Genomic DNA, 57,671 nt, shown 5'->3' with positions numbered 1-57,671 from the left:
ACGCCACGGCCACGGAAATCAGGCTGATGATGCCGTCGTCGCTGGAGTAGGTACCTCTGCCGGAAGCGAAAAGTCCGGTGGCGGCGGCCATGGCCACGATGGCGGCGGCGATGATCGCGCCCGCGTACATCATGCCTTCATAGGCGAAGGTCAGGCCCACCGCGCGACCGACCACTTTTCGCCGCCAAGTGCGCCACGCCTGCCGCGGGTCGACGGGAATCGCCGGAGGCACCGGCGTCACCGGACGAGGCGGGTAGGGCTGGTACGTCTGATACGCCGGATACGGGTATTGAGGGCGATACTGCGGCTGATATGGATTCTGCTGGTACTGGGACTGTGGCGGGTATTGCCCCGCATACTGCTGCGCATATGGTTGATATTGCGGATACTGAGGCGGGTACTGTTGCGGCATTGGCGGCGGCGCAGGCTGGCTGGGTTGCGACGGGCCCGATGCCGGCACCGATGAATACTGCGTCGTCGGATTGGGCCTGCCGGACCGATTTCCGTTCGGCTGATTCGGCTGGTTCACATCGTTCATGCTCATGCGCCCCAACCTATCCGCCGTAACTGAACGAATCGTGAGGATGTCCACAAATGTCGACGAACATGCGGGGTCGCCAGGATGGCCAAGGCCGTGCGGAATATCCGGCCACCCATGCGACGAGCCGGTAGGATGGGCACCATGGGCATTGAGAAGGGGACGCCGGTGCTGGCGGCCGCGGTGGACAACGATCGCATGGCACTGCTGGCGTTGAAGGGGATTCTGCCGCAACTGCTGCCGTCCGCGCAATGGCTGTGGGGCGTGGGCAATGCGGACGAGGCCGTGGCCAAGGCGCTCAATCCGGAGACACGGCCCCGACTGCTGCTGGTGGATATGTCGCTTGATGAGGCGACCGGCGTAAGCGTCTGCCGTAAGATCCGCATGCGCACTGACCGTGTGATGCTGCTTGGCATCACCGCGTTCTCGGTGGATACGTTTGCAGAGCGTCTCGCGGCCGCCGGTGCGCAGGGCATCGTATCGAAGGCCGACATCCCGCAGTTGGCCAAGGCATTGCGCACAGTGGCCGCCGGCGGCACGTTCGTCCCGAATTCCGTGGCATCAGTGACGTTCCGAACGGCAGCCGACGCGCATCGTCTGCTGCTGGATAATGGTACGACGGCATCGATTGGCAACGGCATGGCCAACGCAGGCGCAGAGGACGCCGGGCATCGCGCCGCCAAATTGGGAGCTAAGGAGTCCGAAACCCTGCATCTTCTTTCCCGAGGCCTGACGTACGACCAGATCGCCGCCCAGTGGGGCGTGGCAGCCTCCACCGTCCGCACCCACGCCCACCGAGCCGTAGACAAACTAGGAGCCCACTCCCTGGCCCACGCCATTGCATTGTGGCTCAATCAGTGATCAATGGAATCCGCGCGCTGAGGATCCATGTGCCGTCCTGGTGGCTGGTGTTGAGCGTGCCGCCGAGCGATTCGATGGTCGTACGCTGCAGGGCAAGTCCGTCTCCGCGTCCGTGACCGTGCACGAGCGTGCGCCGTTCGTCGGCGAGCGCGTTGACTTCGCTGACAGCGACGCAGTCGCGGCTTATGTCGATGAACAGGCTGTACGCGGGCTCGTCGCCTGCTTCGGCTCCGCTACCGGCCGACGTTTCGGCCCCGCCATCCGGCTCGCCGGCCGCCACGGACATCGCGCAATGCCGCACGATGTTCGCGTAAACCTCCTCCAGCAATCCCATCGTCGCGCGACGTACGGGTTCAGGCACCTGCGCATCCGGCATGATGTTGAGCCGGCTCACGCCCGCAAGCCCCAGCATGCCCATCGCACGGTCCTGGTCCTCCACGTATTTCTCCACGATCACGTCGAAAGAATCACGGGAAACCTGCGACGCAACATCCACATCATCCACCGAGCCCGACGCACGCAATTCCCCCAAATCACGCTTGCCGTTGAGCACGTCGATGACCTCATGCACCCGGTCCAGCGCGTGGTGCGACCGCGCGTAGATCGCGTCCAGCAGCTCATCCAGTTCCTCGTCGTTCTCCACTCCTTTGGCCCGCCAGGAGAGCATCGCGATGGTGGACATGTCGTTGGCCACCGAATCGTGGATCATGTGGGCCAGTTCCTGTTCGCGGGTCACGCGGCCCAGCAGCCGTTCGGCGCGTGCGGCACGCTCCCCCGCGGCGGCGGTCCGACGGAACGCGGCGCTGCATACGGTCAGGAATCCCAGAATCATGAAATCCAGCATCAGTGTGGCCACAAATATGATGACCGGATACTGCGGCAACGCCACGCTCGCATCCGCCGGAATCATGACACCAGCCTCCGTCGAAGCCTGCCAGTTGATGTCGTTGAGCGAAGCCACCACACTCCGAATCACGATGCCACCCAGCGAACCGAATCCGAACCACGCGCACCCGGCCGCATCAAGCACCGAGAATCCGGCCGGCAGCGCGACCGCGGCCCACCGTGGCATCACGTACCCGATGGCCAGGAACCACGCGGTCAAAGCGACCTCTCCGGTCGTCCACACGCTCCAATTCGGCAGGGCGCCGGCAATCAGGCACAGCACCGGACCGGCCACGCACAACACGCGCGGCGCGAACGGCAGCGCGGCCACCAGCACCAGCCAGACAAGCGCGCACAGCATCTGCATGGGACCACTTGGCGGCACGGCGACCATCGCCACCACCTGCACCACATCCACCACGATGCCGGTCTTCTCCAGAAAATGCGGTTCCCGCCACCAGTCGAGCACATGCCGGGCGGACCGACGCATCAGCGATCGCGCATCGCCGACATCGCCAGTGTTCTTCATCATCGCCGCATCCTTCCTTCACCATCGCATCCCATGAAGCGACTGTGTTCCGCTAGCAAATCGCGAACGTTATCACTGAGGCATCGCGCCGGACCCCGGCTGTACCGCGGCACCCACGGACCGGGCGGGTACGACGTTCGGCTGCGGATTCGGCCGTTTGCCATCCGCCATTCCATCGATCGCCGCGCTCATGACGCCGCCCGCCCGGACGGTCGAACCGCACGCCGCGGGGATCGCTGGGCCCGATCATCAGCACGACCGACGCCAGCCCGGACAGCAGGTACATGCCGAAGAACGCCAGCATGCCCGCGACCAAGCCCTGCCCGATGGCCGTATCGGAGCCACCGCCGGACACTCCCGCGGCGATGATCACGACGAACAGCGTGAACACCGCGGCGACCTGCAGCATCGTGGGCAGTAGCAGCCACCATCCACGGCGGTTCTCGTCGTGCAGGCGACGGATGGACAGCGAGATGGTCGGCACGAGCATCGCCAGTTGTGCGATTATCGTCGCGTTGCTGATGAAGTCCTCCAACGGCGAGCTGAGCGTGGACGGATCCTCAGCACCGCTCAGCCCGATGGCGAGCCCTATGCCGTACGCCGCCGCGCCCAGCACGCCGGACAACAACAGGGTGAACAACCAAACCCACCAATATTCGCTGCGTGAGGCGCGGCCATGGTAGATGAACGTCTTGCGGAAGCATCGTGTGACGGCCCGCCAGAAGCCGATGCCGTACCACGGGGCCCACAGCGGCGGTTCGTCGCGCAGCCGCCATTGCTTGCCGTGCTGTGATGGCTGTGGCGGCAGTTGCGGCGACGACTGCAACGGCTGCGGATTCGCCGTCACATACGGGTTCGGCGCCTCATACGGATTCGCCGTCGTGTACGGGTTCGGCGTCACATACGGATTCGGTGAGACACCCGGAGCTTCATATGCCTGATGCCACGCCTGATCGGCTTGTGGATTCGGTTCGGGATTGCCCATCATGCTTCCTTCCTTGTGATGACTCCACTCAACCGCATCAGGACCGGTTCGTCCAGCCGGCAGCCGCGCCCGTCAACATCTGTGTACCGCTCCCCGCAGAGCATAATCGCGTCGGATACAGTGGGGGTTACGGATTGACGGCAGCAGCCCAGGGGAGCCAAGAATAAAGGCTGTCGGCCTTGGAATACCGGAGCATTGGCGAAGACTCTGTTAAACCAAGATTGACATGAGCCCATGTCTGACTACCCCTCAGTCGGCTCCGCCGACAGCTCGTCCTGCAATTGAGGACGAACTTCGTTCGCAGTCTGTTGGCTCGACTGTCGTCTCGCACATTGCCTGCAAACAGCTCCGCTGTTTGCTTCACGGCGATGTCCTGACAAGGGAAGCCAAGAATAAAGGACCCATGTCAATCTTGGTCGGACAGAGCATTGGCGAAAGGGGACGCGATGAACGCGCAACAGGAATCCGAGGAATCCGGCTGGCGGCCGTTGCCACCGCGCGTATGCACGGTGTGGCTCATCAACGAGGCGATCCACTGCGCCATCTGGCTGGCGGTCTGCGCCGTGGTCGCAATCGTATGCATGACGAATGGCTGGTGGGGATTCTGGCAGCGGCTCATCGTGGCGCTGGCCGTGGCCTATGCGGTGCTGGACCTCGCCACCCAACCGCTGCAGACCAAGTATCTGTATGCCTTCACGCGGTTCCGCATCGGCGAACGAGACCTCGCCACCCGCAAAGGTTGGCTGTTCCGCCGCTCCACCACCACGCCATATACGCGCGTGCAGCACGTGGACACCAAGCAGAACCCGGTGCAGCGGCATTTCGGCTTGACCACAGTGGTGGTGCACACGGCCGCCGACGAGCATGAGATCGCCGCACTGGACACCGACGAGGCGGAGCGCATGGTGGCGCTCATCACCGAGCGCGTGGCCGAAGCGAAGGACGACCTGTGATGGCGGGCGGCGGATACGGCGTTCCTTCGCGCGTGGGAGATCCCGTCGTTGCGGGCGATGCCATCGAGACCAATGACGATACACACGGCACCGTGGATCATACCGTAGATACCACGGACAACGCCACGGGTAGTGCCGGCGCCAGCACAATCGATCCTGACACCAGCACCAGCACCAACACCAACACCAACACCAACACCAACACCAACACCAACACCAACACCAGTCTCCCCCGCAATCGGCCCCACGGCAACAATCGGCCCGGCGATGACCGCTTCGGCGACGACTGGCGCATGCTGCACCCGGCCGGACTCATCGTGGCGACGGTCTCCTCGGTGCGCGGCATCATCGGTCTGTTCATCACGTTCCTGGTGATCCTGCGACGTCATCTGAGCGTCCCGATGATCGCGCTGGCCTTGGCGTCAGCCATCGTGGTCGTGCTCATCCCGCCCGTCATCGAATGGCTGACCACCCGCTACCGTCTGGGTGATGACGGGCTGTCCTTCAAGTCGGGCCTGTTCTTCCGCAAGCACCGGACCATCAGTTACGGCTCGATTCATGCCATCAACAGTTCGTCGCCGGTGTATCTGCAGCCGTTCGGCGTGGTGCGGCTCACCGTTTCGGCGGCCGGCGCGGCGGATACGGATATCCGATTGGACGCGGTGCCGGCGACGCTGCAACTGGAGTTGGAGAGCCGACGCGCGCAGGCCCGCACAGGACGGGCGGCGAACATTGGTAGTCTTCAAATTCCACACGACGCTCGACAAGCCGTCAATACCGCCACCGCCGACACCACCGTCAACGGCATCACCGACGGTTCCTCGGACCTGCCTATGCCCGGCACTCCCGGAGACAACGTTCGCACGGAGGCGCTCCCGCCAAACCACGGCACCGGATACGACCCGACCTACACGGCCAGCCCCATCGCGTGCATGGGCAAGCCCGCGGCACCTGCGGACCTACGCAGCCAAGCTCCGGTGTTCCGTGCCTCGGTGAAGGACATCCTGCTGTTCGCCGTCACCGATATCGGATTCCTGGCCGCCGCGTTCGTGGTGTACGGCTTCGTGCAACAGGTGCAGGAAATCGTGCCGCAAAGCTGGGTGCGCGATGCCGAACGGTCGGTGAGCGCCGTGGCGGCCAGTGGTCTGCTTTCGATTGTGCTGGCGGTACTGGCCTGCATGATGCTGCTCATGCTGGTGAGCATCGTGACTTCGTTGCTGCGATTCTATGGTTTCGAGGTGTGGCGTCGCGGCGACGATCTGGTGGTGGTGCGCGGCCTGTTCACGCGCCGCACATCCACGATTCCGGTCAGTCGTATCCAGACGGTGATTGTCCGGCAGTCGCTGTTGCGTCGGCCATTCGGCCTGTGTTCGGTGGGGTTGGGGCTGAGTTCCTCGGCCACCGGCGGGAACGAGGAAGGAGCCATTTCGGCGTCGCGTATCCTGCCGGTGATCGGCACGCGCCGGGTCTATGACGTGCTGCACGCGATGCTGCCGGAGTGGGACATGCGCGAACCGGTCGTGCGGGCCGGAACATACGGTTCGGTTGTACAGACCGCCGGCGCGTCCGTCGGCCCGGACGGCGGTGTTCACACAGCGCGGGCCGCGCGGCGGCCGAAGCCGGAGTCTGCGACAGGTCCGGTCATCCGGTACACCGGCCGCGGGTTGCTCCGTTATTACCTCACGATGCCGGTGATGATTACGTTGGCGGTGACGGCGCTGGTCTGGCTCGGCTCGGATGCCGACGCGGCGCCGGCTTTCCGCGCGGCGGCCGCGATTCCGGGATCGGGATGGCCATGGTGGCTCATAATCGCGCCTATTGCCATCGGCTTGTGGTGGGCCGGCGGACGATGGCTGAAGTCACGCGAGGAGGGGTATGCGCTGCTGCCGGATGCGGCGTACGGCAATAACGATGGCATCCATGCCAGCGACGGTGATACCGCTGCCTCAAATGGCGCGGACAGCCGGGCTGCATCAGAATCCACATCCCATGGCACGCATGTTCCCTCATATGGTTGCGGAACGGACGGCCAGATGGTCACGCCGAAAAACCGGATCGTAGTGACCGGCGCGACCCGGCTCGCACGGTATACGGCCATAACCACGAGGTCGCGCGTGCAGTCGATTACGCGGTCCACCACGTTGTGGCGGGAGCCACGCGGCATCGAGCGGGTCCAGATGTCCCTGTTCGTGATGAACGACATCGATTCGCTGCGGTTCATGTTCCTGCGGCGTGCCGATGCCGATGCGCTGGAGCGGTGGATGGAGGGATAAGCCCTGTCCGCAGCGCAAGACCGACAGGTTTCGGGCGCAGATTGCCCTCTCAGCGGCCGTTTCCTGCTAGGAATGCCACTCTCCTAGCACATTCCGGACGCAAATCGTCTGTTCAGCGTCAGTTTCCTGCTAGAAGCGACGGGGTTCTAGCAGAAAACGGACTCGAATCTGACTTCTGGCGTCCGGAATGTGCTAGAAGTTGCGCCGTTCTGGCGGGTTTCGGACGCTGCGGGAGGTATCTGGGGAGAGTGAGTGCGAGAAGGCTCCATTCACCACGATTGCATACTTTTTCTTGGCGTCCCTAAGCAAAGGGGCTGTCGGCGAAACCGGCTGAGGGGCGGTCAGTAGGATGCCGTGTCAATCGCGATGTGAAAGAGGATACGAAAAGGCTCTGTTAAACCAAGATTGACATGAATTCCGCCGGACTACCCCTCAGTCGGCTTCGCCGACGGCTCGTCCTGCGATTGAGGACGAACTTCATTCGCAGTCTGTTGGCTCGACTGTCATCTCGCATATCGCCTACAAACAGCTCCGCTGTTTGCTTCACGGCAATGTCCTGACAAGGGGAGCCAAGATGACGGAGCATGTCAATCTTGGTTTAACAGAGCCTACGAAATAGCCTTCACCGGCCGGGAAAGCCCGGAGGGTGAAGGCTTTAAATGGATCATTGGCCAACGGGCCCGGTCCTGCAATTACGGACTCGCTCTGCGAGCGAGGCTCAGTGTTGGCCTCGCCGGCTGTCGCGGCTCGGCGCGGGGCCTGCTGAGAGTCCACCGGACTCTCAGCAGGCTGATCGCGGCTAGATGATGCCGCGATCAGCCAACGGCCCCGCCCAATTACCTTCCTCCGGCTCGCGGGCGGACTGGATGGGCTCTTCGGCCCAGTGCTTGGCGGGGATGGTCTTGGGCTTGAAGGGGAACTTCTCGGCGCGCATCTTTTCGTAGGCGGCGATGTCGTCCTCGTGCTGAAGCGTCAAGTCGATGTCGTCGTAGCCGTTCATCAGGCGCCAACGGGTGTAGTCGTTCACTTCGAACGGCAGGGTCACGTCGCCGCAGGTGACGGTGCGGGTCTCCAGCGAGACGGTCATCTCGCGGCCCGGCTCCTCCTCCAGCAGCTTCCACAGCAGTTCGACGGATTCCTGCGGCATGATGGCGGCCAGCACGCCGTTCTTGGCGGTGTTGCCATAGAAGATGTCGGCGAAACTTGGCGCGATGACCACGCGGAAACCGTAGTCATGCAGCGCCCACACAGCATGCTCGCGGGAGGAGCCGATGCCGAATTCGGGGCCGGCCACCAGAATCTGGCCCTTGCCGGCGTACTCCGGCTGGTTGAGCACGAAGTTCGGGTCGCGGCGCCATGCGTAGAAGAGGGCGTCATCGAAGCCGGTCTTGGTCACGCGCTTCAGGAACACGGCCGGGATGATCTGGTCGGTGTCCACGTTGGAGCGACGCAGCGGCACGCCCACGCCGGTCAGGGTAGTGAGTTTTTCCATAATCAAAGTCCTTACATATCTGGAATATCCGGCTCCCTTTCCACAGGGGAGCTGTCGTCGCAGACGACTGAGGGAATCGACCTCGCGGAGCTAACCGAGACTCCCTCAGTCCGCCCCGCGGCCGGCTCCCCTCAAAAGAGGGGAGCCACAAGAAGCAGTTACAGATCGGCGGGAGAGGAGATCGTGCCGCGGATGGCAGTGGCGGCGGCCACAGCCGGAGAGGCCAGATGCGTACGCGAGCCCTTGCCCTGACGGCCCTCGAAGTTGCGGTTCGAGGTCGAGATGGAGCGCTCGTTCGGCACGAGCTTGTCCGGGTTCATGCCCAGGCACATCGAGCAACCGGCGTTGCGCCATTCGGCGCCGAAGTCCTTGAACACCTTGTCAAGGCCCTCCTTCTCCGCCTCCAGACGCACGCGGGAGGAGGCCGGCACCACAAGCACGCGGTGGATGGAATCGGCCTTGTGATGGCCCTTCATGATCGCCGCGGCCTGACGCAGGTCGTCGATGCGGCCGTTGGTGCAGGAGCCGATGAACACGGTGTCCACGGCGATGTCCTTGATAGGCATGCCGGGCTTGAGGCCCATGTACTTGATGGCGCGCTCGGCGGCGGAACGTTCAGTCGCGTCGGCGATCGTGGCGGGATCCGGCACGTCGGCGGTGATCGGCAGACCCTGGCCGGGGTTGGTGCCCCAGGTCACGTAGGGGCCGAGCTTGGTGGCGTCGATGTCCACCACCTTGTCGAACACGGCGTCGTCATCGGTCTTGAGCGTCTTCCAGTACGCCACGGCCTTGTCCCACAGCTCGCCTTCCGGCGCGTGCGGACGGCCCTTGAGGTATTCGAACGTGGTCTCGTCCGGCGCGATCATGCCGGCACGGGCACCCGCCTCGATGGACATGTTGCACACGGTCATGCGCTCGTCCATGGTGAGGTTGCGGATGGCCTCGCCGCGGTACTCGATGACGTAGCCCTGGCCACCGCCGGTGCCGATCTTGGCGATGATGGCCAAGATGATGTCCTTGGCCGTGGCGTCCGCCGGCAGCTTGCCGTTGACGTTGATGGCCATGGTCTTGAACGGCTTCAAGGACAGGGTCTGCGTGGCCATCACGTGCTCGACCTCGGAGGTGCCGATGCCGAACGCCAGCGCGCCGAACGCGCCATGCGTGGAGGTGTGCGAGTCGCCGCACACGATGGTCATGCCCGGCTGGGTGAGACCCAGAATCGGGGCGAAGGCGTGCACGATACCCTGATCGGCGTCGCCCAGCGGATGCAGGCGCACGCCGAATTCCTTGCAGTTCTTCTCCAGCGTGCTCAGCTGCAGCGCGCTGGTCTTGTCCGGATTCGGACGATCGATGTCAACGGTCGGGGTGTTGTGGTCCTCGGTGGCGATGAGCTGATCGACGTGGCGCGGCTTGCGGCCAGCCAGGCGCAGACCCTCGAATGCCTGCGGGCTGGTGACCTCGTGCATGAGCATCAGGTCGATGTACAGCAGATCGGGCGCGCCGTCGCTGCCCTTGCGCACCAGATGATCGGCCCAGACCTTCTCGGCCAGTGTCGTTCCCATAGCGTTTCCTCCAAAAAATTCCGCGCGAGGTATTGTGTTCGCGCCTTGTTCGTGGTAATAGCCTAAGGGGAGATTTTTGGGGCAGCCACAAGCAGGCCGGATATTGAGATACGGCCCATAACGGCTTTCGGGGCGCATGTGATTCGTCTCGTTTCCGGTGGTCACTTTGTGAGACTCTTCCCCGATTTGCTATTTCACTATGTGAGATGGCATAATCGCCATTATTATGACTGATTCCCTAGAAGAACCGCTCGACCACAGCCTGACCGAATCTGAGCCGATTGAAGAGGCCACCCCGAAGGATGACGGGGAGATTCATTCCGGTGTTGGCGTACTTGATAAAACCGTAAAGATTCTCGATGCCCTTGAGTCCGGCCCCTCCACGCTGGGCCAGCTCGTGGCGGCCACCGGTCTGGCCCGCCCGACTGCACATCGTCTGGCGATCGCGCTGGAGCGCCACCGTTTCGTGCTGCGCGACCAGCACGGCCGCTTCGTCCTAGGCTCCCGTTTCGCCGAGCTGGCCGCGGCCGCCGGCGAGGACCGACTGCTCACCGCCGCCGGCCCGATTCTGCGCACCCTGCTCGACCGCACCGGCGAGTCAGCGCAGATCTACCGCCGTCAGGGCGACCAGCGCGTGTGCATCGCGGCCGTGGAGCGCGCCTCCGGCCTGCGTGATTCCATCCCGGTGGGCGCCATGCTCTCCATGGAGGCCGGTTCCGCCGCCCAGATCCTGCTGGCCTGGGAGGATTCCGACCGTCTGCATCAGGGTCTGCGCCACGCCAAGTTCACCGCCACCAAGCTGGCCGCCGTGCGCAAGCGCGGTTGGGCCGAGTCCGTGAACGAGCGTGAGGACGGCGTGTGCTCCATCTCCGCGCCGATTCGCAACGCTTCCGGCCAGGTCATCGCCGCCATCTCCATCTCCGGCCCGACCGGCCGTATGGGCGCCGCCCCCGGCCGCCGCTACGCGCCGCTGGTCATGGCCGCCGGCAAGTACTTGACCGAGGCGCTGGTCAAGGCCGTGCGCTGAGGCGATGTACATATAGATACATAAGGAATCGACCTTCGGCCGATGCTGGATTCCCGCAGCTGACGCTGCTCCTCTTCTCTCCCTCACCCGCTTCGCGGGAGCTCCCTCGTCAGAGGGAGCCGAGACCTATATATGTAGACTTGGCTCCCTCTGATGAGGGAGCTGTCGAACGAAGTGAGACTGAGGGAGAGAAGGCGAGCAGGCGCAAAGCCTGCGGGAAATACCGCATCGGCCGAAGGCCGATTCCTTTTACTTAAACAACCCCGTCAGCTGGCTCCACAGCGATGGCTTGCGCAGCAGATCGTCACCCTCGCCTTCGCCGGGGGTCTGCTGGTTCACCGCATAGGTGTAGGCCCGCTTGGAGCTGGGCTTGCCGACCAGCTCGCCGAATTCCAGCAGCTGCGTGCGCGGCTCGTACGGGTGGCGGATGTCGAATTCGATGAGTCGCGTGGCACGCTTGGCCGGTGCCGGACCATACGTGTTGAAACCGCAGGTGGGCGTGGCGATGAGCAGCAGGCCCTCGGTTTCGCCCACGAATCCGTTGCGATGATCATGCCCGGCCACGACGCCGATGTATCCTTCGCTGTCGCGCAACACCGCGAACTCCCCCGAGCGATCCGGGCAGGAAATGCCCTCTCCCAGATAGCCGCCGAGCTGGGTTTTGTCCTCATCCAGCACGTAATAGGTATTGGCATGCTCGCGGTAGCCCTGCATGGCGAAGGCCGCGGTGGCAGATACCGGGCGCAGCACCTGGTAGTACTCCGGCAGCGGCATGTGCTGGAACACCATCGACTTGGCCCCGATATGTTCCGGCAGCGCGCGCAGGAAAGCCATCGCCGCATCGGACGGCGTGCCGAAGCCGCCGCCGTGCGCGTAGTCGCCGGAGTTGACCAGCACCAACCCCAGTACATCGCGCGTACGATCCACGTCCATCACCGGCAGCGCGAACGTGCCCGGCTCACAAGGCGCGGCATCCGGCACCACGCCGTCAGCGGCCGGAGCCGGGGGCGGGTCCCCATCATCGACAGTCTCCGGCCCACCGATGACGCCGACGGTGCCATCGGGACCACAGGTATATATGGTCTGCTTCGGCAGCAGCCCGTTCGCCGGCGCGGCCGGAGTTACCGCATCCCCGGACTCCCGCATCGCCATGTCACCGTCGCCGTCGTGCTCATCGGACGACCCCGCGGACGGCCCCGGATTCACGCATCCGGGAAACTCGCGGTAAATGGCGTCCAGTTCGGCATCGCTCAGACCACATTGGAAATCGTGATTGCCGTACGTCACCGCCCATGGAATACCGCGCTTGACCAGCGGTTCCACACTGCACTGGACGGCCTTGCGCACCAATTGGCGTGTCTCCTCCAAAGCGACGGCACGGGCGGGCTCGCTGTCGTCGGCCGCCGAGCCTTCGCCTTCCACACGCCACCGGCGCTTGCGGAACGTGGCCGCGAATGCCGGATCATAGCCGGCGATCTGATTGCCGGAGAAAATCACCAGATCCGGGCGCGTGGCGTCAAGGCTGGCCTCGATGAGCGCCATCGTGTCCTTGGCGATCTTCGGCCCGTCCTGGATATCCGCGATCTGCAGCACGCGGAACTTGCCGGAATGGTGGAATTGCAGGCGCCCGAGGCGCGCGGAGATAGAAACCGGGCGGTCGTCTTCGGCGTCGGCCGGCTTGATGCGGGGCTTCGTCATGCCCTCAGGCGCACGCTGTGTTTCCGTCATGCCCTCCACTGTACAGTTTCCGCAGGCAACAAACGAAAAGGCCCGCCGGAGCGGGCCTTTTCTTCTCAAGAGCAACTACTGGAGCAGAATCTCTGCACAACATCATCGTTGTAACGGTAAGTCTTTCCAATGCCCGTCCAACGTAACAGTCCTCGTGACCATACACTACTTGTGGGCTCTGCTCTGTTCAGTTGTTCTTGTACCTCATAATCTATTCACCCCTCTCGCCTCTTGCAACCTGCATACGCCGGTTGTGCGGTTTTTATCGCAAATGTGCAATCGGACACGACTTCCCACGGCAATCGAGCTGAACCGTTCATATCGAACCCGACCGATGTTCGTTTCTGTGCGTTTCACTGCTCCCACCGGCGTGTCGCACACCGCGCGCACCGGACCCCACACAGCCCGCGCACCGGACCCCGCACGGACCCCGACACCAATATGAACGGCCGTTGAATTCTGGCGCGTTAGCCCGTTCACCGACCACGCCAAAGCATACGATATAAGCTATGGCACAGATATTTGACGCACCATCGAAGGCAATTCTGCGAAGCCAAATCGCAGAGCACATTGCCGAAACAGACAAGAACGACCGCCGCGTCGATCAGGAGGGCGAGGCCCCGCTGCCGCAGGACCGCTTCTTCGACCGCGAGCTGAGCTGGCTCAAGTTCAACCAGCGCGTGCTGGAGTGCGCGGAGAACGAGGATACTCCGCTGCTGGAGCGCGCCAACTTCGCCGCGATCTTCGCCTCGAACCTTGACGAGTTCTTCATGGTCCGCGTCGCCGGCCTGAAGCGCCGCATCGATTCCGGCATCGCCGTGCCGTCCGCCGCCGGCCTGAGCCCGCGCCAGCAGCTGCGCGCCATCAGCGAGACCGCACACCGCCTGCAGGACGAGCACGCCCACTACGTGATCAACACGATTCTGCCGGAGCTGGAGAAGGAGCACATCGTCCTGCTGCCGTGGGACAAGCTCACCTCCGCCGAACAGGAGCGACTCTCCCGCTACTACCGCCAGCAGGTCTTCCCGGTCCTGACCCCGCTCGCCGTGGACCCGGCCCACCCGTTCCCCTACATCTCCGGCGGCTCCATCAACCTGGCCGTCATCGTGGAGAACCCGTCCTCCGGCAAGTCCCACTTCGCCCGCGTCAAGATTCCGGGCAACCTGCCGCGCCTGGTGCCCGTGGACGACATGACCGACGAGGAGTCCAAGGACGAGCGTTACGGCTTCATCACCATGGAGAAGCTCATCGCCGCACACCTCGAATCCCTGTTCCCGGGCATGATCATCAAGGAGGCCCGCTCCTTCCGCGTGACCCGTAACGAGGACATCGACGTGGAAGAGGACGACGCCGAGAACCTGCTCAACGCCATGGAGAAGGAACTCCTGCGCCGTCGCTTCGGACCGCCGATCCGTCTGGAGATCACCGATTCCACCAGCCCGTTCCTCTCCCAGCTGCTCGCCGACCAGCTCGGCGTGAGCCAGGACGAGGTCTACCGTCTGCCGAGCCCGCTGGACATGACCGTGCTCTTCGAGCTGGGCGGCGTGGACCGTCCGGACCTGAAGTTCCGCCCGTTCGTGCCCACCACGAACCGCCAGATCGCCGAGGTCGAGTCCTCCCGCGCACAGGACATCTTCGCCGCCATCCGCGAGCGCGACATCCTGCTGCACCACCCCTACGACTCGTTCTCCACGTCCGTGCAGGCCTTTCTGGCGCAGGCTGCTGCGGATCCTAAGGTCCTGGCTATCAAGCAGACGCTCTACCGAACCAGCTCCAACTCCCCGATCATCGACGCGCTGATCGACGCCGCGCATGCGGGCAAGCAGGTACTGGCCCTGGTGGAGATCAAGGCCCGCTTCGATGAGGACGCCAACATCGCCTGGGCCCGCAAGCTCGAACGCGCCGGCGTGCACGTGGTGTACGGCATCGTGGGCCTGAAGACCCACTGCAAGCTCATCGAGGTGGTGCGTCAGGAGGCCGACGGCCTGCGCCGCTACTGCCACGTGGGCACCGGTAACTACAACCCGAAGACCGCCCGTCTGTACACCGATCTGGGCTTGCTGACCTGCGATCCGGTGGTGGGCCAGGATCTTACCCGCCTGTTCAACCAGCTCTCCGGCTACGCACCGAAGTCCAGCTTCCACCGCCTGCTGGTGGCCCCGCGTACCGTGCGTTCCGGCATCATCCAGCGCATCCGCCGCGAGGAGGACGCCGCACGTGCCGGCAAGGAGGCCTGGATCAAGATCAAGGTCAACTCCATCGTGGACGAGAAGACCATCGACGCCCTGTACCGCGCCTCGCAAGCCGGCGTGAAGATCGACATCGTCGAGCGCGGTATCTGCGCCCTGAAGCCGGGCGTTCCGGGCCTCTCGGAGAACATCCGCGTGCGTTCCATCCTCGGCCGCTTCCTGGAGCACTCCCGCATCTACGCCTTCTGCAACGCGGACGGCCCGCAGATCGGCGAGGGCCCGGCCTCCGGCCCCGAGGTGTACATCGGTTCCGCCGACCTCATGCACCGCAACCTCGACCGTCGCGTGGAGGCCCTGGTGCGCGTGACCGCGCCGGAGCAGGTGGATGAGCTCATCAAGTACGTGGACCTGCAGATGGCCGACTCCACCGTGAGCTGGCACATGCAGCCCGACGGCACCTATGTGCTGCACACCAAGGACGACGAGGGCCGTCCGCTGGTGGACAGCCAGGAGTACCTGATCCGCAAGCACACCCGTCGCCGCGCCGCGCACAACTGAGCGGCGCCGATCGATTCTGATCGGTCCGCCCGCGTGAGCGTTCACGAAAAACGCTGCTAGAGTGGTTCGTGGACAGAACGTAACGTTGCCCGGTTTCCCGCACTTCCGCGGGGACCGGGCTTCGTCGTTTTATAACGGAAAACTACGTAGCGGCAGTGGGTTTTGCCCTACAATGACCAGTGATGGGTACCAGCAAAATGAGACATATCGTGGAAGCCGCCGGCGGCATTCTGTACCGGTGGAAGGCCGGTTGCGGCCCGGCTTCGGAAACCATCGACTTCACCGACCATCAGCCCCCGGCCGACTCCGGCTCACCCCTTGACCCGAGCGCGCCGACGACCCACGCGAACCATACGGATGACACCGATGTCACCTCTTCGCCGGCCGACGCGACATCCCCGAACGCCGTGATTTCGGGGGGCGAGGACGGTCTCTCCCCCGATGGCAACGTACTGGACCGCATCGAGCTGTGCATCGTGCACCGGCCGAAGTACGACGACTGGAGCTGGCCGAAAGGCAAGCTCGACCCGAACGAATCACCGCGCCACGCCGCCGTGCGCGAGATCGGCGAGGAAACCGGACTGCCGGTGGCGCTCGGCCCGTATCTGGGCGACGTCTCCTACCCGATGTCCGAGGAGGGCAGCAAGCACCGTCACACCAAGGACCTGTCCTCGGACACCAAGCATGTGCAGTTCTGGATGGTCTCGGTCATCAGCCCCATCGACAATCTCAAGCGCACCAAGTCGTTCGGGCCGGTGCACCGCGCGGATGTGGGCGAAATCGACGAAATGGTCTGGCTCACGCCCATGGAGGCGCGCAAGAAGCTCACCCATTCCACGGACAAGGACATGCTGGCCCTGTTCGTCGACCGCGTGCAGGAGGGGGCGCTGGAGGCGTTGCCGTTCCTCATCGTGCGGCACGGCAAGGCCGAGGCGCGCAAGCTGTGGAAGGGCACGGACGCCAATCGTCCCATTACGCCGCGCGGCGCTGCGGCCGCCTACGCGCTCAACTACGAACTCGCCTGCTTCAATCCCGTGCGACTGGCCACCTCGCCGTGGATCCGCTGTATGGAGACGCTGCAGACGTTCTCATGGCAGACCGGCCGGCCCATGGTCACGCTCGACGCGCTCACCGAGGACGCCTATGCGCAGGATCCGGGCGCCGCGTGGGACTGCCTGCTCAGCGAAATCGAATACATGCTCGCCCGCCGCGAACCCACCGCCATCTGCATGCATCGGCCGGTGATCGGTGGTATGTTCGAGCATCTGCGCGGACTGTGCGCCTCGCCCTCGCTGGGCAAGCGCCTGATCGCCAAAACCCCGTACATGCCGACCGGCACGGCGATGGCCCTGTTCGTCATTCCCGGCCCGGACGGCCCGAAGATCATCGACATCCAGAAGGTTCACCCACTTGTCTACTAGACCCGCGTTCCCCGACTCATCCAACTCCTCGGCCGCCGCTGCCGCCGCCCATGCCGCGCACGGCAGCGGGCTCGGACCGGGCTTCGGCTCCCTGCGTTCGGCGGGTGCGGCGTTCAGCCCCGCGCGCATGGGTTCGCTGCGTCCCTCGCGTCCGGCCCAGCTCGACCCGAACGTGGCCGACGGGTTAGCCGGCGGCATGGATCCGCAGGCCATCAGCGAGATGAGCCATCTTTCCGCGGCGGCGCTGCTCGACCGCGTGCGGCACAGCGAGGATCCCGAAGTGGTGCGTCGCGTGCTCACACTGGTGGAGACGGTCGGCGTGGATGAGATCGCCGAACTGTGGAGCGAGGCCGAACCGGATTCGCTGCCCGGTGTGCTGTGGCGTCTGTACATGCTGCGCACGTGGATGCGCACGCATCGTGATTCCATCGCCCGGCTGTGGCGCGTGGGCGAGCCGGTGGCCACCACGGCCTCCGCCATCGCCGGCGTGGACCAGGCACCCACCGAGGACGACATCGCGCGTCTGGCCGATTCGATTCTGTCCGGCGCGTTCGTGGGCGATTTCGCCGTGGCCCTGGAGCGCGCGGCGGCGTTCACCGACGTGGTGGCGTTGGGATTGCGCGTGGAGGCCAAGCGGATGGTGGAGCGCGCCACCGCCAATGGCGGTATGTCCTCCGCTGACGAGGAGAAGGCCGTGCGTGCGAAGGCGGCCAAACTGCTGCATACCGGGGCCAATCTCATGGCGACCGCGCGCGATTTCGCGCATGGCGCGAATCTGTGGCGTCGCGGACGGTTGGAGTAGGTCGCAAGCGGCCATTTCTTCTCTTGGACCGGCTACCGGTACCGGAAAGCCGCTATGCCGCCGGCGTGCCACCTGCCGACGGCACGCTATACTGGTGAGTCGCGTCGGACCGTGCTTAAGCCCCGGGCTCCATTTATTGCCGCTGCGAGCGGCCCTTGCGCCGACAGGCGCTTTCGCGGTTCGGCGCTTTCCCATACTTTCAGGCAACATGCCAACCGTCGGCCAAGCAATCCGCTGCGAGCCCCTTCGGTCCTGCAATTATCGACTTCGCTGCGCGAAGACCCAGCATCACCTTCGCTTGCCTATCGGCTCGCTCAGGCCAAACCTACGGGAAGTCCACCGGACTTCCCGCTTTACGGTTTGGCCCACACCGACAGGCGCTTTCGCGGTTCGGCGCTTTCCCATGTTTTTTGATTCGGACGGCAGGATTCAGCTCAATCCTGCCGCAGAAGACTGTATGTTCGCGGCTCAACGAGGTAGTCGCGAACATACAGTCCTTACAGACACCCAAAGAGACTGTATGTTCGCGTGACGCACGTTGGGACGCGAACATACAGTCTCTTTTTCAAGCCGACTAGGCCGGCACCCTCATCCGCCCGGAGCCGTCCGGCGGTATTAGTCCCGCTCGATACGCAGACCCTGCGCGAGCGGCGAATCGGCCGGAGTGGCGGCATCGGCCGGGGCCCCCGGCTCAAGGCCGAGCAGCAGCGAGAGCACGGAGACAGACGAGGCCGCGGACCAGGCCTGCGGATGGCATGCGGCCGGATAGGGCGCCGGGCCGTTCTCCCCCGCGTCACCGGAGTACAGCTCGGGAATCTGGAAGCCGAACGCTGCGGCGGCGCTCACCAGCCCCTCGGCCACCTGCAACGCCTCGGCCTTATACCCTTCCGCGCGCAGGCCGTTCATCACGATGGCGCTGTCGTGTGCCCAGACCGAGCCGCAGTGGTAGCTTTCGGGCCAGTATCCGCCGGCGAGCGTGCTCATCGTGCGCACGCCGTAGCCGGAGAGCATGTCATCGCCGACCAGTCGTTTGACCACCGCTGTCACGCCGTCCTCGTCCAGGATGCCGGTGCCAAGCAGGTGACCGATGTTGCTGGTGAGCGAGTCGACCGGACGCTTGTCCCTGTCCAGCGCGATGGCCGGGTATCGGCCGCGGCCGTCGTCCACCCAGAACCGTTCGTTGAAGCGGGTCTTGAGCTGCGCGGCCCACGCACGCCATTCATCGGCGCCGGACCGGCCGAAGTGATCCAGCACGTCCGCGCCCAGCATGGCGGCCTGGTAGGCGTATCCCTGCACCTCGCACAGGGCGATGGGACCGTCCGCGATGCGGCCGTCATTCCAGCGCACGGAATCGCCGGAGTCCTTCCAGCCCTGGTTGCTCAGGCCGTGACCGGTGCGGTCGATGTACTCCAAGAAGCCGTCGCCGTCGCAATCGCCCCAGTCGCGCAGCCAGGCGAGCGCGGCTTCGAGGTTGGGCAGCAGCGCACGCACCTCGTCCTCGGGCGCACCCCAGCGCAACGCCTCGCCGAGCAGGATGATCCACAGCGGGGTGGCGTCGATGGTGCCGTAGTAGAGCGGGGGCAGGCGCATGCCGTCGTCGAACGCGCCGGTCTGCACCAGTGTCTCCGCACGCAGTTCGTGCATGATCTTGCCGGGGTCGGCGTTGGTCTCCGGATTCGATTCGGTGGCCTGGAAGTGTGCGAGCGTACGCAGGGTGCCCATGGCGGTGCGGGTGGTCAGCGGCAGCATGAATCGGGCGGCCCACAGGGAGTCGCGGCCGAAGAGCGTAAAGAACCAGGGCGCTCCGGCGGCCAGGAACTCGTCGTCCGGCAGCGTCGGAATGGCCATGCGCAGGCCGGCGAGGTCGCGCAGGGAGGTGTTGGCCCAGTCGGCCACGCGGCTGTCCGCGGCATGGACGGTGACGTCGGCCCACGGGCTTGAGGAGGCGGCGGCCGTCACGGCGTTGGCCTTGGCGTCCACGGCGATGGTGAGTCCCACGCTTACGCTGCCGCGTGCGGGTACGGTCAGGTGCCAGGCGAACGTGCAGTTGAGCCCGTCCACGGTGATGGTCGGGACCGGGGTGTCGGTTTCGCTGGCAACGTTCGCAGCGTCCGGCGTCACGTCGACGGCGATGCTGCCGTACGTCACGTGGGCCGCGGGTTCCTTGCCGTCGTGCGGCACGGCGATGACGACCTGTCCGCTTGCGGCCGCGGCGGACGGGGTGCCGCCTTTGATCTCCTGCATCGTGGCCATGTCGAAGCGCAGGGTCACGGCGAGGTCCAGTTCGACCGGTTCGGTGAGCACACTGGCGATTTCGAATCGTTCGGCGAGCGTGGCGGGCGTGAGTTCGCGGGTTTCGGTGACGCGCACGGACGGGTCCACGGTGGGGCCGTCGATGTTGCGGGCCACGAGCGAGGTGATGCTACGTCCGGTGGCGGCCGAATTCCAGGCGATCGGCGTGGGGGCCTCGCCGTTGACATCAGCCACGATGCGCGAGAGGATGCGGGTGTCGCCCACGTAATAGCCGGCGAGATTGGCCGCGCCCGCGTGCGGGGCGGAGGCGTCGACCGTGCCGTCCGCTTCGGCCCACAGCTGGGCGGGGGCCGTGAGGATCGGGCGCATGTCGTGCATCCACGGCTGTCGGATCTGCTGGGATGTGGTCATAGTTGGTTCTCCAGGGATTGAAAAGTGTTACGAATATTGGCGTCCCTCTCTCTGAGGGTGTCGCTGAAAACGACTGAAGGATATCGGCGAGGGATCTAGTACATGGCTCCCCTCAGTCAGCTTCGCTGACAGCTCGCCGCAATCAGGGACGAGCTTCGCTCGCGTTTATCAGGCTCGCCCGTCGGCTCGCACATCGCCTGCAAACAGCCCACTGGACTGTTTGCTTTACGGCGATGTCCTCAAAGAGGGGAGCCATAAGCCCATGCCGGCCCGCCGCTACTCCTTGACGGAGCCTTCGGAGCTGTTCATGATCTGCTTCTGGAAGACGAAGAACAGCACGGCCACGGGGATGGTCATGACCACGGCCGCCGCGAGCTTGACTGGGTACTGGTTGCCCTGCGAGAGCTGGCCGCTGGCGAGCGAGGCCACGCCCTTGGTCAAGGTGGTCAGCGACGAGGACTGCGTGGAGACGATGAAGTGCGAGAGCTCGTTCCACGATCCCTGGAAGGACAGGATCGAGATGGTCACGAGCGCCGGTCGGGCCATCGGCAGCACGATCGACCAGAAGATGCGGAAGGTGCCCGCTCGGTCGATCATCGCCTGCTCCTCCACGGAACGCGGGATGGATTCGAAGAAGTTCTTCATGATGAACACACCGGCGGCGTCGATGAGCAGCGGCAGGATCATGCCCGCGTAGCTGTCGTAGATGCCCAGGGACTTGATGATGAGGAACTTGGGGATGAGCAGCACCACCATCGGCACGCTCATCACCGCCAGCAGCAGGTTGAAGATGAGGTTGCGTCCGCGGAAATCGATGCGGGCGAGCGCGTAGCCGGCCAGCGAGTCGAAGAAGACGCGGCCGAGGGTCACCACGATCGTCACGATGAACGAGTTCTTGAACCAGACCGGGAAGTCGGAGTTGAGGAACAGCTTCTGGTAGGCGGCGGTCGTCCAGATCTCCGGGACCAACGAGACCGGGTTGGCGGTGGCGTCCGCGTCGGTCTTGAAGGAGGTGGCCACCTGCGTGACGAACGGCATGATGTAGATCAGCGCCAGCACGATCAGGATGAGGTACAGGATGACGCCGCTGTCGCGGAATCGTTTGAACCAGGAGACGTTGTTGGTCTTGTTCATTGCCGTCACTCCTTTCCTGCGACTGTTGCGGTGGCGGTCGCGGTCGCCGCGTGCTTGCCCGCACGGCACGCACCCAGCGACATGACCTCGGCCTTGGTCATGGACCGGGCCTCGGCCTTCATGGCCTCGTAGTCGGCGCGCTTGCGGCGGGACATCTTCTTGTCCTTCATGACCCAGCGCTGGATCCAGGTCATCACGATGATGATGACAAACAGGATGAAGGAGATCGCGGCGCCTCGACCCCACTCCTGGCTGTTGAACGCGGCGCTGTAGGAGAGGTACGCGGTGGTGAGGGTGGTCTTGGCCGGGCCGCCCTGCGTGCCGGTGTAGATCTGGTCGAACACCTGCCAGGTGCCGATGATGCCGAGCGTCACGACGGTGAAGATCGTGGGCTTGAGCTGCGGGACGGTGACCTTCCACATGCGCTGCCACGGGGTGGCGCCGTCCATGATGGCGGCCTCCTCGGTGGCCTCGCCGATGCTCTGCAGCGCGGCGATGAACATGAGCATGTACGTGCCGGAGGTGGTGAAGATCACCATGAGGATGATGGCGAACATGGCCACGGACGGACCGGCCAGCCAATCCCAGGCGCTCACGCCGAGGAAGCTGTGCTCGGTGAGCGCGGCCGGACCGTTCTTGACGCCGAACGCGCCGAGCAGGAGATGGATGATGCCCTGCGGGTCGTTGAACCAATTCGGGCCGTTGACGCCGAACCACTTGAGCATGGCGTTGATCGGGCCGGCCGCGTTGAACAGGAACAGCCACAGCACGGTGATGGCCACGGAGCTGGTGACGGAGGGGAAGTAGAAGGCGGTACGGAAGAAGCCGCGGGCCTTGAGGATTTTGCGGTTGAGCATCACCGCGAGCGCCAGGGAGAGGAGCGTCTGCAGCGGAACCACGATGAGCGTGTACCAAGCGTTGTTGCGCAGGGCCGTGCCGAAGTCGCTCTGGGCGAGTCCCGGCTTGGCGAGGACGTCGGTGTAGTTCTCGGCACCCACGAAGCTCACGTTGCCGCCGAACGGGGTGCCGCGGCCGGTCCAGTCGGACACGCTCACCCACAGGGCCATGAGGATGGGGACGAACATGAACACGCCGAGGATCACGATCATCGGCAGGCAGAACAGCCAGCCGGAGATCTCCTGGCCCGTGCGGTCGATGTGCTGGCGTGGGACCTTCCGCGCCCGCCCCTTGCGCGGGGTTGCCGCCTGTGATGCAGACATGCTTCAACTCCTTTGTTGATGGAGGTTCCGTGTGTGGTGTGTTGGCTCTCCTGCAATTGCGGACGAACTTCGTTCGCGTTTTGCTGGCTCGACTGTCGTCTCGCACATTGCCTACAAACAGCTCTGCTGTTTGCTTCACGGCAATGTCCTCAGAGAGGGGAGCCAACACACCAGGCGGAAACTACTGCAGGATGGCTTCGAGGTTGGTCTGGGTCTTGTCCAGGATCGTCTTGGGATCGCCGGTCTTCAGGCCTTCGAGCTGGGCGTTGAAGTCGGTGACCACGTCGGCGGCGCCCTTGGCGGTCGGCACGGTGACGGAGTAGTCAAGGCCGTCCATGAAGGCGGAGAGATCCGGGAACTCGCCCTTCCAGGTGTCGGCGAGGGTCTTGGTGGCGGGCATGATGCCGAACGCCTTGGCGAAGCCCATCACCACATCGTCGCTGGTGAGGTACTCGACGAGGTCGATGGCGCCCTGCTGGTTCTTGCTGTCGGCCGCGATGCCCCAGCCGTTGGTGAAGTGCATGGTGCCCTTGCCGGCCGGGCCCTCGGGCAGGGCCACCACCTTGTACTTGACGTCCGGGTAGTCGGCGGACAGGCCACCGGTGATCCAGTTGCCCTCGATGGTCATGGCGGCCTTCTTGGAGCCGAAGGCCTCGCCGCCCCAGCCGGTGCCGAGGTCGGAGGCGTACTTCACGGTGCCGGTGTCGAGCAGGTCCTTGACTTCCGTCAGGCCCTTGAGGGACTCGTCCGTGTTGGCGATGGCCTTGGAGCCGTCGTCGCTGACCAGGCCGCCGCCGGCCTGCTTGAGGAACACGCCGATGCGGGCGTACTCGCCGTTGAAGGCCAGGCCCACGTGGTCGTCATTGGTGAGCTTCTTGGCCACGTCGGCCAGCTCGTCCCAGGTGGTCGGGTAATCGGCGTCGGTCAGGCCGGCTTCGGACCACATGTCGGTGTTGATGACCAGCTGCAGGGTGGAGACGTCCTTCGGGGCCGCGTAGAGCTTGCCGTCGTAGGTGAAGGTCTGCAGGAGGTTGTCGTAGAAGTCGCCCTTGTTCTTGAGCTGGTCGCCGTAGGCCAGGAGGGATCCGTTGGAGGCATAGCCGGCGAGCTGCTCGGGGGCCAAGTAGAACACGTCGGCCGGGTCACCGCCGGCGAAGCCCTGGGAAAGCTGCTGGGCCAGGTCGTTGGCCACCTGCACGGTGGCCTTGGTGCCGGACTTCTCGGACCAGGCTGCCACGGCGTCCTTGACGGCCTTGGTCTCGGTGTCGCCGGAGGAGCCGATCAGCACAGTGAGCTCCTGCGAGCTGTCGCTGGTGGGCTTGTCCGAGCTCGCGTTGTCATCGAAGCCGCTTCCGCCGCCGCAGCCGGCCAGCAGGGTCAGCACGGCAACCGAGGCCGCGGTGATCATCGTGAGCTTGTTCCTGTTCCTCATCTTGGGGTCCTTTCCTTCCGAGCGTCGCGCCCGTCCATGTCTTCATCACCATTGTTCGGTTGTAGCGCCCATTAGAACGTTCAAAATCTGTTCCATAGCTTCACCGCGAACCTTTCGGTCCATACGCGGCTAGACTCGGGAGCTCCGGCGATTGACATCAACGTTGCACGTCACTCGCTGGAATTTTTACGTTCTAATAAGTGGTTATATAATAAACACCAACACCGAAATCTGTCAAATCCGGTACGCTTGTTGGAACGAACCAACGACGGAACCGCACGGCAGGCACCGACGCCCCGGCTTGCAACCGAGCCGATCTCATGAAGGGACACACCATGGTCAGCATCAAGGACGTTGCCAAGGACGCCGGCGTTTCGCCGCAGACCGTATCCAACTGCATCAACAACCCCTCCATCGTCAAACCGGCCACGCGCAAACTGGTCGAAGCCTCCATCGACCGGCTCAACTACACCCCCAACGCCTCGGCCCGACGCCTGCGCACCCAACGCAGCAACACCATCGGCATCGGTATCGCGCCGGTCAGCTACTCGCAGGTCTACGACCGGTTCCTGCACGCGCTCGTCACCGAGGCCGACGCCAACGACATCCGCGTGATCCTGTACAAGACCGACTCCCAGCAGGACGAAATCCGCCAGTTCGACGCCCTGCGTGCCCGCGGTGACGTGGACTCCTTCGTGCTCACGGACACCACGCACGACGATCCACGACTCGCCTGGCTACACGAGCATCATCAACCCTTCGTGCTGTTCGGCCGGCCGTGGGGCGCCGACGATATGAACGACCCGGCCACGCCGTGGGTGGACGTGGACGGCCATTACGGCATCGCGGAGATGACCCAGCACCTCATCCTGCACGGCCGCAAGCACATCGGATTCATCGGCTGGCCGGGCGTGTCCGGCACCGGCATGGATCGATACGCCGGCTGGAGGGATGCCATGCTGGGCGCGCGCATGGCCGGCCCGGACGAGCTCGGGCAGCTTTACGAGGAGGCCAAAAACGACATCCTCTCCGGACAGACCGCCTGCATCGCGCTGCTGGACCGGCGGCCGGACATGGACGCCATCGTCTGCGTGAGCGATACGCTTGCCATCGGCGCGGCCACCGTGCTGCCGAGCGACACGGACATCATCATCACCGGTTTCGACGACACGGTTTCCGCGCGTTCGATGGGACTGTCCAGCATCGCGCAGCCGCTCATCGAAAGCGCGCGGCACATCGTGCGCATCACGCAGGAGCAGTTCGTCGCGCCGGCGGCCGGGCATTCGGGCCACGACGCCGCCGACGGTCGGCGAATCGGCGTTACGGCTGACGCTTCACCGACCGACGACCGGCACGTACTGCTCAGGCCGACCCTGGTCATCCGCTGATCGTTCGGCGGTTCGGGATTCATGGACTACGCTTAGGAGCTATGGAACTTCACGTTTTGAACCACCCGCTGGTCGAGCACAAGCTCACCGTGCTGCGCGACAAGAACACCCACTCCTCCACCTTCCGCGAGCTCATTTCCGAGCTCGTGATGCTCGAGGCCTACGAGGCCACCCGCGACCTGTCGGTCGTGTCCACGCCGATCGAGACCCCGGTCGCCCCGATGACCGGCAAGAAGCTGGCCGAGCCGCGCCCGATCATCGTGCCGGTGCTGCGCGCCGGTCTGGGCATGCTTGACGGCATGACCCGCCTGCTGCCGACCGCCGAAGTGGGCTTCCTCGGCATGAAGCGCGATGAGGAGCACCCCACCCAGCAGATCACCTACGCGAACCGTCTGCCCGATGACCTCACCGGCCGTCAGTGCTTCCTCATCGACCCGATGCTCGCCACCGGCGGCACGCTGGTCGCCGCCACGCATTACCTGGCCGAGCGCGGCGCCAAGGACGTCACCGCCATCAACATCATCGCCGCCCCGGAGGGCATCAAGTACGTCGAGGAGCACATCGACCCGTCCATCGACTTCAAGGTCGTGGTCTGCGCGGTCGACGAGAAGCTCAACGACAAGTGCTACATCGTGCCGGGACTTGGCGACGCCGGCGACCGCCTCTACGGCGTCATCGATTAACGGAGCGTCCTCGGCGTTGCTCCTCAGTCGCGGTACCTTGGTACCGCTTTCTTCGGTGCGCCTTGAGGCCGCACACGTTAATCAATGCCGCACGATTATCGGCTGACACCTTTTGGCTCCCCTCTCTGAGGGGAGCTGTCCGTGAAACGGACTGAGGGGAGTTCTTACGAGACGCGCTCCCCTCAGTCACCTACGGTGACAGCTCCCCTCAGAGAGGGGAGCCAATATGACGGAAACACCATATGCAAATCGACATCATTGCGCCGGGGCGCGTGAAGGAGCGCTACCTGCGCGACGCCATCGACGAATATTCCAAGCGGCTTTCGCGCTACTGCAAGCTCAACATCATCGAGGTTGCTGACGAGAAAACGCCCGAGCACGCTTCCGAAGGCGTGGAGCGGCAAATCAAGGCCAAGGAGGGCGAGCGCATCGCCAAGCACCTGCGCGACAACGCCTTCGTGATCGCGCTGGCCATCGACGGCAAGCAACTGTCCAGCGAGGAGCTGGCCGCGAAAATCAACGATTTGGGCTTGCGCGGCATCAGCCATATCCAGCTGGTGATCGGCGGTTCCATCGGACTTGACGACGCGATTCTGCGCCGTGCCGACTTCAAGCTGAGCTTTTCGAAGATGACCTTCCCGCACCAGCTCATGCGCGTGATCCTGCTCGAGCAGGTCTACCGCGCGTATAAGATCAACGCCGGCGAGCCGTATCACAAGTAGCGGGCGCCTACCCATGGTGTAGTAAAAGTCCCATGGTGTAGGGAGCGGTTTTTACGAATCGGCGGAATTCCGCCATTCTCGCTCCCTACATCATGGGACTTTTACTACACCATGCGCAATTCCCTACACCATGGGATGCTCACCATGGGGACGTTCATGTCACTGCGCGTCGGGCACGAACGCCTCGAAGATGTGGCGGTCGAAGTACCGGTCGCACTTGGCGAGCTCGTCGGAGCTGCGCACGGTCCACGAGACCGCGGTCGCACCCATCGAACGGGCCAGACGGACCTGCGGCGAGGAGCCGCCCGTCCAGTCGTAGGCCACGAAATCGGGGCGGGACAGCCAATCGAACGCCAGCAGGCCGGCGGCCCATTCGGCGGGACCGTTCTCCTGCAGCTTGGCCGGCCAGCTCAACTGACCGCGGCACACCTCGGGGTGGTGTTCCTTGTACCAGTTCACCGCGCCCGGGTGGAAGGATTCAATGACGTACGGGCCGTCATAATCGGCGAGCAGGGCATGGCCCTTCTCCATCAGCTCCTCGGTGCGCGCGTTCCAGGCGGCGTTGTCGCTGAACTTGTACTCCACGATGAGCGGCGCACGGCCGGCCACCACGGCCAGCACATCGGAGAACAGCGGCACGTGCTGGTAGTAGCCTTCGGGCGCGGCGGACGGCGTGACCACCAGCGGCGGGTTCTGCTCGGCACCCGGCAGCGGCGCGGCCTTGAGATCGCCGGGTTTGCCGTTCGGGAAGAGCGGGATGCGGGTCAGCTCGTCGTAGGTCAGGTCCTCGATGCGGCGCGGATCGCCGGCCACACGCATCAGGTCGGCGTCATGGACCACGACCACCTGACCGTCGAGCGTGAGCTGCAAATCGAGTTCGATGCCGTAGCCGGCCTCGCAGGCGGCGGCGAAGGCGGCCAGCGAGTTCTCGGGGGCGAGCGGGCCGGTCACGTCGGCCGAACCGTAGCCGGCCTTGAGCGCCATCTCGCGGGCGAGCGCCACGTATTCCTTGTTCTCGGCCATGGAGAGGGCGGTGGAGTCGGCCTGCGCGCTGACCGGGTTGTCGCCGCCGTACGACTCCAGATCATCGGCGCTGACCAGGCCGGAACCGGCGTCGTGCAGGCCACGGTGCGCGTACCAGACGTCCGGGATGGAGGGCACGAAGTTGCGGCGTTTGTCATTGAACGTGCGCGGGGCGAGGGCCCACACGGCGGCACCTGCGGCGGCGACGCCGGCCAGAGCCGCATTCCTCAAGAATTTCGACATTACGATCCTTCCGTTGCGGTGGTATCAGATTACCGCCGCTCCCCTATTCACCGGCATGCGAAGTCCATGAACGTTCGATGAATTCGGACGCCGATCAGGGAGACGATGATCGCGATTCCGTTGGCCTCCATTGACCTCCGTCGGCATCGCATATCCGGCGTGCCGGACGCGGCCCAATTGCGTCACAACGCGGATGCCAGCCAATCCGGAGTGGTGGGAGCTACCGGGTCGAGCGCCCGGTCGGGGTGGTCGGCGCGTAGCGGCGCCCAGCTGAAACCGTCCAGCAGTTCGTCGGCCCGGCACGGTTCGGGCGTGGGTTTCGCGCGCAGCAACCAGGCGCAGTAGCCGATGATCTGTTCGGGGGTGACGCCGCGGGCGCGCAGGGCGCCCAGATCCAGCGAACGTTCGCGTTTGGCGAGGCGACGGCCGGCCGCGTTGTCGATAAGCGGCAGGTGCGCGTAGGTGGGGCTGATTGGGGACTGCCGGTGGGCCGGCGCGTCATCGCATTCCGGCTCGAAGCCGCCGGCGAGCAGGCACCGTCGAATCCACATCTGCAGGGCGGTGGATCGCAGCAGGTCACGGCCGCGAACGATGTCATCGACGCCCATGTCCAAATCGTCGACCACGACGACCAACTGGTAGCCGAACAGGCCATCGGCCCGGCGGATCACCGAATCACCCACCTCGCGAGGTAGATCGTAGCGTTGCGGGCCGTAGACGCAATCGTCAAATCGGGCGACGGTTTCCTCATCCGCCTCCTCCCCCGCCTCGGGCATGGCGATGCGCAGGGAGTGCCGGTCGCCGTGGGCCAGTCGCTCGCGAACCTCGTCGGGGTGGTCACGCAGCAAGCGGCGGCAGGTGCCGGGATAGACCATGAATCCGTCGCCCTCGTTGGGGGCCGAGGCGGCGCGGATGTCCGCACGCGAGCAGAAGCACGGGTAGACCACGCCGGCCGAGCGCAGGCATTCGAGCGCGTACTCATAGCGTTCAGTGCGGCGGGATTGGAACATGGGTTCGGCGTTGTCCCAGTCGAGGCCGAGCCAGTGCAGGTCGTCCATCATGAGCCGGTCGGCACCGGCGATCACGCGCGGCTTGTCCACGTCCTCGATGCGCAACAGCATACGTTCGCCGCGCGCACGGGCGGACAGCCACGCGCCCAGCATGGCGTACACGTTGCCGATGTGCATGCGTCCCGACGGCGTGGGCGCGAATCGTCCGGTCATGGCTTTCCCTTTCGTGTGTAACGTTCGCAGCTTCCTGACACAGTATTCACCGACATGTACCGCACGGAAAGCCTGGCCCCTGTCCAATCAAGATTGGCATGACCCTTGTTCTTGGCCAACAAAAAATGGTGGCTGCGGGAATCCGCAACCACCATTTTCGGGGTTCATACCGGCATCGACGTCAATCGAGCCGGCGCAATCACCGTCACTTGTCGGCGGTGACGTTGTCCACGTTCACGTCCGGGTCGTCGCCGACGATCTGGTCGCTCGCCCAGGCGGAGAGCTCCAGATGCTCGCCGCCGGTCTGGTCGACCAGCACGGTGTCGCCGTCGTGGACCTTGCCGGCCAGCAGCATGCGGGCCAGCTGGTCGCCCACCTCGGTCTGCACCAGGCGGCGCAGCGGACGGGCGCCATAGGCCGGGTCGTAGCCGGTGTTGGCCAGCCACTCGCGGGCGGAGTCGGTCACGTCGAGCGTGATGCGACGGTCGGTCAGGCGCTGGGCCACGGACTTGACCTGGATGTCCACGATGCCGCCCAGCTCCTCGCGGGTGAGCGGGTGGAACATGACGATGTCGTCCAGACGATTCAGGAACTCCGGCTTGAAGTTCATGTGGACCGCGTCCATCACGGCCTTCTTCTTGGCGTCCGGATCCATGTCCTCGTTCACCAGGAACTGCGAGCCGAGGTTGGAGGTCATGATCAGAATCGTGTTCTTGAAGTCCACGGTCCTGCCCTGGCCATCGGTCAGACGGCCGTCATCGAGCACCTGCAGCAGCACGTCGAAGATCTCGGGGTTGGCCTTCTCGACCTCGTCGAACAGCACCACGGAATACGGACGACGACGCACGGCCTCGGTCAGCTGGCCGCCCTGCTCGTAGCCCACGTAGCCGGGGGCCGCGCCGATCAGGCGGGACACGGACGCCTTCTCCATGTACTCGGACATGTCGATGCGCACCATGGCCTTCTCGTCGTCGAACAGGAAGTCCGCGAGCGCCTTGGCGAGCTCGGTCTTGCCCACGCCGGTGGGGCCGAGGAACAGGAACGAGCCGGTCGGGCGGTTCGGGTCGGAGATGCCGGCACGCGAGCGGCGCACGGCGTCGGACACGGCCTGGATGGCCTCCTTCTGACCGATCACGCGCTTGCCGAGGTAGTCCTCCATGTGCAGGAGCTTCTCGTTCTCGCCCTGCATCAAGCGGCCGACGGGGATGCCGGTCCAGTCGGAGACGATCTCGGCCACGGAGTCGGCGTCCACGCGATCCGGAACCATCGGCTCGTTGGCCGGGTCGGCGGAACCGGTGTCCTTGGACTCGGCGTCCGCGTTCTCGGCGGCGGAGAGTTCCTTCTGAATCGACGGAATCTCGCCGTAGAGAATCCTCGAGGCTTCGGCCAGGTTGCCCTCGCGGGTGAACTTGTCCGCCTGCACGCGCAGGTCATCGAGCTTGGCGCGCAGCTCGCCCACCTTGTTATGGCCGGCCTGCTCCGCATCCCAACGCGCCTTGAGGCCGCTGAGCTTCTCACGGGTGTCCGCGAGTTCGGCCTGCAGCTTGCCCAAGCGTTCCTTGGATGCCGGATCCTCGGCCTTCTTGAGCTGCATCTCCTCCATCTCGAGACGGGTCACCTTGCGCTGCAGCTCATCGATCTCCTCCGGGGAGGAATCGAGCTCCATACGCAGGTGCGCGGCGGCCTCATCGACCAGATCGATGGCCTTGTCGGGCAGCTGACGGCCAGAGATGTACCGGTTGGACAGGGTGGCGGCCGCGACCAGCGCGTCGTCGCCGATCGTGACCTTGTGGTGCGCCTCGTAACGCTGCTTCAGGCCACGCAGGATGGCGATGGTGTCCTCCACGGACGGCTCGCCCACGTACACCTGCTGGAAACGACGCTCCAGCGCCGGGTCCTTCTCGATGTTTTCGCGGTACTCGTCCAGGGTGGTCGCGCCAATCAGGCGCAGTTCGCCACGGGCCAGCATCGGCTTGAGCATGTTGCCGGCGTCCATGGAGCCTTCGGCGGCACCCGCGCCCACGATGGTGTGGATCTCATCGATGAACGTGATGATCTGGCCGTTGGCGTTCTTGATCTCGTTGAGGACGGCCTTCAGGCGCTCCTCGAACTCGCCACGGTACTTCGAGCCGGCAACCATCGAGCCCAGGTCAAGGCTGATAAGCTTCTTGCCCTGCAGGGTGGTGGGCACGTCGCCCGCCACGATACGCTGGGCCAGGCCCTCCACGACGGCGGTCTTGCCCACGCCGGGCTCGCCAATCAGCACCGGGTTGTTCTTGGTACGACGGGACAGGATCTGGATCACACGGCGGATCTCCTGGTCACGGCCGATCACCGGGTCAAGCTTGCCTTCCTTGGCGGCGGCGGTCAGGTCCGTGGAGTACTTCTCCAGGGCCTTGTACGAGCCTTCCGCGTCCGGACTGGTCACCTTGGCACCGCCGCGCACGCTCGGCACAGCCTTGCGCAGGGCCGCCGCGGTGACGCCGTTCTTCTCCAGGATCTCGGCCGACTGGTTCGGCTTGCTGGCCGCGATGCCGATGAGCAGGTGCTCGGTGGAGACGTATTCGTCGCCCATGGCCTGCATTTCCTTCTCGGCCTGCGCGATGGCGGCGGTCAGCTGACGGCTGGCCTGCGGCTGCGAGGTGGTGGAGCCGGAGGCGCTGGGCAGCGCGACCAAGGCGTTGCGCACGGCGGCGCCGATGGCCTGCGCGTTGCCGCCCGCGGCCTCGATGAGCGAGCGCACCACGCCGTTCTCCTGGCGCAGCAGCGCATCCATCACATGCAGGGTCTCAACCTGCGCGTTTCCTGCGGCGGACGCACTCTGAATGGCGTCGCCGACGGCCTCTTGGGCCATGGTGGTGAACTTCTGTTCCATGATGTGTTCCTCCAAAGTCTTCTTGTATGCCCGTTCACGGGGCCGTGCGGCCGGATTGCCGGACCTTGCGGCCCGGCCGAACCCGACCACGCGCCCTCACGGGTATTCGTGTCATGTTCTGATTGGTTCAACCCGTCTGCCGCCCATTCTATTCCCAAAAGTTGAGCGAGGGTGACTCAAGTTTTGCATCGCGGCTGTAGCGGCGGCCCCGAGTCCCATCGTCGCCGCCATTCCGAGCAGCCACCACGTGAGCGCGACGGGCGCATCATGCACGCCCGCTCCTAGACTGTGCAACCAGCGGCCTTCGCCGACGGGCGAGACAGAGAGAAGCACATCATGATTTTCCAATCCGGCGCGCTGCTGCTCGCCATCATCGTCCCCTACCTACTCAAGCACCTGCATATCTTCGGCGAGCGCGACTACAAGGTGGCGCAGGGACTGGTGTTCAACCTCACGCTGCCGTGCGCGATCATCCTCTCGTTCGCCACCAACAAGCACGACATGCGCATGCTGTGGATCGTGCTGTTCGGCTTCTTCGCGTGCGCGATCCCGCTGTTCATCGTCTATCTCGGCTCGCGCGGCGACGAGAAGAACTACCGCGCCTTCCAGATGCTCAACGCCTCGGGCCTGAACCTGGGCGCGTTCTGCCTGCCGGTGGTGCAGACGTTCATGGGCGCCTCGGCCGGCCTGCCCATCATCATGCTGGATATCGGCAACGCCACGGTGGCCACGGCCGGTTCCCTGACCATCACCCGCACGCTACTGAAGATGGACGAGAACTTCAAGTCGTTGCCGTTGAGCCTGCGCCTACGCAACATCGCGCGTGATTTCCTGGGCTCGATTTCGTTCGACATCTACATGCTGATGCTGGTGTTCATGTTCCTGCACATCACGATTCCGCAGCCCATCGTGACGCTGATCACCCCGTTCGCCAACGCGAACGCCTTCTGTGCGATGGCCATGATCGGCCTGATGATGGAGATTCCGGACAATCGCAAGGATCGCATGGAACTGCTCAAAGTGATCGGCTGGCGTGCGGTGTTCGGCGTGATCATCGCTGTGGCCGCATGGTTCCTGCTGCCATTCAGCATGCGCATCAGGGAGATCATCGTGCTGGGCGCCTTCGCCCCGATCACGATCTTCTCCACCAAGTTCACCGACTCGCTCACCGGCAACGCCAAGCTCGCCGGCTTCTCCCTGACCGTGACGGCGATTATCAGCCTCGTGGTGATGACCGCACTGCACGCCGTGTTGCCGAGCTGACTCTCGGCTCCCCTCGCCGAGGGGAGCTGTCGAACGAAGTGAGACTGAGGGGAGTCGCAGCGCATTCCGGCAGATTCTCCCTCAGTCGCCTACAGTGACAGCCCGGCAGCAACCACGGACGGGCTTACGCCCGCATTCTGCCGGCCTGTCGCCTCGCACGCCATGAAGCCGGACGGACCGCCGGACTGTCCGCTTCACGGCGTCGTTTACTCGCGCGGCACGCGGTCGGCGTGCGGCGGCAGGGCCGGCGGGGTCGGGATGCCTTCGTGCACGAGGTTCCACGGCGAGGGGAAGTTCGCCACCGGCACCTCGATGAGCGTGGGCGTGCGGCTGGCGAGCGCCTTCTCCAGTTCACGGCCCAGCTCCTCCGGGTCGAAGACGCGCGCGTGGGCGATGCCGAACGCCTCGGCGAGCTTCATGTAATCCGGGTCCGTGAGGTCGGAGGAGAACACGCGGCCGCCGTAGTTGCCGTTCTGGATGCGGCGCACGTTGCCGTAATAGCCGTCGTTGAACACCACGGTCGCCACGGCCAGACCGAAGCGGCGCATGGTGGACAGCTCCTGCATGGTCCAGGAGAAGCCGCCATCGCCGTTCACGGAGACCACACGGCGGTCCGGGGCCGCGGCCTGCACGCCGAGCGAGGTGGCGAAGCCGAAGCCGAGCGTGCCCTCGTAGCCGGGGCCGATGTAGGTCTCGGGGCTGTGACGCGGCATGCAGATGGCGGCCGCATAGCCGATCTGCGTGTATTCGCTGACGAACACGCCGTCCTTGCCGAGCACGCGGCCGATGACGTTGAGGTATTCGCGCTGTGGGTCGAGCTGGGCGAGGGTCTTGTCGCTCCAGTCGCGGGCGGCGGCGATTTCCGCGGCCCGGTCGCCCGGCTGGTAGTCGAGGCCGTCCGGGCCGAGCAGGGTGATGAGCCCCGCCAGTGCGGGCTTGGCGTCCGCGTACACGGCGATTTCGGGGTGACGAGGGCCGGTCAGGTCCGCCTCGTCCGCGTTGATGCAGATGTACGGCACGTCGTTCACGTTGAGTTCGCCGCCGAAGCTGCCCACGAAGCGCGAGCCGACCGCGATGATGAGGTCGGCGGTCTCGCGCAGCTTGCGGAAGACCACCTGGTCGAAGGCCAGCGGGTCGTCGGCGTCGATGTCGCCGCGGCCGTTTTCGGTGACCACCACAGGGGCGCCCAGCAGATGGGCCAGCGCGGTCAGTTCCCCGGAAGCGCCGGCTGCGCGCACGCCACCGCCCGCGTAGATCAGCGGACGCTCGGCCTTGGCGATGCGCTCCGCGGCCTGCTTGAGCACATCCGCATCCGGCTGCACCGGCATGGGCTCGACGTACGGCGGAATCGCAAGGTCGGCCGGAATCGGCGCGGCGAGCACGTCCGGCGGAATCTCGAGCACCACCGGACGCGGACGGCCGCTGCGCAACTGGCGGAACGCCTCGGCAACCAGTCCGGGGATGTCCTCGGCGTTCTCGGCCAGCGCATGCCACTTGCACAGGCGGGCGATGATGCCGGTCTGGTCGGGCAGCTCGTGGAGCACGCCGTCGCCCTTGCCGATCTGGCACTTGTCCACCTGACCGCAGATGAGCAGCACGCGCGAGTTGGTGGAGTATGCGGTGGCCAGGCCGGCGAGCGCGTTGAGCACGCCCGGGCCGGGCACCACCATGCCCACGCCCTCGCGGCCGGAGCTGCGAGCGTAGCCGTCCGCCATGTAGGTCACGGCCTGTTCGTTGCGGGCGCAGATGTAATGGATTTGGCTCTTGCGGTAGTAGAGCGCGTCGCAGGCGGCGTCCAGCTGCACGCCGGGGATGCCGAAGATGGTATCCACGCCTTGGGCGATCAGGGATTCGGCGAGGGCGTCGCCGCCGGTGGTGAATCTGGTCATCGATCCTCCTCAATCAAGTGTTTTTCGGACGATGCGATCGTCCGGTAACATACACCGAGTAACTATAATAATGATTATTACGAATAAGGTTACGGGCCGGTCGGGCCATCCAGCATGTGTCGCGCACGCGCGGAAGGCGGTACGCTGGGAAGGCCGTCATGTCATCGACGCCCGGTCAAGGAGGGGAATATGACCGTCACGCAATCGGTATCCGGCACCGTGGCCGACGCCATCGAGGAGGACATCCGCGCGCGGCACCTGCCGGCGGGCCGCCGCATCGGCACCAAGACCGAGCTGCTGCAGCAGTTCAACGTGGCCCCCGCCACCCTGAACGAAGCGCTGCGCATCCTGCGCGAACGGCGGATCGTCATCGTCAAGCCCGGCCCCAAGGGCGGCATCTTCGTGGCCGATCAGCCGCCGCTGTCGCGTCTCGCCATGGAGATCGTGGACCTGAAATCACAGCGCAAAATCGACGTGAACAATGCGGTGGAGGTGCTGGACGGACTGGATACGCAGGTCATGCACGACGCGGTCCGCTGCCGCACCGAACAGGACGTGGCCGACTTGAACGCCATGCGCGAACCGCTCATCAGCCAGTGGCATACGCCGGCCAGCGAGGAGCTGAACTGGCAGCTGCACCGGCGCATCGCGGACATCACGCCGAACCTCATGCTGCGCAGCTTCTACCAGAACCTCGTGGATTACATTTTGGCCGAAGGCGCGGATCCCACGCTGGGCGTCACCGGCTTCGTGCCGGACAGCGACGACCGTCTGAAGATTCATCTGGCGCTCATCGACGTCATCGCCGACCGTGCGGATGACCGTGTGGACGCCGTCCTGCACGATCACCGCATGGTCAAGGCGTGACGGTCCGTTAGCCCGCTAGAACCGTCCGTCGCGGTAGAAGGCGGTCAGATCGGCGTCCATCGCGGCGAGCGCGGCGGCGTCCACGTAGGCCATGTGGCCGGTGGCGTACAGGCCGTAGGAGATGTTCAACTTGAGCCGCGGGGCCAGGAACAGGTGCGCGATGTCGTTGCGGGCCGAGAGGTACGGGCAGGCAAGGTCGTACTTGCCGCCCATCACCGCCACCTTGAGCAGTGGGTTGCGCCGCATGGCCGCGGAGAGGTCCAGGGCCGTGTTCGGGCAGTTCATCGGCTCGTCCACCGCGGGAGCCCGATGCATCCAGTTCCAGTTCGGCTCCACCTGCATGTTGTTGAGCACCAGATACGGGCGGTTCCACTCGTATCCGATCTCGCGCACGACGGCGCGGAAGGCGCAGGTCTCCGCGGAGTTCACGCCGGCGGTGGCAGCGTCGTTGGTGGCCGGGTCGGCGCCGCCGGAGCCCACCACGTAGTCGTTGTCCGCCACGAACCGGGCGTCGAAACGGCCGATCATCTTGCCTTCGTCGGCACGCAGCGCGGCACGGAAGTCCTCCATGTCAAGCCGCAGGTGACGGCGCAGCAGTACGCCGGCGTCCACGCCGATCAGCTCGGACAGGCGTTCGGCCACCTCGCGTTCGCGGGCGGCCGGCAGACGGTCGCCCTGAACCAGCGCGGCGGCGTAGTCGCCCAACGCGAAGTCCTCGGCACGCCGCATCAGGTCGTCGGTCACGGCGGCGTTGGCCTCCGCCGCGTCCGCACCGCCCGCGAGCGCCTTGTGGTAGGCCGCGGCGGCCGCGTACGAGGGGATGAGGTTGATGTATCCGGCGTCCGAACCGGCCTGGTCGCCCGCCCAGTCGAGCAGGTTGGAGAGCATGACCACGCCGTTCAGGTCGATGCAGCGGTTCTGGATCATGTTGGCCATGACCGCCACGCGGGTGGTGGCGTAGGATTCGCCGAACAGGTACTTCGGCGCGTTCCAGCGGCCGTTCGCGGCGATCCAGTCCACCACGGCGCGGCAGAACACGTCCGCATCCTGATCCACGCCCCACGCGCGGGAGGTGGGCACGCCGGGAGCCATGGCGGACCAGCCGGTCTCCGGGGCGTCGATGAACACCAGGTCGGAGCGGCGCAGCAGCGTGTACGGGTTGTCCTCGATGGGGTACGGCGCGGCGCCGGAGGGCAGCGGGGCCATCGAGGGGGCCTTCTTCGGACCGAAGCCGCCGGTGTTGAGCCACACGCTGGAGGAACCGGGGCCGCCGTTGAACAGGAACGTCACCGGGCGGTCCGGCCCGGCCGGGGTCGCGTCGCCGGAGACGGCGTCGGCCACGTACGAGATGACGAACAGCGAGGCGATCGGGCTGCCATCGTTCTCCCGGATGTCGAGATGGCCTGCGGTAGCGGTGTAGTCGATGGACGATTGGCCGTCCGCCCAGACCAGCTTGCGCGCGGCCGGGGTCGGGTGGGCGACGAAGCCTTCCGGGGCGGCGTTTGCCGCGACAGCCGGCGCAGCGCCGGTCGCAACGACCGGCGCAGACGTCACCGAAGCGGCGGCTGCAATCGGCTCACCCGCACAGCCCTTATCACAGGCACATCCGCAGGTTCCGCGGGATTCCTCCCCCGCCCCGCTCACTGGGCACCCCACTGTTCCGCGGCGGCCGGCAGCTCCTTGATAACGTTCGCGCAGGTCTCGATGACCAGATCGTTGGCCTCGTGCGTGCCGATGGAGATGCGGATGCCGCAGCCGGAGAACACGCGGGCGATGACGCCGGCCTCGGTGAGCTTCTCGGCCACGGCGTCGGTGAGGTCGCCCAGCTGCAGCCAGAAGTAGTTCGCGCCCGAGGGCGGCACGTGCCAGCCCTGCGCCTCAAGCGTCTCGATGATGCGGGAGCGCTCGGCGATGAGATCCTGGACGCGCACGTCAAGCTCGTCCTGGGCGTCCAGGGAGGCGATCGCGGCGGTCTGGGCCACGTCGGAGACGGCGAACGGCAGGGCCACCTTGCTCATCTCGTTGATGACCGGCACCGGGCCGATGCCGAAGCCGATGCGCAAGCCTGCCAGGCCGTACGCCTTGGAGAAGGTGTGGGCCACCACCACGTTCGGGTACTTGCGGAAGAGGTCCATGGCCACTTCGGTGTCCGGGTCGGTGTTGAACTGGTAGTAGGCCTCGTCGAAGAGCACCACCACGTCCTTCGGCACGGCCTCCATGAGCTGTTCGGCCTCCTCGCGCGAGACCGTGGTGCTGGTGGGGTTGTTCGGGTTGTTCACGATGATCAGGCGCGTGCGGTCGGTCACGGCGGCGATCATCGCGGGGATGTCGTGGCGCAGGTCGGCGGTCAGCGGCACCTCGACCGGGGTGGCGCCGGCACCGCGCACGATGATCGGGTACGCCTCGAAGCTGCGCCACGGGTAGATGACCTCGGTGCCGGGACCGGTCAGGGCGTCCACGAGCTCGGTGATGATCTCGGAGGAGCCGGCGCCCAGGATGATGGAGGCCGGGTCGACGTCGTAGCGCTTGGCGAGACGCTCGACCACCTTCCAGCCGTGCATGTCCGGGTAACGGTTCATCGAGGTCAGGGCGGACTTATCAATCGCCTCGATCACGGACGGCAGCGGGCCGTACGGGTTCTCATTGCTGGAGAGCTTGAACGCGCGACGGTCGGTCGGCGCGGGCTTGCCCTGACGGTAGACCGGGATGGACGCGAGGTCCTCCCTGTGACGGAAAGCGGCGATGCCTTCGGTGTTGGTCATGATGATTCCTTTCCTTAGTATCGGCTCCCCTCGCTGAGGGGAGCTGGCCGCGAAGCGGACTGAGGGGAGTCTCGTTACGCAAGGAACTCCCCTCAGTCTCGCATCGCTCGACAGCTCATCCTGCAATTAAGGACGAACTTCGTTCGTGTTTTTCTGGCTCGACTGTCGTCTCGCACATTGCCTACAAACAGCTCTGCTGTTTGCCTCACGGCAATGTCCTCAGAGAGGGGAGCCAAGTAATGTCAGTCCTTGACGAACGCGGCGAGGTCGTGGTTCAGCGCCACGCCGGATTCGCGGTCGGTGTACGTCATGTGTCCGGCCGGGTAGATGCGCTGCGTCACACTGCCCTCCGGAGCGTCCATCGAGGCGATGAGCGCGTCCGAGGCGCCGACCGTGGTGATGGTGTCGTAGCAGCCGTTGGCCACCATGAGACGGAAGCCGGCGACCTGCTGCAGGCAGTATTCCAACGCTCCCGCGTAGTCGAACTCGTCGAACGGCGACTTCTTGGCGCCTTCCGGCACGGAATCGGAGGGGCCGCCCACGCTCCAGTCCCAGGAGGACCAGACGTCGCCGGGGGCCTCCACGCGCGTGAGCGCACGGTCCACGCCGAGCAGGTCGTTGTAGAAGCGGTGCGCGCAGACGGCCAGCACCGGGCCCACGCGGCTGTCGGACGGGTCGACCTGGTAGATCGGCGAGGCGGGCGCGGCATACCGGGCGTCGTACACACCCACGACCTTGCCTTCGTCCTCCAGCAGCATCGAGCGGAAGCGGTCCTTGGAGATGTTGAGACGGTTCTTGAGCCATGCGGCGGCCTTGACGCCGGTGAATCGTTCGAGTTCGGCGGCCACGGCCTCGCGCCGGGCCTGCGGCAGTCGGGAGCCGGCGTACAGGGCGCTCAGGTACGGCCCGTAGGCGTATTCGCGCGCCTTGTCCACCGCCTCGCGCCAGTCCTTGGCGTCCAGCGAGCCGCGCTTGTGGTACCAGGCGACCGCGGCCATCAGTGGCAGCGAGCTGGCCGGGGCCACCACCGAACGCAGGCGGTCGTGGACCTCCTGGATGTTCGTGGTGGTGCCCATGAGTACCACGCCGGCGGGCGCGATCTGCGTGTCCGCGAGCTCCAGCATGGCCTTGGCCATGAGCGGGGCGCGCACGGTGCCGTAGCTTTCGCCGAGGATGTACAGCGGCGAGGCCTCGCGGCCTTCCAGCACCATCCAACGGGCGGCCGCCTCGGCGAACTGGCGGGCGTCCTCGCGGGCCGTGTACTTGGATTCCACGTCCACGTCCGACTCGTACCGGCCGTAGCCGCAGCCGATGGCGTCCATGACGATGAGGTCGCAGTCCGTCAGCAGCGAGGACGGGCTGTCCACGAGGTGATAGGAGTCGCGCAACGGCGCGTCGAGGTCGTCGCTGAACGCGGCGCGCTTCGGGCCGATGCCGGACAGCAGCAGCGCGGTGCTGGCCACGATCGGGCCGCCGTTGAACAGCGCCATCACCGGGCGTGCGGGGTCGGGCGAGCCGTCGAACAGTCGCACGAACGACGTGACGGACATGCGGCCCACCGGCCGGCGGTCCTCGTCCGAACGCGGCACGTCGATCAGGCGCACGCGGGCCTCGTAGTCCACCTGTTCGCCGGCTTCGTTGGTGAATGTCAACGTTTTCGCCTGGTCCACGTCGGGCATGGCCGGGCCCGGCTGGTGGCGGGAATCGTCGCTCATCGTTACCTCATTTCCGTTGATTCCGTTGTTCGTTTCGTTCGCTGCCGCGCGTCGTACGTATTACGCTTCATCGCGCCTCGCTGCATGGCGACGGGTTTGTCCGACGACGTTCACTTCCGCAATCGTACGCGGCTTCCCGTTCGTCGGACGGCCGCCGCGCCTACTCCAGCATGCCGTCCAGTCGCGTGAGGGCGAGCAAGTAGAGCTTGGCGGCGGTGAGCAGGTTGGCGGTGTTCACGCATTCGTCCGCACTGTGGGCACCTCCCTCGTCTTCGCCCATGCTGGCCGGTTTGGCGGGGTGTCCGGCCTTGCGGGCGATGTCCTCCATGTACCAGAAGTCGGCGCCGAAGGTGACCGACCTCGGCAAGAGGCGCGAGTGCGTGCCGCCGCCCATCGTGAAGGGTTGCTTATCCGCGTCGAAGAAGTCGTTGAACGCGCGGGTCAGGGTCCGGCATTCCACGCCGTCCGGGTCGATGCGGTAGGCCGGTTCGTCGTGGACCGATTCCACCCGCACATCCCAGTCGGCGGGCATGGCCGCGACGGTCGCGCGCAGTGTGCGTTCGATGTCCGGCCCGTTGCCGGAGACCGGGTATCGGCTGTCACATTGGAGGCGCAAACGTTCGCCGGGCGTTTCGGCACTGGCGTTATCACCGGATGCCTCCGCTCCGACGGATCCGTTGGGCGCACCGAATTCCGCCGAGTTCAGCGGATCCGCGTTCCCGTCGGTTTCCGATACGCCCTCCGCATCCGGCATGACTCGGCCGAGGTTGAAGCTCAACGGCCCGGATTCGTCCTCGCAGGCGATGCCGAGGCCCCTGCCGTCCTTCGACTGGGCGATGGCGAACAGCGCACGGGCCGTGGCCAGTTCGGCGACATGGTCGGGGCCGTCCAGCAGTCCGGATTCGGCGAGGAACCCGGTCAGCAACATGATGGCGCTCACCGTGCCGTCCTGGAAGGCCGCGTGACCGGCGATGCCTTGGGCATGGAGCGTGCGTGCGGCAGCATCCCAGCGGACCGTTTCGCGATACCGTTCGGACGATTCGGCGATGGCAGATTCCACGGCCACACCTGAGATGCCGGACAGTTCGATCGAGGCCTCGCCGGGCACGGCGTTCGCAGCCGAGCCGGCGGCGAAATGCCGCCAAATGCCAGGCGCGGGCACGCTCATCGTGATCTGCAGGATGCCCTTTTGCCCGTAGTTCACGGGGAACGGGCCATCGGTGACCAAGCTGAATCCGGCCGCCTGTTCACGGGCCAGATAGCCGCGCAGGTCGTTCATCCGGGTTTCCTCGCCGCCGCCCATGAGCGCGCGCACACGGTGGCGCATCGGCACGTCGAGATCGCGGATCATGCGCAGCACGAACAGGTTGACCAACGAGGGGCCCTTGCAGTCGTGCACGCCGCGGCCGAACACGAACTCGCCTTCGCGGGTCAGCGCGAACGGCGGGCGCGTCCAGCCGTCGCCGGCCGGTACCACGTCCAGGTGGCCGACCAGGGCGATTTCGTCCTCGCCACCGACCTCCAAATCGAACCGGGAATCGCCGGACTCCACCGCGGCGGACAGTGCGTAACCGCCGTGATTACAGGGCGCAAGGCCCATCGCTCGCATGTCCTCGGACGCTACGTCGAACATGTCCGCCACGGCCGGACCAAGTGGGGTCGGGCGGCCATCGTTCGCGGCACCGCCATCGTCCGCCGCCTCTCCCCCGGCATATCCGTCGTCGCAAATCGACGGCACCGCGACCCATCGTGCCAACGTTCGCTCGAATTCGTCGGCGTGCGCGGCCAGCCATTGGTCGGCGCGGGTCATCAATGCGCGTTCGGCATCGGTCAGTCGGCTCGCATCCACCGCCGAACCGGCCGCCACCGGCATCGTCTCAATACTGCCGCATGTGTCGCCACTCGCATCCAAGGCAGCCGCATCGATAACCCCGGCGGTCCCATCGATCCCGGCACCGCCACGACCAACGCCGGCAGACGGACAATCCTCCACGGCAGTCTCCGCCAACGTATCCTCGGCGACGTCCTCCATCACCCCGGCATCGCTCATCGGGCGGCCCCGGCGAGGCTTGAATCGAGGCTCGGGTCCAGCAGCACATCACGGCCGGCGTCCTCCAGCGAGGGAATCGCGCCGACCAGCGAGCGCGTGTACGGGTCGGTCGGTGCCTTGACGATCTGCTCGGCAGGCCCGCATTCCACGATGCGACCGTGGTGCATCACGGCGATGTCGTCGCAGATGTAGCGCACGGCGGCCAGATTGTGGCTGATGAACAGCATCGACAGGCCCAGCTGTTCGTGGAGCGAGCGGATGAGGTTGAGCACCACGGCCTGCACGGACACGTCGAGGGCGCTGGTGATCTCGTCGGCCACGACGAGCTTCGGGCGCACGGCCAGGCATTTGGCCACGGCGACGCGCTGGCGCATGCCGCCGGAGAGCTGGTCGGGCATCTTGGGCGCCACGTCGGCCGGCAGGTGCACGAGTCGCAGCAGTTCGGCCACGGATTCCTCGCGTTCGGCGGCGCCCAGATGCTCGTAGGTGTCGAGCACCTCGCCGATCGCCTCGCCCACGCTCATGCGCGGGTTGAGCGAGGAGTACGGGTCCTGGAAGACCATCTGCACGATTTCGGCCTTGGCGTGGCCCTTGAGCTTGGCGCGGTCGTGCTGGCTCAGGCCGTCGATGAGGATCTGGCCGGAGTCGAGCGGCTGCATTCCCACGATGGCCTTGGCGAGCGTGGACTTGCCGGAGCCGGATTCGCCTACGAGACCCAGCATGGCGCCGCGCTTCATGGTCAGCGAGATGTGGTCCACGGCGTGCACCACGGAATCGCGCTTTTCGAAGGTCACGCAAGCGTCGCGGACCTCAAGAATCGTATCGTCGCTCATCGTTCCTCCTTCGTGTCCTGCTGATTGGACTGCGGGGCTTCCTGCAGCTCCGCCGCATCCTCCGCGGCTTCGGCCTTGACTACATCGTCCGCGGCGATATCGGCAGCCTCTGCCGCGTCCCCGTCAATCACAGTGTTTTTCACCACACGTTCGGCGGCCTCCCGATCGGCAAGGTCGGCGGACTGGTGCGAGACCAGCTCGTCGTCGATGGTGACCAGCGGGCGGCTCTTGTCCGTGGCGAGGGTCGGAATGGAGCTGACCAGCGCACGGGTGTACGGGTGCTTGAGTTTCTCGGGCGTGCGCAGCAGCGCGGTGTCGAAGATCTCCACGATCGCGCCGTGGTACATGACCATGATCCGGCTGCAGATCTCGCCGAGCACGGCGATGTCGTGGGAGACGATGACGGCGGCCTGCTTGTTGCGGGCGCATTCGTTGCGCAGCAGCGCCAGCACCTGCTTCTGGACCGTGACGTCCAGTGCGGTGGTCGGTTCGTCCGCGATGATGAGCTTGGGGTGGTTGATCTCGGCCATGGCGATCATCGCGCGCTGGCGCATGCCGCCGGACAGCTCGTGCGGGAACTTGCGTTCCGCGTGCTGGGCCGGGTCGATGCCCACGTGTTCCAGCATCTCGACCGCCTGCTTCATGGCCTCCTCGTGCGGGGTGCCGTTCTGGCATTCGAGCACTTCGGCCAGCTGCTTGCCCACGCGCATGGCGGGGTTCAGGGCGGTCAGTGAGTCCTGGAAGACCACGCCGATGCCGGAGAGCAGCTTGCGTTTGTCCTTGGGCAGCATGCCCACGATGTCGGTACCGTCGAAGCGGATGGAGTCGGCGGCCACGTACGAACCGGGCGCGGCCAGGTCGGCCACGGACATCATCGTGAGGGACTTGCCGGAGCCGGATTCACCCACGAGGCCCACGATCTCGCCGGCTTCCACGTCGAAGCTGATGCCCTTGACCGGCGTGTTCCAGCGCTTGCCTTCGGGGAAGGAGACGGTCAGGCCGCGTACGGAAAGCACGGGCGCGGGGCGCGGCACGGAGACCACGGCGGCGTCCGGGTCCTTGGCGCGCAGGGCCTCGACCCTCTCGCGGTGCTGCGCGGTCTGCTCGGCGGCGGCCTCGACCACGAGCTCCATGTTGGTCTTGTCCAGCATCTTCGGCGGGTTGTCGAGCTCGCGCTTGGACAGGGCGGAGGGCAGCGGCTTGTAGGCGCGACGGATCTGGTTGGAGATGCCCTCGCCGAACAGGTTGAACGCCAGACCGGCGAACACGATGGCGATGCCGGGACCCACAGCGGCCATCGGCGAGACATACACCTGGGCGAAGCCCTCGTTGATCAGGCGACCCCAGTCGTAGACGGGCGGCTGCACGCCCAGACCCAGGAAGCTCAGCGAGCTCATGGCCAGAATCGCGCCGCCGATGGACTGCGTGACGTTCGCCACGAACGGCTCGGCCACTTCGGGCAGGATGTAGTAGAAGACCTGACGGCTGCCGGAGACGCCGAACATGCGGGCCGCGGCCATGTAGTCCGCGCCGGCCACCGTGGCGGAGAGCGTCTGCGCGAGTCGCGCGAAGGTCGGGGTCATGGTGATGGTCAGGGCGATGGTGGTGGCCGTGGCGCCGGTGCCGAGCGCGATGACGGTCAGCATGGCGAGCAGGATCACCGGGAAGGCGAGCCAGACGTTGATGATGGACGAGGTCCAGCGCTGGGCGCGCTTGCCGAACACCACCGGCACCGCGCCGACGATGATGCCGAGCACCGCGGAGATGGCGGTGCAGATCAGGGCGGTGACCAGCGAAAGGCGGGTGGCGACCATCGTGCGCGCGAAGATGTCGCGGCCGAGCTGGTCGGTGCCGAACCAGTGCTCGCCGGACGGCTTGTGCAGCAGGATCGCCGGGTTTTCGGTGTTGGCGGCCGCACCCCAGACGGCCGGCGCGATGACGGCCAGCACGATGAGCACGACGATCATCACGCCGGAGACCACCACCAGCGGTGAGGACAGGAACTGCTTGGTACGTTTCATTTCTCGCTCCCTATTCCTTGCTCCGTTAACCCCAAACCAGTCGATCGCGCCTTATCTCGGCTCCCCTTGTCAGGGGAGCTGTCACCGAAGGTGACTGAAGGGTAGTTCCGGGAAATCAGGTCAATCCGGATTAACAGAGCCATTCCTTTCCTTAGCTCAGGCCGTCTCCAGCATGGTCGAGCGACGTTCGAGCAGCGCCACCACCACATCGACCAGGAAGGTGATGAGCAGCACCAGGAAGCCGTAGACGAGGGCCAGACCCTGTACGATGCCGTAGTCGCGAGAGGTGATGGCGGTGGTGAACGCGGTGCCCATGCCCGGCCAGTTGAACACCTGCTCGATAAGCACCGTGCCGGTCATGATCTGGGCGAGCGTATTGCCGGCGAGCACCATGATGGTGGAGACCATGTTCGGCATGACGTGATGCCAGTAGATGCGCATGGGGCTCAGTCGCTTGCCGCGGGCCGTGCGCACGTAATCGTCATTGAGGGTGTGGAAGGTCTGGATGCGGGCGATGCGCGAGAGCATGCAGATCGAGGAAATCGACAGTGCGGTGACCGGCAGCACGAACGACGCCGCGCTGTTCGCCCCGGCCACGGGGAAGAGCTTCAGGTTGACGGCGAGCACGCTTACCAGAATCACGGCCACCAGGTAGTCCGGGATGTTGCCGAAGAAGCCGGTGATGCCGGTGAACACCAGTTCGCTGCCGCGGTGACGGTCGCCCTGGGTGTGCACGGCCATGGCCATGCCGATCGGGATGGAGAAGACCAGGATCACCACGAAGGCGGCCAGGGCGAGCGCCACGGTCCACGGCAGTCGCGTGGCCACGATCTCGGAGACCGAACGGCCGGAGATGATGGAGATGCCGAGGTCGCCGTGGAACAGGCCGGCGATGTACTGGGCGTACTGCACCGGCAGCGGCTTGTTGAGGCCGAGCGTGGCACGACGCTGCGCCACCAGTTCGGGGGACGCGGTGGCACCGAGCGCGTTACGCACCGGATCGCCGCCGGAGAAGCGCAGCACCACGAACGCCACGGTGACGATGACCCACAGGGCCACGACCGTGCGCACCAGTCGCCTTCCGATGAAACTCACCCACGGATTCATGCGACGGTGCGTGCGCTGCTGCGGTGCGGCCGCGGTCGCGGTGGTTGCCGTCGCGTCCGCACTCGCACCCGCGTTCGCCGCGTTCGCGTTGCTGCTCTCGCTCACGATGTGCTCCTTATTTATTATGCGTGTTATCGGAATTAGGTTCGGCTGCTCTGCCAGCGCGGCCCCGCCGCCTCGGTTCCCCTCTCTGAGGACGATGCCGTGAAGCGGACAGTCCGGTGGACTGTCCGTAGGCATCGTGCGAGACGACAGTCGAGCCGGCAGCACGCGGGCGTAGCCCGTCCGCAATTGCTGCTGAGCTGTCGGCGAAGCCGGCTGAGGGGAGTCAATAAAAATCCCCTCAGCCGGCTTGTTTTCTCATGTATTCGCTATCCCCGCTCAGGCCGCCTTGAAGGTGGTCGGCAGGAAGTTGCCGGTCGGGTCGGTGCCCACGGTGAAGCCCTTGGAGTAGTACATGTCCCAGGACTGGGCGAGCGGCAGGACGGTCACGTTCTTCATGAGCTGGTCCTCGGCCTTCTGCCAAGCAGGGCAGGAGTCCTCGCCGGCCTGGGAAGCGGCCTCATCCGCGAGACGGAAGTAGGTCTTGTCCGCGTTGTAGGTCCAGTTGCCGCCGTCCGGCACCACGTCGCCGGAGAAGATGCCGTACCATTCGGCCGGGGTGGTGGCGGAGATGCTGCTGATGAGCAGATCCCAGTCGCCGCCGGAGAAGATCACGTTGGTGTACTGGTCGGACGGGGTGATCTGCGCGTCGAAGCCGACGGCCTTGAGCTCCTTCTGCACCAGTTCCACGCCCGCGGCCACGGCCGAGCCGGCGGTGGAGTTGTACAGGATCTTGACGGTGAGCTTCTGGCCGTCCTTGCTGCGCACGCCGTCGGAACCGGCCTTCCAACCGGCCTCGTCGAGCAGCTTCTTGGCGTCCTTGACGTTGGTCTTGGCCATGGAGGCGGAGGAATCGGCGTCGGAGCAGATCGAGGAGCCGGCGGGCATGATGGACTTCATCAGCTCGCCCTTGCCGGACGTGATGGCCGGGCCGACCTTGCTGCGGTCGATGGCCTCGGCGATGGCCTGGCGCACCTCAAGCGTGCCGGTCGGACGCGCGACGTTCTGGTTGAAGAACAGGGACATCGGCATCGAACCGCCCTTGGTGCCCTTGTAGGAGGTGGTGTCGATGCGGTCCTGGTCGGAACCGCTCAGCTTGACCAGGTTGAGGTCGCCGGAGCCCAGCATGTTGGTCTGGGTGGACTGGTCGGTCACCACGGTGGCCACGATGGTCTTGGGCAGGTCCGTGATCTTGGTGCCGTCGGGCAGGCCGGACTTGTAGGAATCGTTACGCACATAGGTGTACTTCTGGCCGGCGGAGGCGCTTTCGAGCTTGTACGGGCCGGTGCCGAAGGTCTTGGAGTCCATGGCGGACGGGTCCTTCAGGCCTGCCGGGCAGACGATGGGCAGCTGACCGACCTCCTCGGCGAGGAAGCTCTGCGGGGTGGAGGTCTTGAAGGTCACGGTGTTGGCGGAGTCGTCCGCGGTGATCTCCACGCCTTCCGGCACGTAGACGCCGTTGTACTGGGAATCGGAGGCATCCTTGATCACGTAGTCGAACGTGGCCTTGACGTCGCTGGCCTTGAGGGCGGTGCCGTCGGAGCAGACCACGTTGTCCTTCAGGGTGAACGTGGCCTCGGTGGTGGTGGCCTTCCATTCCTTGGCGATGTTGCCGGTCGGCTCGGAGCCGGCGGGCATGCTCAGCAGGGATTCGTAGGCGAGCGTGGACAGCTGCACGCCGTCGCCGGTGGCGTTGGTGATCGGGTTCAGCTTGCCCGGGTCGGACTGGATCGCGTAGTTCACGGTTTCGGGGACGCCGGTTGCCGTGGCGTCGCCTCCCTGGCCGCCGCCGCAGCCCGCCAGGGCCATCGCCATTGCACAGATACCGGCCGTCGCCGCGGTCGCAGTAACCATCTTGCGTTGCATGTCGTACCTTCCTCTCGGTCCGTTTCCATTGACCGTCCGCTCGGACTGCCGCCGACGTATTCAATAGAATGAATATAATGTTATGAATCAATGTGGCGGCTATGTTTCTGCCGTGCAACAAAGACGAAACAGGGACTCAGGCGCGAGGATGCGACGGGCGTCGATTGGCGGAATGACGCCGTTTTTGACGGGTTTTCACTTATCAATAAGGACTGTCCCACTATGTGAGACCGGCGGCAGGTGCGCAGCATGGACGGACTCCTTCATTCCCATATCCACGCCATATCCGTCCCATACCCGCATCATCGCGGGTTGCGATTGTGACGGAAAACGGCCGCATCTGCGCATGACAACGGGGGAAGGCATGCAGTTACCACCGTTTTTGCGCTGCAGACAGGCCGAGACTGCGCGCCACCTTCGTCCGGACGCGCGGATATACCGTCACTCCGCGGCCATAGCAGACAAAAACCGTCACTATGTATGCGGCTGAACGAAGGGTCCGCATACATAGTGACGGTTCAGGACGCAAAATCCTCACTATGTATGCGTCATGCTGGTTCGGCCGCATACTTAGTGAGGGTTGAACGAACAGAAAAGGCGCTATGCCATGCAACCCTTTCGTTGAGCTGCATACACAACGCCTTTGAAAGTCTCTACGCAGAACCGCAGCGCAGCTCGTGAGGATTCACGCGCGCACGATCACGTTGCGCAGCGAGCCGATGCCTTCCACATGCACGATGGCCTCGTCGCCGGGGTCGAGATGGCCGGAGGCGTTCGGCGTGCCGGTCATGATCACGTCACCGGGCAGCAGCGTAGAGAAGCTGGAGATCGCGGCGATCTGCTCCGGGATGCCGTGGATGAGGTTGGCGGTGGTGCCGGACGCCATCGGCACGTCCTCGCCGTTGAGCGTGAAGGAGATCTTGGCGTCACGCCAGTTGAGATCGTCGCGCATCACGATCCACGGGCCGAGCGGACAGGAGGTGTCGAAGCCCTTGGCGCGGGTCCAGGTGGGGTCGAGGCCCTGCAGGTCACGCAGGGTGACGTCGTTGACGCAGGTGAAGCCGAGCACGTAGTCCATCGCGTTCTCGACGGACACGTTCTTGGCGATGCGGCCCATCACCACGGCCACTTCCGGCTCGAAGTTCATGTCCTTGGAGCAGGCGGGGTACACGATCGGGTCGTCCGGACCGATCACCGAGGTGGACGGCTTGGTGAAGATGACCATGTTCTCCGGCGCGTGGGCGATCTCGGAGTGGCCGGCCTCGTGCATGAACTGGGCGTGGGCCTCGTAGTTCTTGGCCAGGCCGTAGACCTTGGAGGGGATGACCGGGGAGAGCAGACGGATGCCGTCGGCGTCCAGCGGGTAGCGGTTGCCGGTGGGCGTGACCTGGCCGCCGGACAGCGGGTGTCCGTCGAGTTCGACGAGATAGTCCTTGCCGTCGGCTTCGTCGGTCTGGACGAAGGCGTAGCGCGGCGAATCATTGAGCGAAAAACGTGCAAGTCTCATGCTGCCTAGCGTACACCGTTGAATACGTCTAATCTTTTCGCGAACGATTCAGCGATGGTTACGTCCACTTGGAACCGTTCCTTTTCTCGGCTCCCTTTGTCAGGGGAGCTGGCCGCGAAGCGGGCTGAGGGGTAGTCGTCCGCGCAAGGCCACACACCTATGGCTCAGCCCGATTCCTTCCTGTTCCCTGACGGTTGCGGCAGACGGTTGCGGCAGACGGTTGCGGCAGACGGTTGCGGCAGACGGTTGCGGCAGACGGTTGCGGCAGACGGTTGCGGCAGACGGTTGCGGCAGACGGTTGCGGCAGACGGTTGCGGGGTCAGACATGTGCTGCTCAACACACTCAAGGCCGTTCGACCAAGCCTACGGTTGAGCAGCACATGTCTGACCCCGCAACCTACCTATTGCGAAATTTCCGCCTATCGTTCGGCCTGGTTTCTAGCCTTCCTGCCCTAGGGAAAGCCATCATTGGAGACGACTGGGGGCGAACCGCTGGAACAGCCCGTGAGCTACTGCTCCGTCCAAGTCTGGTCGAAGAGCGACTGGCCGCTGGCGGTGTGCATGTACACGCGCAGCGACGCCTTGCCGCTCTGCGTCTTGCACATGGTGCCCAGGATGTTCGCGGTGGACTGGTACGTGTCGCCCATTGCGGAGACGGAGGACGCGATGGCGTCGCCCGCCGCGGCGTAGTCGTCGCTCACCGTGTACTCGTAGACGAGCGTGTCGCCCTCGACGTGGTAGCTGAAGTCGATGCCGGAGCCGGACAGCGAGTCGGCCTCGGACTGAATGGACTGCTGGAATTCGGAGGAGTCCACGAACGCCTGCACGGAGTCGTAGACGCCGGCGTCGCCCTTCGAGAGGTCGTCGAAAGTGTCGTTGAGCGTATCGTCCAAGGTGTCGTCGAGGTTGTCGAGATTCTCGCCATTGGCGGAATCGCTGGAGTCGCCGGGGTCGCTGTACGAGTAGTCCGACTTCGCATCGTTCAGTTCGTCCTGCAGTTCGTTCTTCGCGTACGACCAGCCGCCAGCGATGACGGCGATGACCAGGATGACCCCCAATACCATGCTCGCGGCGCTAATGACGATGCCGGCGATGGCGAAGCCCTTGCCCTTGCCACCCTGCTTCTTGATCTGGTTCAGACCGATGATGCTCAGAATCAGGCCAACAAGCGAAACAAAGAACGAGCAGACGAAGCCCGCGATTGCCAGACCGTTATACCGCTGGTTCGCGGCCGGCGAGACTGGGGCGCCGTAGTTGTACTGACCATACGGGCCGGGCTGGGCGTATGGATTGGGCTGTGCATACGGGTTCGATTGGCCTTGGCCGGGCTGGGCGTATGGGTTATTGGATTGACCGGCCTGCCCCGGTTGACCTGGCTGGGAGTACTGCGGGACTCCCTGCGGCGGGACCGCTCCGTATGGAGGGACGCCCTGCGGAGGCACTTCACCGTACTGCGGAACACCCTGCGGAACGCCATTCTGAACCGGGTTCTGCGGCACTTCGCCCGCGCTTTGCGGCACGGCGTTATTCACAAAAGGCGTATCCGATGGCGCACCAGACTGAAGCGGCGTCCCATTCTGCAACGGTTGGGTGACCGGAGAAAGTGCCTCCGTGGGCTGGCCGAAACCATACGTTCCCACTTCCGGCAAGGTCTGCGTGGCTTGCAATGGCTGGTTCATTGACGGCAACGCCTCGGTCGGCTGTCCTACCCCACCCAGAGACGGCAGCGCCTCGGTCGGCTGGCTGGAGCCATACAAACCGGTTTCCGGCAATATCTGCGTCGGCTGTTGCGGGGTTGGACCCGTTTCATTCAGCGCGGCAGAGGGCAGCGTCTGCGTCTGCTGCAACGGCTGCTCGAACGACGGCAACGCTTGTGTGGGCTGTTCCGTCGAACTCGCAGCCGGCAAAGTCTGCGTAGGCTGCTCCGCATTCGATGCGACCGGCATCGCTCCAGTCGCGGCCTCCCCCGACTCCAAACCTACTCCCGCGGCCGGATCCGAAGCCGGCTCACCCCAAGGCACCTGCTCATTGTTCAGATCACTCATCACGACCCCTTCTCATCGCATGCCCTCAGGTAGGACATCCCCCAACGCGCGCAACGCTGTGCGTCAATTCCAAGCGTACTCGCAGATCAACGAAATCGCACCGCATGTCAGACACCGTTCATCACCGATATCGCGGTACTTAACAGCACCGAGCAAAGGCCCGACCGCATCTCATCCGAAACAGACGAGCGCCATCGGGCCTTTTACACGTGCCAAATCAAAAATCAGCACCTACGCAAATCAGCGTCACTTCAGCACGTTGGCCTTCAGCCTATGGAGGAACGCGGCCATATCCTGACGCACCACCGGACGGAGCCCGCCGAATGAGCCATCCGAATAACCATTCGTCACGCCTGTCTTGGACAGCCACGCGATATCCTGCGAATGAGACGTGTTACTGGTCACATCGGTGAACGTCCTTCCGCTGCCCGTAGGCTCACTGGCCTTCAGATATATGGCAAGCCTGTGCAGGAATGCAGCCATATCCTGACGAAGCACCTGCTTTGTTCCGCCAAACGTGCCATCAGCAAAGCCCTTGGCAATTCCAGTGGAATACAGCCACATGACCTCCTTGGCGTGGCTGGTATTCGCGTTTACATCCGAGAACGGGTTCTTGGACCAATCAGGCGTAAAGTTCGGCGATCCGGCCAAACGGTAGAGGAACGCGGCCATATCCTGACGCACCACCGGCCTGCCGCCGCCGAACGTGCCATCCGCGTAGCCGGACGTAATCTTCTGATCAGCGAGCCACAGAATATCGTCATAATGCGGCGTCTTGCCCTTCACCACATCAGAGAACGGCGATTCGCTGGGCGAGGGAGACGGAGACGGATCGGGAGACGGCGCAGGCGACGAGCTGAACTGCACTCTCACGCTGTCCGACCCGTTGGCGTTGCCGTCGCCGATTCCGACAGTCAGCCAGAAATCAACGCCGGTAACATGCGGGGTCTTCAGTCCGCGCGTGATAATCGATTTCAGCGACGCAGGCAATGCCGTGGGACCTACAGTGAATGGGGCCTTGTTCCCATCAGTCGGCACCTCAATCTTGAACATTGAATACAAATTATCCGCGGTCACATTATTAGGATCGTTAACGTATGAAACGCCATCGGCAGGCACGCAGAACGAAGGCTGCGCGGTCAAATCCTTACCCCAATTGATGCAGGATTTGCCATCGACGACTAAAGCCATAATCAGGGATGCATCGGTAGCTTGCACCTTATCCGGCGCCGGATTGTTCGGCGGCAATTCGGCATCCAGATTACGGCTATACGAATACTGCATTTGATCCACATTCTGCGTGGACACAGTCGTAGGAGTGACGGACAAATCGTACAGAGGCTTGCCCTCCCACCTCGTGGCAGCGACAGCCGATTCCGCAACCGCGGCGGTACCGAACAACATACCGCCAGCTGAAATCAATGCGATGAACGCCTTACCAAAACGTTTCATGGCAATGTTCCTTTCATACCTTCAACGAGGCGACACAAGCAAAGTCAAACCCGTCCGCCATCGCACCGGCTCTTTTCCCTCTTCGCCCACCGGCGAGACGAGACTGAAAGACAATTCCCAGTCTTTTTTCAGGATACACCGCCTCAACAAACGAAAAGCAGGAATTATCCCAATGAAAACGCCGCATCCGCAAGGAATTACGGCACTTCGAGCACCAGTCCCCCTCATCGGTACGATGGTTCGCATGAGTCACGCCGCATCATCGCCATCGCCATCATCCGCAACGGTTCCGCAGCATATCCTGGTGACCGGTGGAGCCGGATTCATCGGTGCGAACTTCGCGCACTGGGTGGCCCGCAATCATCCAGAAACCCACATCACCGTACTGGACGCCCTGACCTACGCCGGCAAACGGGAGAACCTCGACGGTATCTTCCCCGACCAGCTCACCTTTGTGCATGGCGATATCTGCGACGCGGCGTTGGTCGAATCGCTGCTCGACCGCACACCGTCGCCAGCATCAGCAGCGTCGCCAGCATCAGCACAGCCGCCAATCGACGCCATCGTGCATTTCGCCGCGGAATCCCACAACGACAATTCGATTCTGGACGCCTCACCGTTCCTGAAGACGAACGTGACCGGCACCTACGTACTGCTGGAGGCCGCCCGCCGGCACGATCTGCGATTCCACCACATCAGCACCGACGAGGTGTACGGCGACCTGGCGCTGGACGATCCGCACAAGTTCACCGAGCGCAGCCCGTACAACCCCTCCAGCCCGTATTCGGCATCCAAGGCCGCCAGCGACCATCTGGTCCGCGCATGGCACCGCACATACGGGCTCAGGGCCACCATCAGCAATTGCAGCAACAATTACGGCCCGTATCAGCACGTGGAGAAGTTCATTCCACGCCAGATCACTAATATTCTGGCCGGCATCCGGCCGAAACTGTATGGTCAGGGGCTGGCCGTGCGCGATTGGATCAACGTCGAGGACCATTGCAGCGCCATCTGGACGATTCTGGTGCGCGGCCGCATCGGTGAGACCTATCTGGTGGGCGCGAACGGGGAACACAGCAACATCGATGTGCTCCGCATGATTCTGGAGCACATGGGCCGCAGCCCGGACGATTTCGACCACGTCAACGACCGTCCGGGCGGTGACGTGCGGTACGCCATCGATGCCACGAAAATCGAGACCGAACTCGGCTGGCACCCGCGATTCACCGATTTCAGCGCAGGCCTTGACCGGACCATCGACTGGTACCGCACGCACCAGGACTGGTGGATGCCGGACAAAATGGCCACTGAGGAGAAGTATCGCCGGCAGGGTCACTGATCCTGCTCGGCTTCGCCCGCCAGCTCCTTGAGACGGTCGATTTCCTTCTCCAGTGTCGCGATGTAACGCGCCTGTTGTTCGATAATGAGATCCTGCGTGTCACGGCCGAGTGCATCACCGAAGGGTGCTTTCGTCCGTTTCTGCTGGCTGTTTTGCTGCGATTGCGATGACTTCGATTCGGCTTTTCGCCTCTCCTCGCGGCGCCATCGGGCGAAGCAACGCTCGATGCGTTTGTATCCCACGAGTTCAGGCGGCAGGCCCGCCTGTCGGAAGATATGCGAGGGCCTCTCGCCCGCGTGGTATTGCTTCATGCATTCCTTGCGGAACCAATCAGCGTAATGGATTCTGGTGGGCGTTGCGAATTCGACCGCCGGCAATGCCGCCAGGTAGGCGATTTCCTCATCCGTAAACGTCTCCGACCGCATGATCCCCCTCAGTACACGGTTAACGGCACAGCAGAAAAGTATGGGTGGCTGGAAGTCAGGCTTTCCAGCCACCCATTATAGATTTCGTAGGTTTCGCCGAGTCCCGGCCCCGGCCGTGGAAGGCTCTGGCTCAGGACTCGGGGCGATCACTTCTTGAGGACGTTGTCGTGCATGCGATGCAGGAACGCGGCCATATCCTGGCGATACACCGGCGTCATGCCCTTGAACTCGCCATCCGCGTAACCCGTCGCGATCCTCTCCGCGGCAAGCCAGCAGATATCATCCCGATGCGGCGTCGACGCCGACACATCAGAGAACGGCACCACACACGCCACAGGCGTGGAACCGCCGCCGTTGCCGCCCGACGAGGAGCCGCCAGCCGACTTCCACTGGGCCTGAAGGACGACAACACCATTCGAATCAGCGGACAAGTTCAAGACTTTCTGGCCATCGGAATACGACGTCTTCCCATCGCCATTCTTTATTTTCCATCCGTCAAATACGTAACCAGATCGGGTGAACGCATTCTTCGCAAGCTGCTGTTTCTGATCGTAGGTGAATTGCTGATCCTTCATCTTGCCGGTACCACCGTTGGCGTCAAAGGACACCACGTATGTGTTTGCCTTCCATTGCGCGTACAACGTCAGGCCATCGGTCTTGTCCAGCGTGACTTCGGTGCCTTCATTGTATGAAACACCACTGCCGTCCGCCACAGTATTCCAATTCGCAAACGTATAGCCCTTACGAGTGAATCCGTTAGACGAGGTCTTCACTTGCTCATTGACCCGACCCGTGGTAGGAGTCATTACGCCCTCGCCGCCGTTGGCCTGATAGGCGACCGTCGTCTTCGGCATAAGAACCCGAACTTTGACTTCGGCAGGAATCGAGGTGCCGTCCACCTCACCGGACAGGGTATACTCCTCGCCGCCTACGGTGTCCGCCCATGTGATGGCGTTGCCTTCCTCATCCTGAGCCGAGTTCCAAAGCACTTCGGCATCGACGGGCTCGGCATCCGGTCGATCAGGGTCAGTGACCTTCACGCTGGCAGGCAATACTGGCTCCTCACCAGCCTCCACCGTAATCTCATCAACCAGCTGAGGCTGCAGACGATGATCAATGAAGTGCGGGGTTAATGTTATGTTGCCAGCAGTGAAACAAAGAAGACCATCCTGATTCTTAGGCCATTGTTTAATTGGCTTTTTCTGACTAAGAATAACTCTATCCACCAAATGCTCGTCTATTGTTCCCTCGAAGTCGCTCTCCCATGTCCAACCGAGGAATTTGACGTCCGACGGCAGATTCTCAAACTCGGGAAGAGTGAACAATCCGACATTATTAGAGTAATATTCGGTATCATGAGGTGGCATTGTTATACCTTTTGGTAGGCTGGACGTGTCATATGAAAGTTTGTGATAAACATCCCACTTCCATACCGGAATCCACTGGTATAATCCTGCCTGCTTCACCGTAACCGTTTTTGAGCTGGGAACAACTACAGCCGTGGTGTTATGGTCACTCGCGCATCCCCCTTCATTTTTCTCGTATGAAGGAGAAGAGCATTGCAATAGCCAATAGGCAATTTTGAAGTCATAGCGAGAATTCTTCTCATATTTGTTATAAACCGATGCTAAATCAGATTGATTGGGCTTGCTGACTTCTTCTTGCCACGGCGCGCGCAACGTATAGGTCCCATCCGCATTCTGCGACACGGATTCGCCATATGCGGTTCCTTTTTCGAGAAACCACATCGGATACGCACCGCCTGGGGTCATAACACCGGCGAAAAACTTCGTATCATCAACAATGCGCTGACGGACACGGAAAGGATTGTCTACCGACACTTCCGCTCCATTTGAATCCATGATACTATATCGATCCATTTGGTCGGGGAAGCGACGTGCCTCACGTTTTTTGAGCGCGTAGGGTGTGGTGGTGCCTCATCGGGAATGAGCGCGAACGGTATCGGTCCTGTTTGGCTTGTCTTATGGAAGACAGGATCAGCATGGCGACGAAGCGGC

General features: G+C 64.3%; 40 protein-coding genes (1 of these 40 running past the window's edge). 13 read left to right on the top strand and 27 right to left on the bottom strand.

The features are described from left to right. On the bottom strand, positions 1–232 hold the 5' portion of the coding sequence (locus KIH81_RS07435) for a CPBP family intramembrane glutamic endopeptidase (protein ID WP_420829136.1). 791 nt of this gene lie to the left of the window's left edge; the window shows 232 of its 1,023 coding nt (coding positions 1–232); the start codon lies at positions 230–232; its stop codon lies off the left edge, out of view. A 450-nt stretch (positions 233–682) separates the two neighbouring features. Here KIH81_RS07435 and KIH81_RS07430 point away from each other — a divergent pair, with 450 nt between their 5' ends. Further along, the gene (locus KIH81_RS07430; protein WP_214304787.1) at positions 683–1,399 is read left to right on the top strand and encodes a response regulator transcription factor; all 717 of its coding nucleotides are present in this window, start codon (positions 683–685) and stop codon (positions 1,397–1,399) included. Here KIH81_RS07430 and KIH81_RS07425 read toward each other — a convergent pair. Next, a complete protein-coding gene (locus KIH81_RS07425; protein ID WP_214304786.1) occupies positions 1,389–2,816 on the bottom strand; it encodes a histidine kinase dimerization/phosphoacceptor domain-containing protein in 1,428 nt (475 codons plus the stop codon). The genes KIH81_RS07430 and KIH81_RS07425 overlap by 11 nt on opposite strands. Before the next feature lie 49 nt (positions 2,817–2,865). Beyond that, entirely contained in the window at positions 2,866–3,801 is a 936-nt protein-coding gene (locus KIH81_RS07420; RefSeq protein WP_214304785.1) for a DUF805 domain-containing protein, read from the bottom strand. A 443-nt stretch (positions 3,802–4,244) separates the two neighbouring features. Between KIH81_RS07420 and KIH81_RS07415 the strand changes: the two genes are divergently transcribed. Next, positions 4,245–4,751 carry a PH domain-containing protein gene (locus KIH81_RS07415; protein ID WP_214304784.1) on the top strand — a complete coding sequence of 169 codons (507 nt, stop codon included), beginning with the start codon at positions 4,245–4,247 and terminating at the stop codon, positions 4,749–4,751. Next, positions 4,751–7,024, top strand: coding sequence for a PH domain-containing protein (locus tag KIH81_RS07410; RefSeq protein WP_214304783.1), 2,274 nt, complete (start codon positions 4,751–4,753; stop codon positions 7,022–7,024). Before KIH81_RS07415 ends, KIH81_RS07410 begins: the two co-directional genes overlap by 1 nt. A gap of 799 nt (positions 7,025–7,823) precedes the next feature. Here KIH81_RS07410 and leuD read toward each other — a convergent pair. Beyond that, entirely contained in the window at positions 7,824–8,516 is a 693-nt protein-coding gene (leuD, locus tag KIH81_RS07405) for a 3-isopropylmalate dehydratase small subunit (RefSeq protein ID WP_214304782.1), read from the bottom strand. Positions 8,517–8,674: 158 nt separating this feature from the next. Continuing rightward, the gene (leuC, locus tag KIH81_RS07400; protein ID WP_214304781.1) at positions 8,675–10,078 is read right to left on the bottom strand and encodes a 3-isopropylmalate dehydratase large subunit; all 1,404 of its coding nucleotides are present in this window, start codon (positions 10,076–10,078) and stop codon (positions 8,675–8,677) included. A 226-nt stretch (positions 10,079–10,304) separates the two neighbouring features. Between leuC and KIH81_RS07395 the strand changes: the two genes are divergently transcribed. Beyond that, a complete protein-coding gene (locus KIH81_RS07395) occupies positions 10,305–11,105 on the top strand; it encodes an IclR family transcriptional regulator (protein WP_214304780.1) in 801 nt (266 codons plus the stop codon). A gap of 249 nt (positions 11,106–11,354) precedes the next feature. Here the strand turns inward: KIH81_RS07395 and KIH81_RS07390 are convergent, their stop codons facing one another. Then, complete coding sequence (locus KIH81_RS07390; protein WP_214304779.1) at positions 11,355–12,833, bottom strand: metallophosphoesterase; 1,479 nt, start codon at positions 12,831–12,833, stop codon at positions 11,355–11,357. 509 nt (positions 12,834–13,342) lie between these two features. Between KIH81_RS07390 and KIH81_RS07385 the strand changes: the two genes are divergently transcribed. The 3 genes from KIH81_RS07385 (at position 13,343) to KIH81_RS07375 (ending at position 17,803) form a co-directional block, all read left to right on the top strand. Then, positions 13,343–15,580, top strand: coding sequence for an RNA degradosome polyphosphate kinase (locus KIH81_RS07385; protein ID WP_214304778.1), 2,238 nt, complete (start codon positions 13,343–13,345; stop codon positions 15,578–15,580). Between the two features lie 197 nt (positions 15,581–15,777). Next, the gene (locus KIH81_RS07380; RefSeq protein ID WP_214304818.1) at positions 15,778–17,001 is read left to right on the top strand and encodes an NUDIX hydrolase; all 1,224 of its coding nucleotides are present in this window, start codon (positions 15,778–15,780) and stop codon (positions 16,999–17,001) included. Next, complete coding sequence (locus KIH81_RS07375) at positions 16,991–17,803, top strand: hypothetical protein (protein WP_214304777.1); 813 nt, start codon at positions 16,991–16,993, stop codon at positions 17,801–17,803. Before KIH81_RS07380 ends, KIH81_RS07375 begins: the two co-directional genes overlap by 11 nt. Before the next feature lie 615 nt (positions 17,804–18,418). Here KIH81_RS07375 and KIH81_RS07370 read toward each other — a convergent pair. The 4 genes from KIH81_RS07370 to KIH81_RS07355 form a co-directional block, all read right to left on the bottom strand. Further along, positions 18,419–20,467, bottom strand: a complete 2,049-nt coding sequence (locus KIH81_RS07370; RefSeq protein ID WP_214304776.1) for a glycogen debranching N-terminal domain-containing protein — start codon at positions 20,465–20,467, stop codon at positions 18,419–18,421. Between the two features lie 276 nt (positions 20,468–20,743). Next, positions 20,744–21,601 carry a carbohydrate ABC transporter permease gene (locus KIH81_RS07365; protein ID WP_214304775.1) on the bottom strand — a complete coding sequence of 286 codons (858 nt, stop codon included), beginning with the start codon at positions 21,599–21,601 and terminating at the stop codon, positions 20,744–20,746. A gap of 5 nt (positions 21,602–21,606) precedes the next feature. Further along, positions 21,607–22,821 carry a carbohydrate ABC transporter permease gene (locus tag KIH81_RS07360; protein WP_214304774.1) on the bottom strand — a complete coding sequence of 405 codons (1,215 nt, stop codon included), beginning with the start codon at positions 22,819–22,821 and terminating at the stop codon, positions 21,607–21,609. Between the two features lie 181 nt (positions 22,822–23,002). Next, entirely contained in the window at positions 23,003–24,253 is a 1,251-nt protein-coding gene (locus KIH81_RS07355; RefSeq protein WP_214304773.1) for a sugar ABC transporter substrate-binding protein, read from the bottom strand. Positions 24,254–24,588: 335 nt separating this feature from the next. On the opposite strand from KIH81_RS07355, the gene KIH81_RS07350 reads away from it, so the two are divergent. The 3 genes from KIH81_RS07350 to rlmH all read left to right on the top strand — a co-directional run bounded on the left by KIH81_RS07350 (position 24,589) and on the right by rlmH (position 27,046). Continuing rightward, positions 24,589–25,641, top strand: coding sequence for a LacI family DNA-binding transcriptional regulator (locus KIH81_RS07350; protein WP_214304772.1), 1,053 nt, complete (start codon positions 24,589–24,591; stop codon positions 25,639–25,641). 41 nt (positions 25,642–25,682) lie between these two features. Beyond that, entirely contained in the window at positions 25,683–26,324 is a 642-nt protein-coding gene (gene upp, locus KIH81_RS07345) for a uracil phosphoribosyltransferase (RefSeq protein ID WP_109056760.1), read from the top strand. Positions 26,325–26,566: 242 nt separating this feature from the next. Further along, entirely contained in the window at positions 26,567–27,046 is a 480-nt protein-coding gene (rlmH, locus tag KIH81_RS07340; RefSeq protein WP_109056759.1) for a 23S rRNA (pseudouridine(1915)-N(3))-methyltransferase RlmH, read from the top strand. Positions 27,047–27,205: 159 nt separating this feature from the next. Here rlmH and KIH81_RS07335 read toward each other — a convergent pair whose 3' ends face one another. The 3 genes from KIH81_RS07335 to clpB form a co-directional block, all read right to left on the bottom strand. Beyond that, entirely contained in the window at positions 27,206–28,312 is a 1,107-nt protein-coding gene (locus KIH81_RS07335) for a glycerophosphodiester phosphodiesterase family protein (RefSeq protein ID WP_214304771.1), read from the bottom strand. A gap of 182 nt (positions 28,313–28,494) precedes the next feature. Then, entirely contained in the window at positions 28,495–29,535 is a 1,041-nt protein-coding gene (gene gluQRS, locus KIH81_RS07330) for a tRNA glutamyl-Q(34) synthetase GluQRS (protein WP_214304770.1), read from the bottom strand. Between the two features lie 205 nt (positions 29,536–29,740). Further along, complete coding sequence (gene clpB / locus KIH81_RS07325; protein ID WP_214304769.1) at positions 29,741–32,410, bottom strand: ATP-dependent chaperone ClpB; 2,670 nt, start codon at positions 32,408–32,410, stop codon at positions 29,741–29,743. A 336-nt stretch (positions 32,411–32,746) separates the two neighbouring features. Between clpB and KIH81_RS07320 the strand changes: the two genes are divergently transcribed. Further along, positions 32,747–33,673, top strand: coding sequence for an AEC family transporter (locus KIH81_RS07320; RefSeq protein WP_214304768.1), 927 nt, complete (start codon positions 32,747–32,749; stop codon positions 33,671–33,673). Positions 33,674–33,879: 206 nt separating this feature from the next. Here the strand turns inward: KIH81_RS07320 and KIH81_RS07315 are convergent, their stop codons facing one another. Continuing rightward, positions 33,880–35,562: a thiamine pyrophosphate-dependent enzyme gene (locus KIH81_RS07315; RefSeq protein ID WP_214304767.1), complete on the bottom strand. Its 1,683-nt coding sequence runs from the start codon at positions 35,560–35,562 to the stop codon at positions 33,880–33,882. A gap of 189 nt (positions 35,563–35,751) precedes the next feature. On the opposite strand from KIH81_RS07315, the gene KIH81_RS07310 reads away from it, so the two are divergent. Continuing rightward, complete coding sequence (locus KIH81_RS07310) at positions 35,752–36,429, top strand: FadR/GntR family transcriptional regulator (protein ID WP_214304766.1); 678 nt, start codon at positions 35,752–35,754, stop codon at positions 36,427–36,429. 15 nt (positions 36,430–36,444) lie between these two features. Here KIH81_RS07310 and KIH81_RS07305 read toward each other — a convergent pair whose 3' ends face one another. The 11 genes from KIH81_RS07305 to KIH81_RS07255 all read right to left on the bottom strand — a co-directional run bounded on the left by KIH81_RS07305 (position 36,445) and on the right by KIH81_RS07255 (position 53,889). Next, positions 36,445–37,983, bottom strand: coding sequence for a S10 family peptidase (locus KIH81_RS07305; protein WP_214304765.1), 1,539 nt, complete (start codon positions 37,981–37,983; stop codon positions 36,445–36,447). Between the two features lie 86 nt (positions 37,984–38,069). Next, the gene (gene hisC / locus KIH81_RS07300) at positions 38,070–39,191 is read right to left on the bottom strand and encodes a histidinol-phosphate transaminase (protein ID WP_214304764.1); all 1,122 of its coding nucleotides are present in this window, start codon (positions 39,189–39,191) and stop codon (positions 38,070–38,072) included. Positions 39,192–39,433: 242 nt separating this feature from the next. Then, positions 39,434–40,906 (bottom strand): S10 family serine carboxypeptidase-like protein, encoded by a 1,473-nt coding sequence (locus KIH81_RS07295; RefSeq protein ID WP_214304763.1) that lies wholly within the window; start codon positions 40,904–40,906, stop codon positions 39,434–39,436. Between the two features lie 160 nt (positions 40,907–41,066). Next, complete coding sequence (locus tag KIH81_RS07290; protein WP_214304762.1) at positions 41,067–42,956, bottom strand: M20/M25/M40 family metallo-hydrolase; 1,890 nt, start codon at positions 42,954–42,956, stop codon at positions 41,067–41,069. Next, positions 42,953–43,789, bottom strand: coding sequence for an ABC transporter ATP-binding protein (locus tag KIH81_RS07285; RefSeq protein WP_214304761.1), 837 nt, complete (start codon positions 43,787–43,789; stop codon positions 42,953–42,955). Before KIH81_RS07285 ends, KIH81_RS07290 begins: the two co-directional genes overlap by 4 nt. Beyond that, complete coding sequence (locus KIH81_RS07280) at positions 43,786–45,810, bottom strand: dipeptide/oligopeptide/nickel ABC transporter permease/ATP-binding protein (RefSeq protein WP_214304760.1); 2,025 nt, start codon at positions 45,808–45,810, stop codon at positions 43,786–43,788. The genes KIH81_RS07285 and KIH81_RS07280 overlap by 4 nt, the downstream gene beginning before the upstream one ends. Before the next feature lie 156 nt (positions 45,811–45,966). Beyond that, entirely contained in the window at positions 45,967–47,022 is a 1,056-nt protein-coding gene (locus KIH81_RS07275) for an ABC transporter permease (RefSeq protein ID WP_214304759.1), read from the bottom strand. 276 nt (positions 47,023–47,298) lie between these two features. Next, positions 47,299–48,873, bottom strand: a complete 1,575-nt coding sequence (locus KIH81_RS07270; RefSeq protein WP_214304758.1) for an ABC transporter substrate-binding protein — start codon at positions 48,871–48,873, stop codon at positions 47,299–47,301. A gap of 697 nt (positions 48,874–49,570) precedes the next feature. Beyond that, positions 49,571–50,392, bottom strand: a complete 822-nt coding sequence (locus tag KIH81_RS07265) for a fumarylacetoacetate hydrolase family protein (protein ID WP_109056744.1) — start codon at positions 50,390–50,392, stop codon at positions 49,571–49,573. Positions 50,393–50,901: 509 nt separating this feature from the next. Beyond that, the gene (locus KIH81_RS07260; RefSeq protein WP_236029411.1) at positions 50,902–52,437 is read right to left on the bottom strand and encodes a DUF4854 domain-containing protein; all 1,536 of its coding nucleotides are present in this window, start codon (positions 52,435–52,437) and stop codon (positions 50,902–50,904) included. A 246-nt stretch (positions 52,438–52,683) separates the two neighbouring features. Then, on the bottom strand, positions 52,684–53,889 hold the full coding sequence (locus KIH81_RS07255) for an S-layer homology domain-containing protein (RefSeq protein ID WP_214304757.1): 1,206 nt from the start codon (positions 53,887–53,889) through the stop codon (positions 52,684–52,686). 244 nt (positions 53,890–54,133) lie between these two features. Here KIH81_RS07255 and rfbB point away from each other — a divergent pair, with 244 nt between their 5' ends. Beyond that, a complete protein-coding gene (gene rfbB, locus KIH81_RS07250) occupies positions 54,134–55,228 on the top strand; it encodes a dTDP-glucose 4,6-dehydratase (protein ID WP_214304756.1) in 1,095 nt (364 codons plus the stop codon). On the opposite strand, the gene KIH81_RS07245 is transcribed toward rfbB, so the two are convergent. Both KIH81_RS07245 and KIH81_RS07240 read right to left on the bottom strand, forming a co-directional pair. Continuing rightward, positions 55,222–55,653 (bottom strand): HTH domain-containing protein, encoded by a 432-nt coding sequence (locus KIH81_RS07245; protein WP_214304755.1) that lies wholly within the window; start codon positions 55,651–55,653, stop codon positions 55,222–55,224. The genes rfbB and KIH81_RS07245 overlap by 7 nt on opposite strands. A gap of 146 nt (positions 55,654–55,799) precedes the next feature. Continuing rightward, positions 55,800–57,515 carry an InlB B-repeat-containing protein gene (locus tag KIH81_RS07240; RefSeq protein ID WP_214304754.1) on the bottom strand — a complete coding sequence of 572 codons (1,716 nt, stop codon included), beginning with the start codon at positions 57,513–57,515 and terminating at the stop codon, positions 55,800–55,802. Positions 57,516–57,671 lie beyond the last annotated feature (156 nt).

It is taken from the genome of Bifidobacterium miconisargentati (assembly GCF_019331675.1).
GTDB lineage: Bacteria > Actinomycetota > Actinomycetes > Actinomycetales > Bifidobacteriaceae > Bifidobacterium > Bifidobacterium miconisargentati.
This window is presented reverse-complemented; position numbering and strand designations above follow the sequence as displayed.

Bases quoted from the DNA above. Each gene is read 5' to 3' on its own strand.
- KIH81_RS07335 (WP_214304771.1), bottom strand. From the start codon at position 28,312: ATGTCGAAATTCTTGAGGAATGCGGCTCTGGCCGGCGTCGCCGCCGCA.
- KIH81_RS07260 (WP_236029411.1), bottom strand. From the start codon at position 52,437: ATGAGTGATCTGAACAATGAGCAGGTGCCTTGGGGTGAGCCGGCTTCG.
- hisC (WP_214304764.1), bottom strand. From the start codon at position 39,191: ATGACCAACACCGAAGGCATCGCCGCTTTCCGTCACAGGGAGGACCTC.
- rfbB (WP_214304756.1), top strand. From the start codon at position 54,134: ATGAGTCACGCCGCATCATCGCCATCGCCATCATCCGCAACGGTTCCG.
- KIH81_RS07270 (WP_214304758.1), bottom strand. From the start codon at position 48,873: ATGGTTACTGCGACCGCGGCGACGGCCGGTATCTGTGCAATGGCGATG.
- KIH81_RS07420 (WP_214304785.1), bottom strand. From the start codon at position 3,801: ATGATGGGCAATCCCGAACCGAATCCACAAGCCGATCAGGCGTGGCAT.
- upp (WP_109056760.1), top strand. From the start codon at position 25,683: ATGGAACTTCACGTTTTGAACCACCCGCTGGTCGAGCACAAGCTCACC.
- KIH81_RS07245 (WP_214304755.1), bottom strand. From the start codon at position 55,653: ATGCGGTCGGAGACGTTTACGGATGAGGAAATCGCCTACCTGGCGGCA.
- KIH81_RS07255 (WP_214304757.1), bottom strand. From the start codon at position 53,889: ATGAAACGTTTTGGTAAGGCGTTCATCGCATTGATTTCAGCTGGCGGT.
- KIH81_RS07390 (WP_214304779.1), bottom strand. From the start codon at position 12,833: ATGACGGAAACACAGCGTGCGCCTGAGGGCATGACGAAGCCCCGCATC.
- gluQRS (WP_214304770.1), bottom strand. From the start codon at position 29,535: ATGACCGGACGATTCGCGCCCACGCCGTCGGGACGCATGCACATCGGC.
- KIH81_RS07380 (WP_214304818.1), top strand. From the start codon at position 15,778: ATGAGACATATCGTGGAAGCCGCCGGCGGCATTCTGTACCGGTGGAAG.
- KIH81_RS07430 (WP_214304787.1), top strand. From the start codon at position 683: ATGGGCATTGAGAAGGGGACGCCGGTGCTGGCGGCCGCGGTGGACAAC.
- rlmH (WP_109056759.1), top strand. From the start codon at position 26,567: ATGCAAATCGACATCATTGCGCCGGGGCGCGTGAAGGAGCGCTACCTG.
- KIH81_RS07415 (WP_214304784.1), top strand. From the start codon at position 4,245: ATGAACGCGCAACAGGAATCCGAGGAATCCGGCTGGCGGCCGTTGCCA.
- KIH81_RS07365 (WP_214304775.1), bottom strand. From the start codon at position 21,601: ATGAACAAGACCAACAACGTCTCCTGGTTCAAACGATTCCGCGACAGC.
- KIH81_RS07320 (WP_214304768.1), top strand. From the start codon at position 32,747: ATGATTTTCCAATCCGGCGCGCTGCTGCTCGCCATCATCGTCCCCTAC.
- KIH81_RS07310 (WP_214304766.1), top strand. From the start codon at position 35,752: ATGACCGTCACGCAATCGGTATCCGGCACCGTGGCCGACGCCATCGAG.
- KIH81_RS07360 (WP_214304774.1), bottom strand. From the start codon at position 22,821: ATGTCTGCATCACAGGCGGCAACCCCGCGCAAGGGGCGGGCGCGGAAG.
- KIH81_RS07350 (WP_214304772.1), top strand. From the start codon at position 24,589: ATGGTCAGCATCAAGGACGTTGCCAAGGACGCCGGCGTTTCGCCGCAG.
- KIH81_RS07290 (WP_214304762.1), bottom strand. From the start codon at position 42,956: ATGAGCGATGCCGGGGTGATGGAGGACGTCGCCGAGGATACGTTGGCG.
- KIH81_RS07295 (WP_214304763.1), bottom strand. From the start codon at position 40,906: ATGAGCGACGATTCCCGCCACCAGCCGGGCCCGGCCATGCCCGACGTG.
- KIH81_RS07265 (WP_109056744.1), bottom strand. From the start codon at position 50,392: ATGAGACTTGCACGTTTTTCGCTCAATGATTCGCCGCGCTACGCCTTC.
- KIH81_RS07280 (WP_214304760.1), bottom strand. From the start codon at position 45,810: ATGAAACGTACCAAGCAGTTCCTGTCCTCACCGCTGGTGGTGGTCTCC.
- KIH81_RS07410 (WP_214304783.1), top strand. From the start codon at position 4,751: ATGGCGGGCGGCGGATACGGCGTTCCTTCGCGCGTGGGAGATCCCGTC.
- KIH81_RS07285 (WP_214304761.1), bottom strand. From the start codon at position 43,789: ATGAGCGACGATACGATTCTTGAGGTCCGCGACGCTTGCGTGACCTTC.
- KIH81_RS07240 (WP_214304754.1), bottom strand. From the start codon at position 57,515: ATGGATTCAAATGGAGCGGAAGTGTCGGTAGACAATCCTTTCCGTGTC.
- KIH81_RS07385 (WP_214304778.1), top strand. From the start codon at position 13,343: ATGGCACAGATATTTGACGCACCATCGAAGGCAATTCTGCGAAGCCAA.
- KIH81_RS07425 (WP_214304786.1), bottom strand. From the start codon at position 2,816: ATGATGAAGAACACTGGCGATGTCGGCGATGCGCGATCGCTGATGCGT.
- leuC (WP_214304781.1), bottom strand. From the start codon at position 10,078: ATGGGAACGACACTGGCCGAGAAGGTCTGGGCCGATCATCTGGTGCGC.
- clpB (WP_214304769.1), bottom strand. From the start codon at position 32,410: ATGGAACAGAAGTTCACCACCATGGCCCAAGAGGCCGTCGGCGACGCC.
- KIH81_RS07315 (WP_214304767.1), bottom strand. From the start codon at position 35,562: ATGACCAGATTCACCACCGGCGGCGACGCCCTCGCCGAATCCCTGATC.
- KIH81_RS07370 (WP_214304776.1), bottom strand. From the start codon at position 20,467: ATGACCACATCCCAGCAGATCCGACAGCCGTGGATGCACGACATGCGC.
- leuD (WP_214304782.1), bottom strand. From the start codon at position 8,516: ATGGAAAAACTCACTACCCTGACCGGCGTGGGCGTGCCGCTGCGTCGC.
- KIH81_RS07355 (WP_214304773.1), bottom strand. From the start codon at position 24,253: ATGAGGAACAGGAACAAGCTCACGATGATCACCGCGGCCTCGGTTGCC.
- KIH81_RS07395 (WP_214304780.1), top strand. From the start codon at position 10,305: ATGACTGATTCCCTAGAAGAACCGCTCGACCACAGCCTGACCGAATCT.